This window comes from Dyella sp. GSA-30, from assembly GCF_027924605.1.
In the GTDB taxonomy this organism is placed as follows: domain Bacteria; phylum Pseudomonadota; class Gammaproteobacteria; order Xanthomonadales; family Rhodanobacteraceae; genus GSA-30.
The window spans coordinates 4416236-4473906 of record NZ_AP027042.1; the positions used below are offsets into that span (position 1 = coordinate 4416236).

Here is a 57671-nt window from a genome sequence, read left to right on the forward strand (position 1 = left end):
GGGCACTGGGCTCCGGCCTGCGCCGGAATGACGAAGTAGGTTTAGTTCTTGGGCGGCGGCGGCGCCAGCACTTCGCGATTGCCGTTGTGCTGCGGTGCGCTGACCACGCCCTCCTGCTCCATCTGTTCGATCAGGCGCGCGGCTCGGTTGTAGCCGATGCGCAGATGTCGCTGGACGCCGGAGATCGATGCGCGACGGCTTTCGGTGACGATACGCACCGCCTTGTCATAGAGCTGCGCTTCCGCGTCGCCGCCGACTTCTTCTTCCAACGGTAGACCGGAGTCGCTGATGAACTTGCCGTCGCCGGTGGGCTGCGATTCTTCCAGCACGCCTTCGATGTATTGCGGCGAGCCCTGCGACTTGAGCCAGTCGACCACGTGATGCACTTCATGGTCGTCGACGAAGGCGCCATGTACGCGCTCGGGTGTGGCGGTGCCGGGCGGCAGGTAAAGCATGTCGCCATGGCCGAGCAGTGTTTCGGCGCCCGATTGATCGAGGATGGTGCGCGAGTCGATCTTCGACGACACCTGGAACGCGATGCGCGTGGGGATGTTCGCCTTGATCAAACCGGTGATCACGTCCACCGACGGACGCTGCGTGGCGAGGATCAGATGCACGCCAGCGGCACGCGCTTTTTGCGCAAGACGCGCGATCAGTTCTTCGACCTTCTTGCCGACGATCATCATCATGTCGGCGAATTCGTCGATGATCACCACGATGTACGGCAGCGGCTCCAGCGGCTCGGCCGCCAGGTTGGGCATGTCCGGATTCGGACGGAACAGCGGGTCGAGCATCGGCTGACCGGCATTCTCGGCGTCCTTCACCTTCTTGTTGAAACCAGCGAGGTTGCGCACGCCGACCGCGGCCATCAGCTTGTAGCGACGCTCCATTTCGCCCACGCACCAGCGCAGCGCGTTGGCGGCTTCTTTCATGTCGGTGACGACCGGCGCGAGCAGATGCGGAATCTTGTCGTAGACCGACAGCTCCAGCATCTTCGGGTCGATCATGATCATGCGCACGTCTTTGGGGCTGGACTTGTACAACAAGCTCAACACCATCGCGTTCACCGCCACGGACTTGCCCGAACCGGTGGTACCGGCCACTAGCAAGTGCGGCATCTTGGCCAGGTCGACCACGGTCGGCTTGCCGGCGATGTCCTTACCCAGTGCCAACGCCAAGGGCGACTTGAGCTGGTCGTATTTGTCCGAGCGCAATATCTCCGACAGGTAGACGATCTGCTTCTTGGTATTGGGGATTTCCAGGCCGATCACGTTCTTGCCCGGAATCACGTCGACCACGCGCACGCTGACCACGGACAGCCCGCGCGCAATGTCCTTGTCCAGGCTCGACACCTGCGAACCGCGCACGCCGGCAGCAGGTTCCAGTTCGAAGCGCGTGATCACCGGGCCCGGATAGACGCCCACGACCTTTGCCTCGATGCGGAAGTCCTTGAGCTTCAGCTCGACCTGGCGCGACAGCACTTCGAGGGTTTCTTCCGAATAGCCCGGGCCTTGCGGCGGTGCTTCGTCCAGCAGGGACAGCGGCGGCAGTTCGCCCGGTGCGGCAGCGCCGGTGAACAACGGAATCTGCGTTTCCTGGCGGGCGCGTTCGCTCTTGATCACCGGCGTCGGCGCCGATTCGATACGCACCGGTTCGCGCTTGGCCTGCTTGACCGCCTCGACCTTCTTGACCACTTCGCGTTCGGCGCGTGCCTGACGCGCGGCCAGAGCTTCGGGGGCTTCCTTGAGCTTGCCGCCGAACCAGCTGCCGAGCTTGACCACGCCGGCACCGAGCAGGTCCATCACCTTGAACCAGGACAGGCCGGTGGCGAGCGTGACGGCGATCAGGAACAAGGCGAGCAACAGCAACGGCGCACCTTTGTCGCCAAAGGCACGCAACAAACCATGGCCAACCCAGCGACCGACAATGCCGCCTGCGCCTTCCGGCAGAATCTGCACGTCGTGCAGGTTCAACCACGCCAGGGCCGGCGTGGTGATGAAAAACAGTACAAAGCCAATCAGCCGCATCGACGGCTCCCACGGCTGCACATTACGCTCGCCGCGATGACGCAGCACCTGCACGCCGAGGATCAGCAGCAACAACGGGAAACAATAAGCGACGAGGCCGAAGATGTAGCGCAGCAGGTTGGCGATGTTCGCGCCCACTTCGCCGCCCAGATTGTGGGCATGCTCGGCCGTGCTGGCATGGCCCCAGCTCGGGTCCTGGTCGTTGTAGCTGAACAGGCAAACCAGCAGATACAAAGCGAGCGGCAGCAGCAACAAGGCGCCAGCCTCGCGCAGACGACGCTTGAGCTCTTCGCTGAGCCCCTCGCGCGGCTTTTCCTTTTTGGATGTTGCTTTTGCGCTACGCGCCACCGGTTTGGGATTCCTCATAAACTGCAATCAATAAAAGACCGTGGGTAGGTTATTGCCGACATAGCGTAATGCTCCCCTGTAAGCATCCCTGCCCCTCTTAGGCGCAAGAGCATACCCTGTCGTAGGTCTTACCTTGGCTTAATGCTGTAATTAATTGAAAAAGCTAAAAAAGAAAAGGGGAACGGAAGCCCGAGGCCTCCGTTCCCCATCGGGCGGAGCCTATCAGCCCAGCAGGGCCGGGTGCACCAGCTTGCCGCCGTCCACATTGATACCGGCCTTGAGCGGAGCGAAGTCGCGCCACTCGTTGCCGCCGGCCAGACGCTGCACGTACGGCAGGATCGCGGCCGAGATGGCCACCGACGAGGTCTGCGGCACGGCGCCCGGCATGTTGGTCACGCAGAAATGCGTCACGCCGTGCACGTCGTAGGTCGGTTCCTTCCAGGTCGTCGGACGCGAGGTCTCGAAGCAGCCGCCCTGGTCGATCGAAATGTCGACCAGCACCGAGCCGGGCTCCATCGTCTTGACCATTTCTTCGGTGACCACGCGCGGCGCCTTGGCGCTGGGGATCAGCACGGCACCGACGACGATGTCGGCATCGCGCACTTCTTCGGCCACCGAGGACTCGTAGGCGTACAGGGCGGTGACGTTCGGGCCCATCGCCATCATTTCGGCCAGGCGGTCCTGGCGCTTGTCGAACACCACCACGTTGGCACCGGCAGCGGCGGCCAGCGCAGCGGCATTGCCGCCGGCAGCGCCCGCGCCCAGCACGACGACCTTGCCGCGCGGGGTCGAGGCCATGCCGCCCAGCAGCTTGCCCTTGCCGCCCTGCGGACGATGCAGCAGCGTGGTGCCGATCTGGGTGGCGATGCGGCCGGCGATCACCGACATCGGCAGCAGCAGCGGCAGGCCGCCGTCTTCCTCGACCGATTCGAATGCGACGCCGGTCAGGCCGATGTCCAGCAGGCTCTTGGTCAGCGCCGGCTCGGCGGCCAGGTGCAGGTAGCAGAACAGCAGATGGTGCTTCTTGAGCAGGGCCAGGTCGCCAGCGACCGGCTCCTTCACCTTGACGATCAGCTCGCCAGCCTCGTACAGGGCGGCGGCGTCAGCGGCCAGTTTCACGCCGACCTTGGTGTATGACTCGTCGGAAAAGCCGCTCTTCAGGCCGGCGCCGGCCTGGATGAATACTTCGTGGCCGCGGCGAACCAGGTCGGCGGCGGCAGCGGGGACCAGGGCAACGCGACCCTCTAGGGTCTTGGTTTCAGAAGGAATGCCGATACGCATGGGGAGTGGGAGATCCTGTCAGTGCACAAAAAACCGCGATGTTGGCCATCGCGGATAGCGTTACAGTCGCCTGCGCCTTGAATCGGCTGCGTGTCTTCCCCATCCTTGCGGGTTCAAAACTCGTTCTCTGATGCCTGAAGGCGGTCTTAGGTGAAACCGCCGCAGGATGTGGAGCGAATAGTGATTCAAGCTGCCTGCAAACTTTAAGGATTATATCAATGACGACCCCTAAGCACAGCCGCCTGCTGATCCTGGGCTCCGGCCCCGCCGGCTATACGGCTGCCGTGTACGCTGCCCGCGCCAACCTGAAGCCGACCATGATCACCGGCCTGCAGCAGGGCGGGCAGCTGATGACCACCACCGACGTCGACAACTGGCCGGGTGACGTGGAGGGGTTGCAGGGGCCCGCCTTGATGCAGCGCATGGCCGAGCACGCCGAGCGCTTCAAGACCGAGATGGTGTTCGACCATATCCATACGGTGGACCTGAAGCAGCGCCCGTTCCGCCTCAAGGGCGATTCAGGCGAGTACACCGCCGACGCACTGATCATTACCACCGGTGCGACCGCCAAGTACCTGGGCCTGGCCAGCGAAGAGCATTTCAAGGGCAAGGGCGTATCGGCCTGCGCCACCTGTGACGGCTTCTTCTTCCGCGAGCAGGACGTGGTGGTGGTCGGCGGCGGCAATACGGCGGTCGAAGAGGCGCTGTACCTGTCCAATATCGCCCGCAAGGTGTACCTGGTGCATCGTCGCGACAAATTGCGCGCGGAAAAGATCATGCAGGACAAGCTGTTCGAGAAGGCCGCCGCCGGCAAGATCGAGCTCATCTGGAACCACGCGGTGGATGAGGTACTGGGCGACAACAGCGGTGTGAACGGCGTGCGCGTGAAAGACGTGAACACCGGCGCCACCCGCGACCTGGATGTCACCGGCTTCTTCGTGGCGATCGGCCACACGCCCAACACCGGCATCTTCGACGGCCAGTTGGACATGCGCGACGGCTACATCAAGATCCGTTCGGGTCTGGACGGCATGGCGACGATGACCAATATCCCCGGCGTGTTCGCCGCGGGCGACGTCGCCGATCATGTGTATCGTCAGGCCGTGACCTCGGCCGGCTTCGGCTGCATGGCCGCGCTGGATGCGGAACGTTGGCTGGATCAGCAGACACCAGTGGTTTGATCTGCGCTATGGCCTCACCCAGTTCGTCGTCCCGGCGTAGGCCGGGATGACAACCAAGGGAACACGTTCTCGCCCTTAAAGTCTCCCGAGTGATCGAAGCCCGCTTCCACGAAAGCATCGCCGACTTGCCCGCTGCCGCCTGGGATGCCCTGCTCCCGGATGACAATCCTTTTCTGTCGCATGCGTTTCTGTCGGCGCTGGAAACCACCGGCTGCATCCGGGACGATTTTGGCTGGCGCGCGCATCACCTCGTGCTGCATGAAGGCGACAAGCTGGTCGCCGCCGCGCCGCTTTACCTCAAGGGCAATTCGCACGGCGAGTTCGTGTTCGACTGGAGCTGGGCGGGCGCCTGGGAGCGCGCCGGTGGCGACTACTATCCCAAGCTGCTCAACGCCGTGCCCTATTCGCCGGTGACCGGCGCGCGTCTATTGGTCGGCAACACGGCCGAAAGCGATCTGCGACGCCAGGCGCTGGTTGCAGCCATGCGCGCCCAGGTCGATCGCTACGGTCTGTCATCGGCGCACGCGAACTTTCTTACCGATGACGATCTGCCAGCGTTTGACGAACACTGGCTGGCACGCTCGGATGTGCAGTTTCACTGGCCCAACCGCGGCTACAGCGATTTCGGCGATTTTCTCGCGGCGCTCAATCACAAGAAGCGCAAGAACATCCGCCATGAACGTGGCCAGGTCATGCAGAGCGGCATGCGCATCGAAATGCGCGGCGGCGATTCGCTCGACGCCGAGCAGTGGCATCAGATCCATGCGCTGTACGAATCGACGTTCGACGCCAAGGGCAATCATGCTGCGTTGACCGAAGCTTTTTTCGTCGACCTGGGCCAACGCCTGGGCGATCGTGTCCAGGTGGCGATCGCACGCAGCGGCTCGACCATCTTTGCGATGGCGATGTTCTTGCGCAGCAGTCACACCTTGTACGGACGTTACTGGGGCGCCACGGTCGACCTGCCCGGCCTGCACTTCGAGCTGTGCTACTACCAGGGCATCGCCTATGCGATCGAACATGGTCTGCAACGGTTCGAACCGGGCGCGCAGGGCGAACACAAGCTCGCACGCGGGTTTCTGCCGGTGCGCACGCATTCACGCCACTATCTTGCCGACGAAGGTTTTCGCGACGCAGTACGCCAGGCCTTGAAACGCGAGGCCTTGCATATGGATGGGTATGCACAGGATTTGATGGAGCATAGTCCGTATGCGCAGCGGTGAGATTCAAAAGCGCCCCCTCACCCCCGGATCAAGTCCGGGGCAGGCTCCAACCCTCTCCCCCGGCAGAGCCAGGGGAGAGGGAGTTCGACTGAGGCAAGTTCTGCCCCCTCTCCCCTGGCTTCGCCGGGGGAGAGGGTTGGGGTGAGGGGGCGCTTTGATCAAGCCCGCCTCGGTCGCACTCTACGTAGCCACCCTATGCGCCGCACACGCAGCCACCTTCCCTACCGTGCCATCGATCGAATATACCCACGCCCACACCCTGGTCGACATCGATCACGGCCGACGACTGAATCTCTTCTGCCTGGGCCAAGGCGCGCCGACGGTCATTTTCGAAGCCGGGTTGGGCGAAGACTCGATAGCGTTTCGCAAAGTCCAACGGGCCGTGGCGGGTTTTACGCGCGCCTGCTCGTATGATCGTGCGGGCTTCGGTTTCAGCGACGCCGCGCAACGACCCTCCGATGCGTTGCATATCGTCGACGACCTGCATCGGTTGATTCATCGTGCCCCGCTGACAACACCGGTTGTACTCGTCGGTCACTCGAGCGGCGGCCTCTACGAAAGTCTTTACGCCGCAAGCTTTCCCAACGATGTCGCGGGCCTGCTATTTGTCGACCCGGCGTTTGTCGGACAAGACGACGTCATTACCGCGAATTGGACAGCTGCGGAAAAACAGGCGTGGAAGGCAGAGGACGCCAACGATATGGATCAGGCCAGGCAATGTCTTGCGTGGGCCACGCAAGGCAAGCTGCAGCGGCCTCAGCATGCCGCCTGCCTGGACGATCCGCCCAATCCGGACCAGCTCATTCACCGTGCGCTCGATCGCGAAAGCAGTCAGGCCAAACAACAGGCCGCGTATGTATCGGAAATGGAACAAGGTATCGCTCCGCCCGGCGGCGGCCTTTCGCCCACCGAACTCGAAGTTCGCCATGCGCACCCGAATTTCGGTGACATGCCGCTGGTGGTGCTGACGGCCGGAAATCAATTTCACGACTACCCGCTGGCGCAAGCCAGCGCCGCCCGAGCTGCCTGGATGGCTGGCCACGACCGCATCGCAAATCTGTCCACCCAGGGTCGCAATATTTTGATTCCGCTCAGCGGGCACGACATCCAGGGAGATCGCCCCGATGCGGTCGTGAAATACATCAGGCAAATGGTGATGCGGATAAGAAAGGGCGCATGCGCACCCGAGAAAAAAGCCGCCGCCGTAGGTTAGGCTAAGCCCCATGTCAGCAACGCTCACCCTGCCCCTACTCGACAGCACGCGGCCGGAGCGCTTCCCCAACCCGCGCAACGCGCTGCGCGAGCCCAATGGGCTGTTGGCGTTTGGCGGCGATCTGACTCCGCGCCGGTTGTTGGCCGCGTACTCGCAGGGCATCTTTCCGTGGTTCAACGACGACGAGCCGATTCTGTGGTGGTCGCCCGATCCGCGCTGCGTTTTTCATACCGCCGAACTGCACGCCAACCGCAGCCTGCGACGGCTGTTGGGCCGCCAACGCTGGCGCGTCACCATCGACCATGCCTTCCGTGAGGTGGTCGAAGCCTGCGCCTCGCCACGGCCGGGACAGATCGGGACCTGGATCATTCCGGCCATGGTCCAGGCCTATGTGGCGCTGCATAAGACCGGCCATGCGCATAGCGTGGAAGTATGGGATGGCGAGCGGCTGGTCGGTGGCGTCTACGGCGTCGCGGTCGGCCGGCTGTTCTGTGGCGAATCGATGTTCAGCCGCGAAAGCGGCGGCTCCAAGCTGGCCTTGATCGCCCTGGCGCGGCTGCTGCGGGGCTGGGATTTTCCTCTGATCGATGCCCAGGTCACCAACCCGCATCTGCTGAGCATGGGCGCCGTGGAATACCCGCGCGCGCAGTTCTTGCGCGTGGTGGCGCAGCTCAACCACCTGCCTGGTCAGCCGGGTAACTGGTCGGAGTTTACGCCGCAGCTGTTGGCGCGCCTGTGCGACGAAGGTCTGGTCGCTGGCGATGCCATCTGATCACTAGATCGAGAGCAACTCGGGCACCTCGTTGGTGCCCAGCAAAACCAGTTCGTCGTAATGCGCAAGGAACAGTTTCACCAGGTGCGGATCGAGCTGACTGCCGGCGGCATTACGCAAATAGTCGATGACCTGGTCTTCCGGCCACGCGGGCTTGTACACGCGCGGATGACTGAGTGCATCCCATACGTCCACCACACTGAAGACCCGTGCTGCCAACGGAATCATTTCCCCGCTCAAGCCTTGCGGATAACCGGCACCGTCCCAGCGTTCATGATGCGCGAACGGGATATCGGTGGCATCACGCAGAAACTCGATCTGCCGCAACATCTCATGACCGATGCGCGTATGGGTTCGCATCACCGCGATTTCGTCCGGGGTGAGCGGGCCTGCCTTGACCAATACGCTATCGGGCAAGGCCAGCTTGCCTATGTCGTGCAACAAGGCACCGAAACGAAGATTGCGCAGCGCCTGCCCGCGTATCCCTGCAAGCCGCGCCAGCCCGGTGGCCATGCGCATGACGCGCTCGGAGTGGTCGCTGGTTTCCTTGTGCCGGATGTCCATGGCCGAAACCAGCACCTGCAGTGACTGCAGATGGCCATCGCGCAGTCGCTGGTTGACCCGATCCATACGGCGCATATCGCGCGAAACCAGCCAGTAGATCAGTACGCCGGTGCATACGACAAAGAACGAGCCCTTGAGGACCATGACCCGATAAAACAGGTACCGGTCGTGCAAGACGGCCACCAGCAACCGATCGGATAGCCAGATCCACAGCACCGATACGATGACGTAAATCAACGCAATACGCAGTTGCGGCTTGATCGTCACTCCGGATGTCCTCCGCGGCGTCAGCCCCCTGTCGAACCGCCGCTTGTCACGGCAAGCCCGAGCCACCCTCTGCGCCCCAAGGTAGCCCTACGGCTTATTACCTCATCTGAGCACGTTGTGCGAGTCCGGCAGGTCACGCCGAAACTTGAGTGGCGGCCTTGAGTATGAACACGATCGAGGCAGGACGACCCGTACGAGGGTGCAGCGGCTCATCCAGCGCTGAGATATACAGGCCCGCTGCGGCGAAACTGGCCTGCCACCCTGCCAGCGTCCGGAAGTACCAGGGAGCGGCCTGACCGAAGCCATCGCCACAGCCTGCCCAGGAGCCATCGCGCCAACCGTCCAGGTAGAGGGCACTGCTGTCGGCCAAGGGGTGCAGGGTCTGGATCAGCAAAACGCCACCCGGCTGCAGCATGGTCGGCATGGCCTTGAGCAAATCGTCGACCGACGCCTTGCCCAGCAAGGAAAAATTGCAGATCACCGCGTCGAAGCGTTCAGGCAATGCGCCGGCGGCAAGATCCGCATAGGAAAGCTCTCGAAAATCGCCGCCCTGCATGCGTGCCGCGACGAGCAGCTCGGGCACGGTATCGACGCCGGTCACCTGCAATCCGGCCTTGCTCAGGCGATGCGCCAGCCAGCCTTCGCCGCAACCGACGTCGAGTACACGACGCGGCGCCTGGGCAAGCACGGCACGCACGATGGCTTCGTCGGTTACCAGCCTGCGACTTTCGATGGTCTGTTCGCGAACGGCACGCGTCCAGGGCGCGGCATTGCCGTGCCAGACGTCGACGATGGCTTGCTCTTTATCGTCGACGCGAGTCACTCAGGCACCGCGTGCGACGTATTTGCTGGCAACGTAGTTGTCGAGGATACCGACGAATTCCGCGGCGATGTTTTCGCCACGCAAGGTCATCGCCTTCTCGCCATCGATAAACACGGGTGCCGAGGGAGCCTCGCCATTACCCGGCAACGAGATACCGATATTGGCGTGCTTGGATTCGCCCGGGCCGTTGACCACGCAACCCATCACCGCGAGGGTGAGGTTTTCCACGCCGTCGTATTTCACGCGCCACTCAGGCATTTTCTCGCGCACGTGCTCCTGCACCGTCTTGGCCAGCTCCTGGAAAAATTCGCTGGTGGTACGGCCGCAGCCCGGGCAGGCGGTGACCAAGGGCGTGAATGCACGCAGGCCCATCGTTTGCAGTAGTTCCTGCGCGACGATGACTTCGCCCGTGCGTGCCCCGCCCGGTTCGGGCGTCAACGAAATACGAATGGTGTCGCCAATGCCTTCCTGCATCAGCACGGCAAGTGCGGCGCTGGAGGCAGTAATGCCTTTCGAGCCCATGCCCGCTTCGGTCAGGCCCAGATGCAAGGCGTAGTTGCAACGCGCGGCCAGATCGCGATACACCGCGATCAGTTCCTGCACGCCCGATACCTTGCACGACAGGATGATGCGGTCGCGCGCCAGCCCGATCTCTTCGGCACGCGCCGCTGAGTCGAGCGCCGAACGGATCAGGGCTTCGCGTGCGACATGCGCCGCATCCCAGGGCTGGGCGCGTAGTGCGTTCTCGTCCATCAGGGTCGCGACCATGCTCTGGTCGAGCGAACCCCAGTTGGCACCGATGCGCACGGGCTTGCCGTACTGGATCGCCTTTTCGATGATCGCGGCGAACTGGCTGTCTTTCTTCTTGCCGAAACCGACGTTACCCGGGTTGATGCGGTACTTCGCCAGTGCTTCGGCACACGCCGGCTCGGCTTCGAGCAGCTGGTGGCCGTTGTAGTGGAAGTCGCCGATGATCGGCACGTTCACGCCCATCATTTCCAGGCGTTCGCGAATGCGCGGCACGGCAGCGGCGGCGGCCGGCGTGTTGACCGTAATGCGCACCAGTTCGGAACCCGCGCGCGCCAGCTCGGCAATCTGCTTGGCGGTGCTGGCCGGGTCCTCGGTGTCGGTATTGGTCATCGACTGGACCACGATGGGTGCACCGCCACCGACGATGACCTTGCCGATCTGGACGCCGACACTGGGACGTCGCGGCTCGGGTTCGGCCGTGGCGGCCAAGAGGGTGGAACGCTGGTCGATCACGCTCATGTACGAAATAACCGGAGGCTGGAGCCGCCATCAGGGCGGCGGCTGGGGTATCAAGGATACTTCATGCGGGCTGGCGGCTTCATGACAAACCGGGGCGACCCTTGGGAAGGCGTTGAATGGCCTTGTTTTTTGTCAGCTGGGCTTGCGGCGTATTGCGACTTAACGGAGCCCCGAAAACCTCACCTACTCGTCATCCCGGCGAAGGCCGGGACGACGATGAAAACAGAGGTTCTTCGAGGCTCCGTTCGGTCGCAGCCGCCTCGCCACAACACCACCGGAAATGCGGTTATCGCCGCTCGCCCCTACGCAAGGCAGCCACCAGCAGCCGTCGCTCGATACGCCCCTTGATACCCAACCCATGCGGGTCGGCCAGATTCATCCGTTGCAGCGCTTCATCTTCGCCGGGTATGAACTCGCCCGGCCGGAACGCGGCACGCACCAGACCCCACTTGCCACGCAAACTGTCGCTGGACGATTTCAACCAGGACAAGGCAGGAAGCAATTGCCGCTCCACTTCGGTGAAATCGGAACCGAACGGAAACTCCGGTAACAGGCCCTTACGCCGCAAAGGATCCAACGCCTCGCGCAGATTTTCCGGCGTGTTGCGACGCCATTTTTCCGGAATCTGAAAGTCGGCCGCGAGCTTGCCGTTGGATTTGGCCTCCGCACAAAGCGCATCGAGAAAACGCGCGTCGGTGATCGCAAGCATCGCTTCGATGCATTCGCTGTCGGTCTTGCCGCGCAAGTCGGCCACGCCGTATTCGGTGACGAAGATATCGCGCAGATGACGCGGGATCGTGGTGTGGCCGTAGTTCCAGCGGATATTGGACTGCACCGTGCCACGCACGCGGCGGGTCGAACGTAGCAACAGGATCGAACGCCCTTCCGGCAGCTCGTGCGCCATCGCAACAAAGTTGTACTGCCCGCCGACGCCGCTGACGACATGGCCGTCATCGAGTCCGTCCGACACCGCCGAACCGAGCAAGGTGGCCATCATGCAGGTATTGAAGAAACGCGCGCCGCGCCGCTGCAGCGTGGCCAGCGCCTGATGATCGCCGTACAACTGGTTGACGTTGGAGACGCGGCACATGTCGATCGCATCCGGATCGCTTTGCTCGGTCGCATGCAGCCACTCGTACAGTTCGCGCGAACCGAGAAAAAAAGCACCGCGCAGGTAATGCCCGCCCGGCGTGTGCGAATCCAGGCGCCCTTCGGCCGAGGCGCGTTCCAGTGCCAGCGTGTCCCAGGAGCGACGCTTGATAATGCCCACGCGCGCCAGCTGCATGAAGCCATCCATCACCATCTCGCTCGCGCCGTACAGGCCTCGCACGAATGGCGCCAGGCCACCGCCGCGCGCGGCCAGCTTGTGCGTGACGCGTGATGTATCCAGTGCAACCAGCGCGCGACGCCAGTGCACATTCTCTTGTTGGCGCAACATCAGCGCCTTGACCAGCGCATCGGACAAGGTGCCGATACCGATCTGCAGGCAGCCGTCGTCCTTGATCAAGGCACTGGCATGCAGGCCAAGCGCGTATTCGGCGACATCCACCTGCGCGCGTGGCAACGCGAACAATCGCGGTGAGTGCGACGGGGTCAGTTCGATATCGAAGAATTCCGCCGGCACCTCGGCATCGCCGCCCATATAAGGCAACTGTGGATGCACCACCGCCACACACAAGGGCCGGGGCTTGCCGCTGGCCTTGATGCGGGCGAGAAAATCCAGCGTCAGGTCCGGGTTGCACGAGAGGCTGTAGCGCGGCCCTTCGGGCGTCTCGCGGCGGGCAACCAATTGCACCAGCAGGTTGATCTCCTGCTCGACCAGGTCGCGTGCGACATGGGTGTAGTTCTGGCTGATGTAGTCGCGCTGGGCGCTACTGGAATGCAACAACGCACCGGACTGCATATAGAACTCGTGCACGGCAACATTGCCGGGCAAGGCGTTGCGCGCCTGGTCGACCGCGTAGGCCGGATCTTCGAAATCCTCGCCGAAATGGCGATCGAGAAACGGTTGCAGGAAGCGTGCTTCCAGACCCGGCGCGGGTCGGGGGCGGGTCAGTGAAAGTGCCGTGTACAAGCGCATCGAGCAGGACGCGTCATTGGCAGTCAGTCGATACAGAGCGTTCAGCAGCCCATGCGGCTTGCCCAGTCCCAGGGGCGCGGCGATACGCAGCGTCGAGCCCAGTCGCGCCATGATGTCCAGCGCACAGAGTTCCGTATCCGTGTGACGATGGGTGATCGACATGGCGCGATCATGACAGAAGCCAGCGACATTGCGCATACCCTCCGGTCCCCTACACTCAGCTTCATGTCAGCTCAGATTCCTGCGTCACCAAACCAGTCTCTTTCAAGCCAACGCCTGCTGGCCGAGCAAGCCCTCAGCCGGGCGGCCGGTGCGCCACTGCTGGGCGGCAATGCGATCGAACTGTTGATCGATGGCGCCGCGCATTACGAAGCGTGGCTGGCTGCCATCCGTGGCGCACGCGAACGGGTGCTGCTGGAGAACTACATCATTCGTGACGACGAGGTCGGCCGCGCCTTCCTCGACGCACTGGTCGAGCGCGCACGGCAAGGCGTGCTGGTGGCGGTGGTGTGCGACTGGATGGGATGCCTGGGTCAGTCGCGTGCCCGGTTCTGGGAACCGTTGCGCGCGGCGGGCGGCCAGGTCCGTGTGTTCAACCCGCCGAAGCTCGGCGAACCGCTCGGCTGGATCAGCCGCGACCACCGTAAGTTATTGGTGGTCGACGGGCGTATCGGCTCGCTGTCGGGCGTGTGCATCAGCGCCAAATGGTTGGGCGATGCCAAGCGTGGCATCGAACCCTGGCGCGACACCGGCGTGATGTTGCGCGGCCCGGCCGTGGCCGAGCTGGAGCAGGCGTTTGCGCAAAGCTGGAGCAGCATGGGCTCACCGCTGCCAAGCTTCCTGCCTGGCCTGGTTGAAGAAGCAGGCAGCGTCGAACTGCGTGTCATCGCCACGCAACCTGCTACCGCCGGCATGTATCGCCTGGACCAGCAAATAGCGGCCATGGCGCGCAAGTCGTTATGGCTGACCGATGCGTATTTCGTCGGCGTCGCACCCTATGTGCAAGCCCTGGCCGCGGCGGCGCAGGACGGCGTGGACGTCCGCCTGCTGGTGCCGGGCAGCAGCGATATTCCGTTGGTGGCCGGCATGTCGCGTTCCGGTTACCGCCCCTTGTTGAAAGCCGGCATCCGCGTCTTCGAATGGAACGGCTCGATGCTGCATGCCAAGACCGCGGTGGCCGATGCCCGTTGGGGACGGGTCGGCTCATCCAATCTCAATGTCGCCAGCTGGTTGAACAATCGCGAGATCGATGTCGCGGTGGAAGACGCCGGCTTTGCCACACAACTGGCCGAGCAATACGAACGGGATCTGGGCAATGCCACCGAGATCGTGCTCTTGCCACGGCGTCGGCGCACGGCGGCCGAAAGCATCCGTCGCAGTCAGCCGCGCCCACGGCGACGGCCCGGTGAGCGTAGTGGCAGTTCGAGTCGCGCGGCCGCCGGTGCATTGCGGCTGGCCAACAGTGTCGGTGCGGCCTTGAGCAACCGCAGGGTACTGGGCGATACGGAGACCGGCCCCCTGCTGTTGGGCACGGTGATACTGGCGGTCATCGCGGTCGTGGCGATCCTTTGGCCGGCCGCGATCGGCTGGCCGGTCGGCCTCTTCGCTGCCTGGTTCGCGCTCAACCTGGGTATCCGTACCTGGCGGATGCGTCGGCGACACCGACGGCGCCTGCAGGAAGCCGAAGATCAGCCCAGCGCCTCCTGAATCAATGCTTTAACTAAGCCATGTAAGTCGCTGTTCGATAACACTACGGCGAGCATCGGCTCGGCCGCGCAATCGTGCTAGTCTCGCGCTTTCATGCACAGCCCCGACGACTTCAACGACCAAGGCGGCGCCCCGCCACGGCAGATCCTCACCCCCAGCTCGCTGAACCGGCTGGTGCGCGGCCTGCTGGAAGATGCGCTGCCACTGGTGTGGATCGAGGGCGAGCTGTCGAATGTGGCGCGACCGGCTTCCGGGCATATCTATTTCACGCTCAAGGACAGCGACGCGCAGGTACGTTGCGCGATGTTCCGTCCCAAGACCACGCGGCTCACCTTCAAGCCGGTCGATGGCATGCATGTGCTGTTGCGTGCACGTGTCGGCTTGTACGAGCCCCGCGGCGAATTTCAGCTGGTCGCCGAACAGATGGAACCGGCCGGCGAAGGCGCACTGCGCCGGGAGTTCGAACGGCTCAAGACACAGCTCGGCGCCGAAGGCCTGTTCGACCAGGAACACAAGCAACCCCTGCCCCACTATGCGCGCCGGATCGGCGTGATCACCTCGGCGACCGGCGCGGCCATTCGCGATGTACTGAGCGTGCTGTCGCGTCGCTGGCCGCTGGTCGACGTGGAGGTGTTGCCTGTGCCTGTACAGGGACGCGAAGCACCGCCGGCAATTACCGCAATGTTGCGCAAGGCCTCCCGCAGCGGCCGTTACGACGTGCTGCTGTTGACCCGCGGCGGCGGATCGCTCGAAGACCTCTGGGCCTTCAACGACGAAAACGTCGCGCGAGCGATTTATGCCAGTGACGTACCTGTGGTTTCGGCGGTCGGGCACGAAGTGGATTTCTCGATCGCCGATTTCGTCGCCGACCTGCGCGCACCGACACCTTCGGCCGCCGCCGAACTGCTGGTACCCGATCGCGCGGCCAGCCTGCGTCATCTGCGCCAACTGCAGCAGCGCTTAGGTTCGCTGCAACAACGCCGGCTGCATACGCTGAGCCAGCGCAGCGATCATCTGTATGCGCGCCTGCAGGCACAGCGTCCGCAGGCGCGCCTGGCGCGCGACCACGAGCGGCTGAAGCATCTCTTGCGCCGCCTGCATGCGGTGCAACGCGAGCGCAGCCAGCAGCGACAGCGTCGGCTGGAACGCCTGCATGCCCGGTTGCTGGCTCGCCATCCGCGCCAGCAATTGCCCCTGCTGCAGCGACGGCTGGCCGAGCAGGACTTGCGCCTGCGTCGCGCCATCGTGCGCATCCTGGAACGCCGTCGCCAGGCACTCGACCAGGCCGGCCGGACGATGCATGCGGTCAGCCCCCTGGCGACACTCGACCGCGGTTATTCGATCCTGTTTGACGCGCAAGGACATGTATTGCGTTCGGCGGCGGGCGTCGAACCCGCGACCGAGGTACGTGCACGGCTGGCCGATGGTGAACTGAATCTGCGCGTGGTGGACGATCTCACATCGACTGAACGCGACTGATTGCATTCTTGGCCGTTGCTTGAACGCTGTTTAAGAGAACGCTGTTTAAGAATGGAGTGACGAATGAAAGCGGCTGCGTTGTTCGTAAAGGCTCTAGAGGCCGAAGGTGTCCACAGCATCTTCGGCGTTCCCGGCGAAGAAAACCTCGATTTTGTCGAAGCACTGCGCGAATCATCGATTCGCCTGATCGTTACCCGCCACGAACAGGCCGCCGGCTTCATGGCAGCGACCTGGGGCCGGCTGACCGGCGAAGCGGGTGTTGCGTTATCCACGCTCGGCCCTGGCGCCACCAATCTGGTGACGGCCGCGGCCTATGCCCAGCTCGGCGCCATGCCGATGCTGATGATCACCGGCCAGAAACCGATCCGCACGCATAAACAGGGCCTGTTTCAGCTGGTCGACGTGGTCGACATGATGCAGCCGCTGACCAAGTACACCCGCCAACTGGTGTCCGCGCCGACCATTCCGGCACGCGTGCGCGAAGCGTTTCGCCGCGCCGAAGAAGAACGCCCCGGCGCCGTGCACCTGGAGTTGCCCGAAGACATCGCACGCGACGAAGTGGATGAAATCATCCTGCTGCCGACCGAATACGCGCGCCGCCCGTCGCCCGACGATGCGGCGCTGGTGCAGGCCGCCGAAGCGATCAACAGCGCCAGGCATCCGATCCTGATGATCGGTGCGGCGGCCAACCGTCAACGCACTACTGTCGCCCTGCGCGCTTTCATCGACAAGCTCGGTATCCCGTTCTTTACCACCCAGATGGGCAAGGGCGTGATCGACGAGGCGCATCCGCTTTGGCTTGGCAATGCCGCCCTGTCCGATGGCGATTTCGTACATCGCGCCATCGACGCCGCCGATGTGGTGATCAATGTCGGCCATGACGTGGTCGAGAAGCCGCCGTTCTTCATGCACAAGGGACGGCGCACGGTTATCCATATCAACTTCTCGTCCGCGGAAGTCGACACCGTGTACTTCCCGCAGATCGAGGTGGTCGGCGACATCGCCCATACCGTCGAGCGGCTGACCGATGCGCTGAGCAAGCAGGAGCACTGGGACTTCACCTATTTCGACAAGGTGCGCAAGGCATTTCATCTGCAGCTCAAGCAGTACAGCGACGATGATCGTTTCCCGATGCATCCGGTGCGCATCGTCGACATCACGCGCCAGTTCATGCCCGACGATGGCGTGCTGTGCCTGGACAACGGCATGTACAAGATCTGGTATGCGCGCTATTACCGCGCACGCCAGCCCAATACCGTGTTGCTCGACAACGCGTTGGCCACGATGGGCGCCGGCCTGCCCTCGGCGATGGCGGCCAAGATGGTCTATCCGCATCGCAAGGTCATGGCGATCTGCGGCGACGGTGGTTTCATGATGAACGCACAGGAGCTGGAGACAGCGATTCGTCTCAAGCTCGATCTGGTCATCCTGCTGCTGCGCGACGACGCGTACGGCATGATCCGCTGGAAGCAGGCCGAAATGGGTTATGCCGACTACGGTATGCAACTGGGCAATCCCGATTTCGTCGCTTTTGCCGAAGCGCATGGCGCACATGGCCATCGCCCGCAGAGCGCCGCCGAGTTTCTGCCGATCTTGCAACGCGCCTTCGACCAGGGCGGCGTGCATCTGATCGACCTGATGATCGATTACTCGGAAAACCATCGCATCCTCAACGAAGAGATCCGCGAGCTCAGCGCCGCGGTCTGATCCGGAGTCTTCCATGCTTGAGAAAAGCTACCCCTACTACCTGGCCAACAAGGCACAAACGTCCAAGGAAATGATGGACGTAACGGACAAGTACACCGGCAAGCGCGCCACCCGCGTCGCCGTGCCCGATGCAGCAGCGGTGGAAAAAGCCATTGCTGCAGCGGTGAAAGCGACTGTACCGATGCGCGAGTTCAAGCCATGGGCACGCCAGGCTGTGTTGCAGCATTGCGCCGATCGTTTCGAAGCGCGCCGCGAAGAACTGGCCTATGCGCTTTGCGTCGAAGCCGGCAAGCCGATCAAGGATTCCGACGGCGAAGTCACCCGCCTGATCGAAACCTTCCGCATCGCCGCCGAAGAGGCCGTGCGCATCAACGGCGAAACCATCAACCTGGAAATCGCCAAACGCCTGGACGGCTATCACGGCTATACCAAGCGTGTGCCGCTCGGGCCGGTGTCGTTCATCACGCCGTTCAATTTCCCGTTGAACCTGGTCGCGCACAAGGTCGCCCCGGCGATCGCCGCGGGTTGTCCGTTCGTGCTCAAACCGGCCGAACGCACGCCGATCGGCTCGCTGATCATCGGTGAAATCCTGGCCGAAACCGACCTGCCCAAAGGCGCCTTTTCGATCCTCAACCTGGACGGCAAGCACGCCTCGCCCCTGGTCGAAGATCCACGCTTCAAGCTGCTGTCCTTTACCGGCAGCCAGATCGGCTGGGATCTGAAAACCAAGGCCGGCCACAAAAAAGTCACGCTGGAACTGGGCGGCAATGCGGCCTGCATCGTCGATGCCGATCAGGCCTCGAAACTCGACAAGGTCGTCGAACGCATCATCTTCGGCGCGTTTTACCAGTCCGGGCAAAGCTGCATCAGCGTGCAGCGCATCTACGTGCACGAATCGATCTACGACGAACTCAAGCGCAAGCTGGTGAACGCCACCAAGAAACTGAAATCCGGCGACCCGAAAAAGAAAGACACCTTTATCGGCCCGATGATCGATGAAGTCGCGGCGACACGCCTGCATGACTGGATCGAAGAAGCACGCAAGGCCGGCGCCAAACTGCTATGCGGCGGCAAGCGCACCGGCGCGATGCTGGAAGCGACCTTGATGGAGAACGTGCCCGAAACCGCCAAGGTCAATCGCATGGAAGTATTCGGCCCCTTCGCCCTGCTCGCACCGTTCAAGACATTCGACGACGTGGTGTCGATGGTCAACGACTCGGACTATGGTCTGCAGGCCGGCATATTCACTGACAGCCTCAATCATGCGATGCGCGCGTGGAACGAACTCGATCAGGGCGGCGTGATAGTCAACGATATCCCGAGCTTCCGCGTCGACAACATGCCGTATGGCGGGGCGAAGTATTCGGGCATCGGACGCGAAGGCGTGAAGTATGCGATCGATGATATGAGTGAGTTGCGGTTGATGGTGATTCGGGATTTGTGATGGTAGGAGCGAGTGGAGAGGAGTGAGGAGTAAGTAAGAGCGCCACCCCACTCCTTGCCCCAAACCTCCCTACTTCGTCATTCCGGCGCAGGCCGGAATCCATTCCTCAAGGTTTCCGCTAGCAAAACGTTATCTGACGAGCGAGAGCCTGAAGAATAGATTCCGGCCTGCGCCGGAATGACGAGAGGGGTAGGCGAAGGTGAAGGAACACCTTAAGTCCTCACTGCCGCGACGCCTCGCGCACAGATTCGGCGTACCTCAGAAGCGCCAGAAGCGTCCCCTGTCGGTTCGAGTAGGCGGTACGAACGGTTTTATCTCTCAATGCTGCTCAGAGCTCTTGATCCACAGGCCATTTCTCTTGGGTTACTTTCTCTTTACTCCGGACCTAAAGGTCCTCCGCCCTCCGGGCCGGCTTCGCCGTTCGCATGCGCTACGCGCAAGCGTGGGCCAGCAAAGAAAAAGTGACTCGCTCGCCGGCAGGCGAGTGAAACGCCCGCTGCGTAAGCGGCCAGGTCGCCGAAGCATCCCGGCAAGAACCAAACACTGACGCCACTGGGTTCCGGCCTACGCCGGAATGACGAAGTAGAAGAGTCACGTCAAGCATGACAGTCACTGGGTCCCGGCCTTCGCCGGGACGACGAGCTGAGGGGCAACAGCCCCCTACTTCACCTTCGGCGCATTCCAGCCCATAAACTCATAAACGTCATACCGCCAAGCCCCAACATACTCATGCAACGCCGCATCCGTCAGCGCCAGATTCCAAGCGGATGGCCACACACTCAACGTAGCCCCCATAAAATCCCCACGCACCGGCTCCGGCCGTATCCCGAAATGCGCGAAATAAAGCAGGCTACGACGAAGATGCAAACCTGAGCTCACCAGCCAGGTACGTTCGGGTTGATAACCATCCAGCAGCGGCCGACTGAACTGCGCGTTCTGCCAGGTACTGGCACTGCGTGGCTCGATGATCTGATCGCTCGCCGGCACACCCAGTCGCTCCAGCACCTTGCCATACACCACCGCCTCCGCCACACCGTGATGCTGTGGATCCCCACCGCTGACCAATACCTTGCAATCGCGATCGGCCAGGTGGCAGGAGCGATAAAGCTCGGCGGCGGTATCGATGCGGCCATAGGCAAACAGGGTCGGTTCGATATCGTCACCGCTTACTCGCTCCGTGCCCGCCCCTAGCAAGACGATGGCATTGCGCTGAGCCCAATCGGCATCGGTACGCAGGGCGTAAGGTGACTGCAGCCCGCTCATCAACCAGCGCGGAAGCGGCCCGCAACCGGCCAGCACCACCAGCAACGCAGACAGCCATAGCGCGGCCGTGCCCGTACGCGACCAACGCCAACGACGTAGCAACAGACCGACGATCAGCAAACAGGCGCAGATGCCAAGAATCATGGATATTCCCTCGTTGTTGCTATCAGCTTAGCCGCCTGATGCGACATACGTCGAACAGGCTGTCATCCGATCGCGCGATACTTCGGCCCAGGCAAGGAGTCGAATCATGACCACGCTGGTTTTCGTGCACGGCTGGAGCGTTACCAATACATCCACTTATGGCGAGCTTCCCACGCGGGTGCAGCAGCGCGCCGCGGCTGCCGGCCTGGGGTTGACGATTGCCGACCTGTGGCTTTCCGAATATGTGAGCTTTGACGACACCGTCACCATGGGCGACCTGGTGCGCGGCTTCGATCACGCACTGCGCGACCTGCATCTGCTCGACAGCCGCTTTGCCTGCGTCGCCCACTCCACCGGCGGCCCGGTAGTGCGCGAGTGGCTGCGGGCTCAACGCGAGCGGCCCGGTGCGCACAGCACGATCCGGCTCAGTCATCTGATCATGCTGGCGCCGGCGAATTTCGGTTCGGCGCTGGCGCAACTAGGCAAGGGTAGCCTGGGAAAATTGAAGTCATGGTTGAACCATGTCGAACCGGGCCAGCGGATACTCGACTGGCTGGAATTGGGTAGCGCCGAGTCGCTGTCGTTGAACCTCGATCACATTCATGGCGGCGATCCGGCAGCACATGGGCAGTTCCAATTCGTGTTGACCGGCGACCGTCCCGATCGCGCGCTCTACGATCACATCAACAGCTATACCGGCGAGGATGGTTCCGATGGCGTGATACGCGTCGCTGCTGCCAACCTCAATGCCCGGCACGCGGTGCTGACGCGCAACAGCGCGGACACGTTGGCGCTCAACGTCACCCAGGCACCACGCAGTGCATTCAAGCTGATTCCCGGTGCGTCGCACTCGGGCGATACGTCCGGCATCATGACCGCTGGAGCGGATCACACGGTCGACAGCATCGTGCGCTGCCTGCGTATCTCCGACGCAACCGGTTACGCCGCGCTGTGTAACGACTTCGACAAGGAAAACGCCGCGCGCAATCAGGAGCCGGTCGAGCTGGAACCGGTCGGTCCGTTTTCGCCGCGTGTACATATCCACGATCCGCGCAGCCTGTTGATCGTGCGGCTGACGGACGAAGCCGATGAGCCTTTAGTGGACAGTCGTTTCCTGTTGGAAGCGGGTACGCCACCGAACCCGGACTGGATGCCGCAGGGTTTCATGCTGGACAGACAGGCCAATTCGCGGGCGCGGCATGTGATCTCGATGTTCTTGAACCATGCGCTGCTCGCTGGTAGCGAACGCATCGCCGATCCCCGCGATGGCCGCAAGACGCTGCGCACCGCCGTCCAGGCGCATCGGCCGTACAGCGTCAACATGCAACCGGCCGACCTCACCGGGCTGGTACACCACGCGGCGGCCAACATGCGGCAAGGCGACGACCTGATGGACGTGCTGGGGCCGCATCAGACCACGGTGCTGGATGTGGTGATGCCGCGCAAGGTGCGCGAAGGCATTTTTCGGCTGACGCAAGTGCTGACGCCACGGGACTTCCGGGAGCCGACGGCGGGGAGCGTGATCCCGTAAACGGCGGTGCCATCTGGCACCTTCCCTACACTTTCCCTTAACCTCTATGCCATGGATGTCGCCGTGGACGAGGATGCAACGCTGATGCTGGCCTATGCGCAAGGCGACGTAGCCGCCTTCGAGGCTTTGTATGCGCGTCATCGTGCCAAGCTTTTCGGCTTCCTGTTGCGGGCCGCTCGCGACCGCAGTACTGCGGAGGAGCTGTTCCAGGACACTTGGAGCCGGGTGATCGCCGCCCGGGTGCGTTACCAGGCACAGGCCAAATTCAGCACCTGGTTGCTGCAGATCGCCCACAATCTGCTGATCGACAGCTACCGCCGCAAGCGCCCACTGGCCGAGGGCGAGGAAGCCGAGTTGGCACTGGCCCGGCACGAAATTCCGGAACACGAACAGCCCGAACACGCCCTATCCGATTTCGAGCACCGCCGACGCCTGCAGCTGGCGATCGAACAACTGCCCGATGAGCAACGTACTGCCGTGCTGCTGCGGCTGGAAAACGACTTGAGCCTGGAGGAAATCGCCCAGATCACCGGTGCCGGCCGCGAAACGGTTAAATCGCGACTGCGCTATGCCATGAACCGACTGCGCGAACAGCTGGCCGAATGACGACGCCACACGCCCCCGACGACGAACGCCTGCCCGGCGAAGACGAACTGTCTTCGCTGTACCGCAAGCTGCCGACCATCGAGCCGCCCGCCGCGCTCGATGCCGCCGTGCGTCGGGCAGCGGCCGAAGCGGTGAAGCCGGCGGTCGCCGTACACCGACGTGCACGTTGGCCTGTCGCGCTGAGTAGTGCCGCGGCATTGGTTATCGCCGCTGGTCTGGCTTGGCGTATGGGGCAGATGCCGAGCAAACAGGACGAACTTCGTGAGGCCGCAGTGCAGCACGAAGCACAGACGGTGGCGACGCAAGCACTACCTCCGGTGGATCACGAGCGAACAGCGGCACAGTCAAGCCCATCGTTGCAGGCACCGCCGAAAATCATCGCACCGCCCGAGCCAGCCAAGATCCCATCTCCGAAGGCTCTGGCGCAGCACAAACAAATGGTGCGACCGCAGCCCCCATTGGTAGAGGAGGCAAGCAGCAACCCGGTACCGGCGCCTCCTCCTGCCCCACCCGCACCGCCCGCACCACCTTCGGAAATCGTGGATCGACAGGCCGACGCGGCAATGAAAGCAGCGCCCGAGGCGGCACCGGCCGTCGCGGATCGGGCCGCGCAGGTCGAACGTGCCTTCCAGCAAGCTGGAGCCAGCTCGCAGTCCGCACCTGCACGCAGATCCGCTGCGCCGATGCCTACGCAGGCGATGCCCGCTCCGATGGCTCCGCCACCCATGGCGGAGCAAGCTATGCCCGCTCCTGCGCCGGTTAACGACATGAGCTTCGACAAGGCCGCTACGCCCGAGCAGGAGTTGCAGAAAATCCGCAGCCTTTTCGCCAGCAACCAGCGCGACGATGCGCGCAAGCGGCTGGCCGACTTCCACCGCGATCACCCCGACTACGAGTTGCCCGCCGACCTGCGCGACCAACTGCTGCAACCATGAGCGACACGCTGTACACGCTCGACGCTATCTGCCAGCACGCCGAAGAGATCAAGAAAAGCCGCTTCCTCGCCCAGGCCGCACCGGTAACCAAGGCCGATGACGCACTCGCCTTCGTGCGCCAGGTGAGCGACCCGGCCGCCACGCACAACTGCTGGGCCTACCGTATCGGTCAGGACTATCGCTTCAATGACGACGGCGAGCCCGGCGGTACCGCGGGACGTCCGATCCTGCAGGCGATCGAAGGACAAGGTATCGACCGCGCGGTGGTGGTCGTGACGCGCTGGTATGGCGGCATCAAGCTTGGCGCGGGCGGCTTGGTACGCGCGTACGGCGGCAGTGCGGCCGAATGCCTGCGCCGTGCACCGCGTACGCCGATCGTGGCGATGGCGCAGCTCGCGCTGCATTGCGAGTTCGGCGAACTGGCCCTGCTCAAGGCACGGCTCAAGGATTGGATGGCACAGATCGAGCACGAGGCGTTCGATGCTACCGGCGTGTCGCTGGTACTGGGCCTGCCCGAAAGTCTGGTCGACGAAGCGCAGGCACGGATCACCGATATGAGCCGCGGGCGCATCCATCCACGGCGTCTGCCATAAAAAAGCCAGTCGACCGCCCTGCATCGCGCAGCACGCACACCTAGACTCGGGCGCCTGCATCGCCGGCGTGGCGATGATGGAAGGGAAACCCAAGGATTCGCGTGAACCGTCTACCCGGTCTGGACCTGCTGCGTGCGATTGCCATCGTCTGGGTGATGACGTTTCACGCGTACATCGTCTGGGACATCACCGACGAGATCCGCCCTTACTGGCAATTCGGCTGGATGGGCGTGGATCTGTTCTTCGTGCTCAGCGGATATCTGATCGGCTCGCAGGTATTGAAGCCATTGGCGCGCGGCGAATCGCTGGACTTTAGCGACTTTTATCTGCGCCGCGCATTTCGCATCTTCCCCGCGTTCTTTGTCGTGCTGGCGCTATATGCGCTCTGGCCGGACTTTCGCGAACAGCCGGGCATGCAGCCGGTGTGGCAGTTCCTCACCTACACGATCAACCTGCTGATCGATACGACGAAGAACCTGGCTTTCTCGCATGTCTGGTCGCTGTGCGTGGAAGAACATTTCTACCTGCTGTTTCCCCTGCTGGCCTGGCTGCTGACGCGGCGCGCGTCACTGCGCAAGACGGTCACTGTCTGCCTGCTCATCCTGCTTGGCGGCATCGCGTTGCGCAGTTTTATCTGGCTGCACTGGATGCAACCCGTGCAGAACGCCGATGACAACCGCTACGGCACGATCTTTCTCGAACATATCTACTACGCCAGTTACTCGCGTCTGGATGGCCTGCTCGCCGGCGTGGTGCTGGCGACGATCCAGGTATGGCGGCCGGCGTGGTGGACACGCATACAGACGAAGGCCAATGGGGTCATGCTTGTCGGCCTGGCCGTGGTCGCCGCCGCCATGTGGATCTTTACCGACCGTACGGGTTTTGTAGCGACGTCGATCGGCTATCCGCTGCTTTCCCTGGGCCTGGCCCTACTGGTTTGCGCGGCAAGCAGCACGCAAAGCTGGTTGGGACGTTGGCGCGTTCCGGGTGCGGGATGGCTGGCGCTGGCCTCCTACAGCCTCTACCTGAGTCACAAGGCGGTGTTTCATCTGGCCCAGAAGGCCCTGGCGGCGTATCCGCAGGTCCACGGCCTGGCGGCATTCGCCTGCTACGCGCTGGCAACCTTGCTCGCCGGCGCCCTGCTTCACTACGCGGTCGAGCGGCCTTTTCTGCGATGGCGCGATGCCTGGCTGCGACGCCCTGCGCAAAAACAGCTATCCATCGGCGTTACCGACTCCGCCGGCGCTTGAGCTCGACGCGCTCAAATTGTTGAATGAGCGGGTAAAGCCCCCATGTGTGAGGCTTCCGAACCACGGCGATAGCGATGAGCGTACCCCCGGCGACCGACCCCAAGCCCCAACGCCGCCTTGGCGCGCTGGTTCAACTCTGGCCTTTCCTGAGACCACACCGTGCGTTGGCGATCGGCTGGCTGGTGTTTCTCGCTATCTCATCCAGCGCCACGCTGGTCCTGCCGGCCGCCGTGCGCAAGATCGTCGACCAGGGCTTCAGCGCTGCCAACGCCGAGGCGATCAACCAGACCTTTCTCGGCCTGTTCTGTGTGGCGGTCGTGCTGGCCTTTGCCACCGCCGCTCGCTACTTCTGCATCACCCTGCTCGGCGAGCGTGCCCTGGCAGCGATGCGCAGCCAGCTCTATGCCCATGTGATCCGACTCGACGTCGGCTTTTTCGAGCGCAGCCGCGTCGGCGAACTGACGTCGCGACTGGGTACCGACACTGAAGTGGTGCAGGCCCTGATCGGCTCGGGCATTTCCATTGCAGTGCGCAGCGTGGTGATGCTGATCGGCGCCACGGCAGCCATGATCTGGACCAGCCCACGCCTGGCCGGCCTGACCGGCCTGGTGATCCCGGTGGTGCTGTTACCGATCCTGATCTTCGGCCGGCGCGTGCAGAAGCTGTCGCGTGCCAGCCAGGACCGCCTGGCCGATGCCGCGGCGATCGCCAACGAAACGCTCAACGCGGCTCCCGCGGTAAAGGCGTATGCGCGCGAGGGCGTCGAAAGCGAGCGTTACGGCAGTGCCATTGCGCTCGCCCTGGCCACCGCACGTCGCCGCATCAGCGTGCGCGCGATTCTTACCGCCGCCATCATCGTGTTGTTCTTCGGTGCCATCACCCTGGTGCTGTGGGCCGGTGCGCATGACGTGCTCGACGGCACGATGCAAGCCGGCGTACTCAGCCAGTTCGTGTTGTATGCGCTGTTTTCCGCTGGCGCATTGATGAGCCTTTCCGAAGTCTGGGGCGACGTGCTGCGTGCCGCCGGCGCCACCGAGCGCATCAGCGAACTGTTCGCGGAAACACCGGAGATCGTCACGCGCGAGCCGGCCATCGCACTGCCGAAACCGACACGCGCCGCGCTGCGTTTCGAACATGTGGAGTTTCATTATCCGAGCCGCCCGGATGCACCGGCCTTGCACGACTTCACGCTGGACGTGCGCCCTGGCGAAACAGTCGCCCTGGTCGGCCCTTCCGGTGCGGGCAAGAGCACGGTGCTTGCGTTGCTGCTGCGTTTCTACGATCCGCAGCGGGGTCGCATCAGCTTAGACGGGATCGACCTGAAGGCATTGGCGTTACCCGAGCTGCGCGGAGCGATTGCGCTGGTACCGCAGGAGACGGTGATCTTCAGTGGCACGGCTGCGGACAATATCCGCTTCGGTCGCCAGGATGCCGGCGATGATGAAGTGCGAGAGGCGGCTGCTTCGGCCGAAGCGCATGAATTCATCAGTGCATTGAGTGGCGGCTATGCGTCGGAGCTGGGCGAGCGTGGTGTGCGCCTGTCCGGCGGTCAGCGCCAGCGTGTTGCCATTGCTCGCGCGATTCTGCGCGATGCGCCGTTGTTGCTGCTCGACGAGGCGACATCGGCGCTGGATGCACAGTCCGAAGCGGCTATTCAGAAGGCATTGGAGCGACTGGAGCGTGGCCGCACCACGCTGGTCATCGCGCATCGCCTGGCGACGGTGAAGCGTGCCGATCGCATCGTAGTGATGGATGGCGGGCGCATCGTGGCGCAGGGCACGCATGAGAGTCTGCTGGCCGAAGATGGGCTTTATGCGGAGTTGGCTCGATTGCAGTTTGTAGCTTGATGTAAGGCAAGAGCCCCCCTCACCCCAGCCCTCTCCCCCGGCAAAGCCAGGGGAGAGGGAGCAAAGCTTGCCTCAGTCCTGTTCCCTCTCCCCTGGCTTTGCCGGGGGAGAGGGTTAGAGCCTGCCCCGGACTTGATCCGGGGGTGAGGGGGCAAGCGCCGCAACCAGAGCGCGCACCTGCTCGACCTCCGAACGCCACTCCCCGCCCTGCATATCCCGCAGGCCATCAGGTTGCCAATGCATCCCGGAGGGCAACGCCTTCTTCGCCGAAGCATGAAACTCATCAGCCCCGGTTGCAGCCTTCAACGCGGCAACGTTCTGCGCCGACACACCCGCTCCAGGCATGATCGCGATGCGCCCCGCAGCCTGCAGCACCCATTGGCGAATCGATGCGGAACCTTCCGGCGCCGTTGCCTGACCACCTGAGGTCAACAGCCGCTCGCACCCAAGCGCAATGACGTCTTCCAAGGCTTGCCCGGGTGCACTCGTCAGATCGAAGGCACGATGAAATGTCACACCCAGCTTCCCCGCGGCATCGACAAGCGGCCGGCAACGCGCCTTATCGACATGGCCATCGGCATCCAGCACGCCAATGACCACACCGTCGCAACCCTGCGCGGCGCAGTACTCGATGTCGCGCTGCATCGCCTCGCATTCCAGGTCGTTGTAAAGAAAATCGCCCGCACGCGGGCGTATCAGCACATAGACGGGAATACGCAGGCGCTCGCGCACCATCGCGATGGTCGCCGGCGACGGCGTCAAACCACCCAGTTCGAGCGCACTGCACAGCTCCACGCGCGATGCGCCACCCTCTTGCGCAGCCAGCGCAGAGGCAACCGAATTGACGGCAATTTCCAGGGTCATGTGAAGCTCGTCGTGTAGACGCTTTGCGAAGGAACCAGGCCATCCTGTTTCTTTGCATCGCAGATGGCATACGAGAAACCATGCTGGATCGCATACGCGCCGACTTCGCCGTGACGGTTCATGGCGAGAAAGCCCACCTGCAAGGTCTTGGATGCTTCGCGCCGGCGCTTGACGATACGCATCACCGCTTCCTGGCAGGCCTCCTGCGGCGAGCGTCCCTGGCGCATCAGCTCGACGACCAGAAAACTACCGGCATTGCGGATCACTTCTTCGCCCACGCCGGTCGACGTCGCACCGCCCACCTCGCCGTCCACGTAGAGACCGGCGCCGATGATCGGACTGTCACCGACGCGACCGCGCATCTTCCACGCCATACCGCTGGTGGTGCAGGCACCGGCCAGGCGACCCTGGTCGTCGATCGCCAACATGCCGATGGTGTCGTGATTGTGGGCGCCACCGGGCAGGCCGGTCTTGCCGTAGTCGTGTACTTCGCTATTGATCGAAGGCTCGTAGTGCGCGGTCTTCAACCATTCTTTCCAGGCCTGCTCCGATTCGGGCGTCAGCAGGTTTTCCTTCTTGAAGCCCTGCTCGATCGCGAACTGCAAGGCACCTTCGCCGACCAGCAAGACATGTGGCGTGCGCTCCATGACGCGGCGCGCCACACTGATGGGATGGGCAATGTGCTCCAGCGCCGCCACGGCACCGCAGTTGCCATCGGCATCCATGATGCTGGCGTCCAGACTGACGTGACCGTCGCGGTCGGGATAGCCGGCGCGGCCCACGCTATGGTTTTTCAGGTCCGCTTCCGGCACCTGCACGCCCTGTTCCACGGCATCGAGCGCATGGCCGCCCTTGGACAGCACCGCCCAGGCCGCCTGGTTGGCAGCGACGCCAAAGTCCCAGGTGGAAATGACCCGCGCGGCACTTGCGGCCTTTGTCCTGGACACCGGCGCACCCTGCGCCGGCAAGGTACCGCTCAGCGCGAAGGCCGAGGCCCCCAGCAAGGAGGCTTTAAGAAAATCGCGGCGATCGCTCATGTTTTTAATCTCCGGGTTATTACTCATAAAAAAACCCCGCGCTATAAAGGCGCGGGGTTTTTCTTAAACACTGATCGGCAAGACGCCGGATCGAGATGACTTAGACAGCCACTTCGACGCCGGAAGCCTGGGCGCCCTTGGGGCCCGTGGTGACCTCGAACTTCACGCGGTCGCCTTCCTTGAGGCTACGGAAGCCCTTCGAATTAATTGCCGAGAAGTGAACGAACACATCTTCCCCACCGTCCTCAGGCGCGATGAAACCGAAACCCTTGGCGTCGTTGAACCACTTGACCGTACCGAAACGCATTGCGTGAACCTCTAAAATCATGGATTGGATACACCAAGGCCATGCGCCGAACCACAATCAACCCCTTGGTCCCCCGCCCCTGGCAAAGTGAAGTATCAACATGTTTGAGGGCAAAGCGCAATATCCGGAGGGGTACGGTCGACTTAAATCGATACTCGGAGCATCCCTAAAGGTCAGCTTTTGAGCAAAGCCGCAAGGATCTTCGGCACTTCGGCGGTGGCTGCCGCCAGGTGGGCGAATATTTCCTCGATGCTGATTTCTTCTTCATCGCCGCAGCCGGCAGCGAAGTTGGCCACCAGCGCCAGGCAGGCGTAATCGATTTCAAGTTCGCGCGCCAAGGCCGCCTCGGGCATGCCGGTCATGCCGACCAGATCGCAGCCGTCGCGTTTCAGACGAGCGATCTCGGCACGGGTTTCCAGCCGTGGTCCCTGGGTCGCGCCGTAGCAACCGCCGTCGATCACGGCAATGCCCGCATCGGCTGCCGCTGCCACCAATGACTGACGCAAGGCACGTGTGTAAGGCTCGCTGAAATCGATATGTTTGACCTCGGCGCCTTCGACATCGCAATAGCTTGTGTAACGGCCGTGCGTGTAGTCGATGATCTGGTCCGGCACCACGATGACACGCGGCCCCATATCGGCACGGATGCCGCCTACGGCATTGACGCCGATCACCCGGCGCGCGCCCAGACTGTGCAAGGCCCAGAGATTGGCGCGGTAATTGACGCGGTGCGGCGGAAGGCTGTGACTCTCACCGTGGCGCGCCATGAAGGCCACCCGCTTACCGGCAAAATCGCCAAGCACCACGTCGCCGGACGCCGCGCCATAGGGCGTGTTTACGGCATGGCGCTCGGTGTTTTCCAGGCCGGGGAATTTATACAGGCCGCTGCCGCCGATGACGGCCAGGTCGATGGGGAGGGACATAGTTGGGTATCTGGTGATGAGGAGTGAGAGAGCAAGAGCGAGGAGTGAGTGGAGAGGAGTGAGGAGTAAGAGAGAGCAAGAGCGGAGCGAGAGCCTGCTTTCTCTCACTCCTCACTCCTCTTCACTCACTCCTAATCCTTCAAAGCGTAGATCGCCGGAAGGTTACGACCCTGCTCGTAATAATCCATGCCATAACCGAACACATAGCGATCCGGCAGCTCGACGCCGTTGAAGTCGGCGGCGACGCCTTCGACCAGGCGATCATGTTGCTTGGTGCACAGGCTGACGATCAGGACCCGGCGCGCACCACGACGCAGGCAGTCGTCGCGGACGGCCTTGAGCGTGTGCCCTTCGTCGAGAATGTCGTCGACCAGCAACACCGTGCGGCCGGTCATGTCCGCCTGCGGCTCGCGCAGCCAGCGCAAGTCGCTACCGGAGGTCGCACCGCGATAACGGGTGGCATGTACGTAGTCGAATTCGAGATCGGTGCGGATGGCCAGCGCCAGCTGGCCGGCAAAGATCAGCGCGCCGTGCATGACGGTGAGAAACAACGCACGCTCGCCGTCGAGGGCAACATCGATCTGGCGGCCCATATGCGCGATGGTCGACTCGAGCTCGTCGCGGTTGAACAGAAGATCGGCATTCGCCAGGGCGGCGTCGAGCGAAGGGGCTTGCGCGGTCATGCTTTTACTTCCTCGCTATGCAAAGCGGTAATGCGCGCGACGAAACGATCGCGCTGCGGGTTGTCGGTGAGGCCTTCCCAGGTCGAGCCGATGGCGCCACGCAAGGCGGCCAGTCGCTCGGCACCGGGCGCAGTACGCCCTTTTACCGCAGCAATGGCTTCATCCACCACCTCGGGGAAACAGGCCAGTACCAGGTCGCAACCAGCATCCAGGTGACCGAGCACCCGCCCGGTCACCGTGCCGGCGACCCCGGCGGCGGCCATGCTGATGTCGTCGCTGATCACTGCGCCGGTAAAACCTAGTTCGTTGCGCAGGATCGTTTCGACCCATCGGCGCGAGTAGCCGGCCGGTTGTTCGTCGACCGCCGGATAGACGACGTGGGCCATCATCACCGCCTCGACGCTGGCGTCGATGCATTCGGCGAACGGGCGCAAGTCCTCACGACGGATCTGATCCAGCGGACGCGGATCGATCGCCTGCGCCTTGTGCGTGTCGGCAGCGACGGAGCCGTGCCCCGGAAAGTGCTTGAGCACCGCGGCCATACCGCCCAGGTGCATGCCACGCACATAAGCCTGTCCCAGTTCGGAGGCTACGGCGGGATCGGCATGAAACGCGCGCAGGCCGATGGCGGCGTTGCCACGCGCCAGATCGACCACCGGCGCAAAACTGAAATCCACGCCGATCGCGCGCATCTCGCTGGCCATCACCCAGGCGTGTTCCTCGGCCAGGCGAATGGCGTCGTCCGGATCGCGGTCGTAAACCCTGCCGATCGCGGCCAGCGGCGGCAGCCGCGTAAAGCCTTCGCGAAAGCGCTGTACCGGGCCGCCTTCCTGGTCCACCGCGACCAGGAAGTCTTCGCCAGCCACATCGCGGATCGATTCGATCAACGCCGTCACCTGCTCGCGCGATGCGAAGTTGCGCCCGAACAACAGGACGCCATAGACACCCGGCGCCTTCAGCCAATCGCGCTCATGGGCAGCCAGTTCGAGGCTGGCGATTCCGATCATCAGCATGCGGCGTCGACTCCTTCGCGTTCGGCATCGCTCCAACGGGAGTACGGATGCTCGATCAGATTGACGTTGTAGTAGCGCAATTGCGCGCTGACCTCGCGTCCCAGCCACGATGGACGCGGAAACGGGCTGTCGACGCTGGGCAACTCGACTTCGGCAACGACCAGGCCCTGGTTGTCGCCGAGAAACTCGTCGATTTCGAACAGCACGTTGTCGACCGTGACGTAGTGGCGGATTTTTTCCAGCACGCCGTCGCACAAAGTCGCCAACATCTGCATCGCGTCGTCGACTGGAATGAGATATTCGAACTCGGCTCGCTCGATCCCGAGCGTGGCCGATTTGATATTGAGCCAAGCCCGCTCGCCGGCGCGGCGCACTCGCACTGAAGCCTGCGCATCGCCGCTCTGCAGTGCGCGCACACCGACCAGATAACCCTGGGCGATGCGCTCGCTACGAGCAACGCCTGCTCGCCAACTGTCGTCGGCAAGCAGAAACTTGCGCTCGATCTCGACGCCCATCAGCCACGCTCGAACAAGGCGATCGACTCGACGTGCGCGGTATGCGGGAACATGTCCATGACACCGGCCGACACCAGCTTGAAGCCATGTTTCTGCACCAGGATGCCGGCGTCGCGCGCCAGCGAACCCGGATGGCAGGACACATAGACGATCCGCTGCGTTTCACGATGCGGCAGGTATTCCAGCACCTTGTCGGCACCTGCTCGGGGCGGATCGAGCAGCAGCTTGCTCCACGGTTCGCGCGCCCAACTGGCATGGCGTTGATCTTCGAACAGATTCGCCACGTGGAATTGCGCATTGCCGATGCCGTTGCGCGCGGCGTTGGCACCGGCGCGTTCGACCAGACCATGCTCGCCTTCCACGCCGGCTACTTGCGCGACGCGACGCGCAATCGGCAAGGTGAAATTGCCCAGACCGCAGAACAGATCGAGCACGCGATCGTTCGGCTGCGGATCGAGCAAGGCCATGGCGCGCGACATCATGCGCTGATTCATGCCGGCATTGACCTGCACAAAATCGAGCGGGCGAAACTCCAGCTCGACATCATGCGCACGATCGTCGTCCGCGGCGATACGAAACGCCAGGCGCGGCGACTCGGGCCACAACGGATGCACGCTGCTGATGCCACCTGGCTGCAGATAGATGGCCAGGTCATTGGCTTGTCCGAACGCCACCAGGGTGGCCTGATCGGATTCGCTCAACGGCTTGAGGTGACGAAACACCAGGGCCATGGTGTCGTCGCCGGCGGCAAATTCGATCTGCGCGATATCGCCAGCCGCATCCATGCCACTGATCGTTTGCGCGAGCAGGCCGATCTTCGGGCCGAGCGACGGATGCACGACTTCGCATTGCTCGATATCGGCGACGAAACGCGGATTGTCCTCTTCGCGAAAGCCGACCAGCACGCGCCCCTTCTTCGCCACATTGCGCACCGACAGGCGCCCCTTGCGGCGATAGCCCCAGGGCTGATCGACCAGCGGCTCGAGCCACGTCGCGGGCTGCACCTTGCCGATGCGCTCGAAGTTCTCGGCCAGCACGTGTTGCTTGGCTTCGATCTGCGCGCCGGCATCCAGATGCTGCAGCGAGCAGCCGCTGCACTGGCCATAGTGACGGCACTTCGGCTCGACCCGGTGAGGCGAACGGGTCAACAGTTCGATGACCTCCGCTTCGTCGAAATTGCGGTGCCGGCGACGGATGCGCAGACGCACGTTTTCGCCGGGCAACGCGCCGCTGACGAAGACAGCCTTGCCGTCAACGCGGGCAACGCCGCGGCCGTCGTGGATGAGATCGGTGATCTCGGCTTCGAATTCTTTCATCACTATAAAAAATACCGCGCACCCGCATCGGCTGATCCGGGCGCGCTTGAGTTCGGTGAATGTAAGGCGCGTGAAGCGTTATTTGCGCTTCCAGGCACCCGAGGCGTCCTGATAATACCAGCCTGCCTTGGCCCGCTCGATCCAGCCCTTGGCAAAGGTGGTGCGAATCTGCCCTTCCCACTCGGGGTGGTTATTGGCGTTGGCCACTTCGCGATACAGCGCGTTGCGGTCGCGATTCTCGTCGCCGACGGCTGCATTGACCTGCGAGCGCTGGTCCAGCGGCAGCTTGCCGGCGTCGCGTACGGCGATCAGGCCGTCCGAGGTAAAGCCGACCGCACCACTGTCGAACAGCGGACCGAGCGTGGAACGGAAACGCTCCTGCATGCGCGCCTGGATCGCCTCGGTGGTGGCGGTCTGTACGCGCAGGTTGGGCGTGTCGGCCGCATAGGCGGCCGGCACCAGCAGATCCAGCAGCATCGCCGCGGGCTGGTTGTCTTTCCTGGGTGTGGCGGCCGGCGCCGACTTGCCGCTGTCGGCGGGTGGCGCATTGCTGTCGAGCACCGTGCCGATGAACTGGTCAGCAGCCTTCTGCGCCGCAGCTTCGGGGAAGTAGACATTGATGGTCACGCAACCCACCAGCGCGACCAGCACGGTGACCAGCAAACCATAGGCAAGCTTGCGCATAAAAACGCTCCTGGCGTGTGTTGAGCCCGGAATCAACGAACTTCCGGTGCAGTTCCTTCGGTGGCGGCTTTCAGTCGCCGCACCAGCGTAGGCCAGTCGACCTGGGCCTGATGACCCACCACCTGCAAGCGCGGCAAGCCGCTGCCTTCGACAATAGTGTAGCCGTCTCCGTCGCGGTCCAAGCCCCCCATATGGCAGACCGAACCCTCCAGCACGCAGCTGAGACCGATGCGTTTGTAACTGAAGGTCTTGAACAGTTTCAGTACTGCGCCCTGCAGGCCGCTGGCCAGGCCACCGCCACCGACACTGGTGAGGTTGTTGACGGCGCGCTGGCTGATCTTGCCGCCGTCGCCGGCCAGCAGGTTCGCCTTGAACGCGACCGGGTTCCAGTTGACCAGGCGCAACTGGTCGATATTGCCGTCCATGCGTCCGGTGATATTGCCGAAGTCGAATACGCTGGTGATCGCACTCAGGTCGATCCGACTCACATGGATATTGCCGGTGAAGACCGGGGTCGGCCCGAAGGGCTGTTGCAGCGACAGCTTGGTCATATCGACGAAGCCGTCGAACACATTCACCGACAGGCCGCCCTCCAGCTCAAAGCGGTCGTCGATCCAACGCAAGCCCGGAATCGCCCCGCCCAGCGTCCCGGGGAACTCGGGCCAGCCGACCGCGCGGCTGAAAGCCGCCATGTCGATACCGGTGAGCACCACCGATGTATTCAGGCGCTCGCCCTTGCTGGCCGCCGGCCGCCAGCTCAACTCGCCCACATGCAGCTTGCCGTTGAGCACCGAAATATCCACGCCGCGCTGCAAGGCAAGCGCGCCGCCATGGCTTTGCCAGCGCGATTGCGCCGCGCCATGCGGAATCTTGTAGACCTGCAGGTTGCGCCAGCTCAGCGCCGTGGCCGGCCGATCCCCCTGCGCCGCCCAGTCCAGGCCGCCGCGAAGGCCGACCACGGCCAGGCGCCCTTCCGCGTCGGCCGCGTCCAGACCGTCGGTGTCGAAGCTGAAACTCTTGAGATTGCCGTCATCGAGGTCCAACAGCGCGTTGACCTGACCTTGAATGCGCATGTCGCGCAGACCCAGCGACGTCAGCCAGGCCTGGCCGTAACGTTGATAGGCGGCGGGGAAACGCGCTTGCAGGCGGTCCAGCTTCAAGGTGTCCAGTTCGCCCTTGGCATCGAAACCCACCGCGCCTTCGAGCTGCAGGGCATCCGCATCGGCCACGCGCAGGCGGTCGATGGAAAAACCGCCGCGCTGGCTGCGGCCGTCGATCCCCAACTGCACCGGATGATCGCCAGGCAGGCGTGCATAGATCGGCCCGAGCAACAGCTCACCGCCACGCAGGCTGGCCTCCACCGCCAATTTGGCGGGGCCATTGGTGGTATCGAGAGTGAGGCGACCGCCACCGCCCAGCCCCTGCCCGGCCAGACGCCCGCCGGGTGTGTCGAACCCCACGCCGTCCAGGGTGAACTGGCCCGAGGTCTGGACACCACTGTCGTAGGTATCGAGCGCAAGATCGGCGTCGACGCGCCCACCGGTGGCACGGCCGGACCACACGGTACTGAGCAGGCCCTGCAGCCAGCCGGCCGGCATCGCGCTCAGGTTGATCTGCGCATGGCTGGGCTGATCCAGCGGCAAGGCGCCACTGACCTGGGCCTTGCCCTGGGTGAGGTCGATCTGCAGCGTGTTGGCCGCGTCGTCGATCACCATGGCGATCTTGGCGTCGTTGAGCGCACCGCCCGGAGCGTTGCCCAACTGCACGGCGCCGGAGAACAGCCAGCGCATGCTGGCATCGCGCTGCAGCGTGCCACGCAGATTCAGGCCGACACGGCGCCAGCCCATCACCGGGACATCGGCTTTGCCGATCCGCATCGTCAGCTTGATTCCGCCCTGGCCGTCCTCGCCCAACTGAGCCTGCAGATCCTGTAACTTGGCGCCCGCCACGACGATTTGCTTGGCCTTGAGCGTGGTATCGGCATGCGCCGACGCTGCCAGTCCGACGACGGACAGCAGAAGGAATATGAGTGCAAGGCGGTTTGGTGCGAAACTCATATCGCGCCATTCTGCCAAAACAAGCTGAACGACACGGACCTGTCATGCCGCCATCGATCGAAAATCGCCGCCAAACGCTTGCATCTGACACCACACCTCGCGTACTGGTGGCCGACGACGACCCGTCCAGCCTGCTGTTTCTGACCGAAGCGCTCCGCGGTCTGGGACTGGACGCCACCGGTTGCACCGACGGCCCGTCGGCTATCGAACTGGCCCAACAACAACCGTTCGAGCTGCTGGTCCTGGATTGCCGCATGCCCGGCGGCGGCGCCGAGCAGGTACTGACCGCGTTGCGTAGCAGCGGCTACGACAAGCTTGCGGTAGCCACCAGCGCCGAGCTCGACGAACCGACGCGGCAGCGCTTGTTCGACTGCGGCTTCAACGACCTGCTGCTGAAACCGTGTCAGCAATCGGATCTGCGCCGGATCGCCGCCCTGGTCGATCCCGCCCTGGGCGGCGAAGACCTGCTCGACGATACGCAAGCGCTGGCAAGCAGCGGCGACGAACACGTCATGCGCGCGCTGCGTGGCCTGATGCGCGATGAACTCCTGCAACTCGATCGGGAGTGGGAAGAGTTGGCGCAGGACAGCGTACGCCTGCGCGAACGACTGCATCGCCTGCTTGCCTCCTGTGGCTTTTGCGGCACCGCTTCACTGGCTACGCAGACTCTGTTGCTGCAGCAACATCTGATGCGCGGGCAAACTGTCGCCAGCGGCCCGGTCGCCGGCTTTCGCTCAACCTTGCTGGCGACTATCGACGCCTTACGCCCTGGCTGATCGCTGATCAGCGATCGCCGCGTTCGCGCGCAGCCATACCGCCGAACACCCGCCACGCACGCAGTTCGCCACCGTTGAGATAGAAACGAATCACGTCCCGCATCATGTTGCGTAGTGCGCTCAAACCGGCGGCGTCAGGCGATTGATCCTGCGCCAACGCGAGCAAGTCGCGCCCTCGCAGTGCCTGCGCGGTGCCGGGCAGACAGGGTACGGGGCCGAGTTCGACGTGATAGCGATAGAACCGTTCCGGCTCTACCGGTTCGCCGTTTTCGGCTTCAAATTCGAGTTGAAGCGCATAACCCAGCGCATCGAGCAGATCACGCTCGAACCGGCGCAGACTCCAGGCAAGCGATTCGGTGGCCAGCCGCGGCAAGGTCATCGCGTACGCATCGAACAGATCCGACAACGGATCCTGGCGGCCGGTGAGCCGCACGATCAACTCGTTGAGATAAAGACCTGCCAGATTGGCATCGCCAACGAGCCGCAGCGGCATGCCGGCAGCTTCCACACCACGCAACGTTGCCAGCTCGCCGCGCATGAGCAAGTCGACGGCAAGCGGCTGGAACGGTTCCAGCAAGGCTCGCTGCAACCTCGCCTTGCCCCGCTCGCTACGCACACCACGCGCCACCATGCCGATGCGGCCGAAGTCGCGCGTCAGGCATTCGAGCAGCAGCGAGGTTTCCCGGTAGGGGCGCGCGTGGAGGATGTAGGTGGGTTGTTGGTCTAGGTGCATGTCAGTCGCCTGCTGCGCAGGCAGTAAAGTCGCGCCTGCGGCGCTGTAAAGGGTAAAGGGTAAAGAGGAAAAGCTGACGTATCGGCTCTTTGCCTTTCCCCTTTACCCTTTACAGCTCGCAAAGCGGGCGACTTTACAGCGCCATAGGCGCGACTTCACGACTCATTCGTAGCCGAACTTCTTCAACATCGACTCGTCATCCACCCAGCCTTCGCGCACCTTCACCCACAGCTTCAAAAATACCTTGCGCTCGAAGATACGCTCCATATTGCGGCGGGCGGAGCTGCCGATCGCCTTGAGCTGCGCACCGCCCTGCCCGATCACGATGGCTTTCTGGCCATCGCGCTCGACCCAGACAATGGCGTGAATCTCGGCGACGCCATCGGGGCGATCCGCGAACTGTTCGATTTCCACCGTCGTGGCGTAGGGCAGTTCCTGATCCAGGCGCAGCATGAGCTGTTCGCGCACCATTTCCGCGGCGAGGAAGCGCTCGCTGCGATCGGTGATTTCGTCTTCGCCGTAGATCGGCGCCTGCACCGGCAGACGCTTGAGAATACCTTCCTGCAACTCCTTCAGGCCCTTTTCCTTCAAGGCGCTGACGTAGTAGATGTCATCGAAGCTGTGTCGCGTGATCAGCTCGGACACGAACGGCAGCATCGCGCTCTTGTCCTTGCTGAGGTCGACCTTGTTGATCGCCAGCAGGCGCGGCACTTTCTGCTCGACCAGGGCGTCGTAGAGGGTTTCGTCCTCGTCGGTCCAGCGGCCGGCCTCGATCACCTGCACGATCACTTCGACTTCGCTGATGGCCGAGCGTGCGGCACGGTTCAGGCTGCGATTCATCGCGCGCTTGGCGCCGCGATGCAGGCCGGGCGTATCGACATAGAGGATCTGCCCCGCTTCGCTGGTCGCGATGCCGAGAATCCGGTGGCGGGTGGTCTGCGGACGCGGGCTGACGATCGACAGCCGGAAGCCGATCAGGGCGTTGAGCAGCGTGGATTTGCCGACATTGGGCCGGCCGGCCAGGGCGACCAGGCCGCAGCGGAAATCCTCGTGCGGCAGCTCGGGCGCGCCGACGTCTTCAAAACTATCGTCGTTATCATTCATGGCTTGGAGCCTGTTCGGTAAGTCGGCGGGATGTGGGCCCAAGGCCGGGCGCCCCCGCTAGAGGTGGGAAAGAAGTGTAAGTCAATGTGCGCCGGAGCGCCGGAATCAGGCGACCTAGGATTCTAGCAGGCGGCGCAGTACCGTCTCGGCCGCGTCCTGCTCGGCCGCCCGGCGACTGCCGCCATGGCCGTCGGCGTGGATGATCTGCGGCTCGGTGATCGCACAGGAGACGTCGAAGGTCTTGGCGTGATCCTCGCCGCGGGCGTCTTTGAGCTCGTACAGCGGCAGGGGCAAGCCACGCGCCTGCAGCCATTCCTGCAGGCGGGTCTTGGCGTCCTTGGAGGAGCGCGGGATCGCCGCGACCCGGTCCTTGAACAGGCTGCGGACCACCTCGCGGCAGGCTTCGAAGCCGCCATCGAGGTAGACCGCCGCCAACAAGGCCTCGAAGGCATCGGCCAGGATCGAATCGCGGCGGAAACCGCCGCTCTTCAGTTCGCCTGGGCCGAGCTTCAGGCCATCGCCCAGCTCCAGCTCGCGTGCAATGACGGCCAATGCCTGGCCGTTGACCAGCTGCGCGCGCAACCGCGACAACTCACCCTCGCTGGCATTCGGGTGCGCGTCGTAAAGCAATTCGGCAACCATGACGCCAAGCAGGGCGTCGCCGAGAAACTCCATCCGCTCGTTGTTCGGCTTGCCGACGCTGCGATGCGTCAGCGCCAGGTCGGCCAGGGCCGGATCACGGAAGCGGTAGGACAGTTTGGTCAAAACTCGAAAACTCGGTTATTCGCCGACATTACCCTGCAAGGTTACGCTTTTTTCAAAGTGCAGCAGGAAGTCGATGTTGTAGAGAAACGGGATGCGCTTGTCGTAGGCCACCTTGAGCTGGGCGGCATTGCCGCTGCGCTGCAGGGTGATGTCCTTGGGGCCGACGGTGGCGTCGTCCACGTACTGGAAGCCCATCTTGAAGATCAGGTCACGGCGTACTTCATCCAGCGACTTGCCTTCCACGCCCGCACTGGCGACCTGGTTCATCGCCTTGGAGACGCCCATGTACTCCGTATAGGACGGTATCAGCTTCATTGCCATGAAGCCGAAGAAACCGACCACGATCAATACGACAAGAAACCCGATCAGGGTGATGCCCGACTGCTTTTTCATAATCCCCTCGCTACGCCGCGTTGGCGGCCGTACCCCGTGTGCGTTTTATGCCAGCCTCACAAGGTGACGGAAACACCGATCACCTTGGCTTTGCGAGTGCGATTCTGCCCGCAGACGGGCTGCAGGTCACGTGCCCTGGATCGCGTTTGGAGCAGCCCGAGGGCTACTCCGTCACGCAGGTGTACCGGAATCTCAATGAATGAGGGTGCCGACGCGCTTGAAGTCGCCGAAATTCAGCCAGACCAGAAACGCCTTGCCGGCCAGGTTCTGCTCCGGCATGCAGCCCCACCAGCGGCTGTCGGTGCTGTTGTACCGGTTGTCGCCCATCACCAGGTAGCAGCCCTGCGGCACCTCGGACGGCACCTTGTCATTGGGAATCGACGGCGGGGTGTTGTAGGCCGGCATGCGGGCGATCTTGTGCGTGACATTGCCCAGATGCTCGTTCCATACCGTGGCGCCCATTTCCAGCATCAGGCGCGATTCCTGCTGCTTGGGGTCGCCCGCGTACGGGCCGATCAGGTCGGCCGCGACGGGCTGGTCGTTGATCAGCAACGTATCGCCATGCACCTCGATGCGGTCGCCCGGCAAGCCGATCACGCGCTTGATCCAGTTCTGGCTTTCCACCGGCGCATGCGGATTGGCGCAGGTGATGTCGCCGCTGCGCACCATCTTTTCACCGTCCTGGCACAGGTAGCCCGGGAAGCGGAACACCACCACGTCGCCGCGCTTGGGTTCGCCGGTGGCAAAAAACTTGTTGTTGAAGGCCGGCATGCGCAGGCCATAGGAAAACTTGTTGACCAGGATGAAGTCGCCGACATCCAGCGTCGGCATCATCGAACCGGACGGAATGCGAAACGGCTCGGCGACGAAGGAGCGCAGCACCAGCACCACCAGCACCACCGGAAACAGCGAACGCGACCAATCGACCAGCACCGGCTCGCGCACTTCCGTGGCACCGTCCGCTTCGGCCTTGGCCTTGCGCGCCTTGTAGAAGAACAGGCGATCGATCAGCCAGATCACGCCGAACGCAACGGTCAGGCCAAGCAATATCGCCGAAAAATCAAAATCCATGCACAGCTCCTGGTAGAGCGGTCAATAGTAAATGGTCCGTGGCCAAGAGAAGCGTCGACTCCGTTGACCATTTGCCGTTTACCGTTTACCGCTTATTTGTCGACCTTCAGCACCGCAAGGAAGGCTTCCTGTGGAATTTCCACGCGACCGACCTGTTTCATGCGCTTCTTGCCTTCTTTCTGCTTTTCCAACAGCTTTTTCTTACGACTGACGTCACCGCCATAGCACTTGGCCAGAACGTTCTTGCGCAACGCTTTCACGGTGGAACGCGCAATCACCTGCGCGCCGATCGCCGCCTGGATCGCCACGTCGAACTGCTGACGCGGGATCAGGTCCTTCATGCGCTCGACCAGGTCGCGACCGCGACGGTCGGCGTGACTGCGATGCACGATAAGACTCAACGCATCGACGCGATCGCCGTTGATCAACACGTCGGTGCGCACGAACGGGCCGGCATCGAAACGCTCGAAGTGGTAGTCCATCGAGGCATAGCCGCGCGACACCGATTTCAGGCGATCGAAGAAGTCCAGCACCACTTCGGCGAGCGGTAGCTCATAGGTGATCTGCACCTGGGTAGCCAGGTACTGGATCGAGCGCTGCACGCCGCGCTTTTCTTCGCATAGCGTGATGATGTTGCCGATGTAGTCGGGCGGCGTGAGGATGCTGGCGACGATGATCGGCTCGCGGATTTCGGTCACTTCCTGCGAAGGCGGAAGCTTGGCCGGATTGTCCAGCAGCAGGATCGAGCCGTCGGTCTTGAGGACCTCGTAGACCACCGTCGGTGCGGTGGTGATCAGGTCCAGATCGTATTCGCGCTCCAGGCGCTCCTGCACGATTTCCATGTGCAGCATGCCGAGGAAGCCGCAACGGAAGCCGAAGCCCATCGCCTCGGAGCTTTCCGGTTCGAAAAATAGCGCGGCGTCGTTAAGGCGCAGCTTGTCCAACGCTTCGCGCAGCGCCGGATAGTCGTCGGCCGAGACCGGGAACAGGCCGGCGAACACGCGCGGCTGCATCTGCTGAAAGCCCGGCAGCGGCTTCGCGGCCGGCTTGGCGGCCAGGGTCAGCGTGTCACCGACCGGCGCGCCGTGCACGTCCTTGATCGAGGCGTTGATCCAGCCCACTTCGCCCGCACCGAGCTTGTCGAGCTTCTTGCGCTTGGGGGTAAACACGCCCACTTCGCTGACTTCGTGCGCACGGCCGGTGGACATCACCAGCAGCTTGTCACCCGGCTTGATCTCGCCCTGCATCACGCGCACCAGCGACACGACGCCGAGGTAATTGTCGAACCAGGAGTCGATGATCAAGGCCTGCAGGCGATCGGTGTCGCCGGGCTTGGGCGGCGGAATGCGCGCGATGATCGCCTCGAGCACCTCGACCACGTTGAGGCCGGTCTTGGCGCTGACGGCCACCGCATCGGTGGCATCCACGCCGATCACCGCCTCGATCTCGCCCTTCACCTTTTCGATGTCGGCGGTCGGCAGGTCGATCTTGTTGAGCACCGGCACCACTTCCAGGCCCTGCTCCACCGCGGTGTAGCAGTTGGCGACGGACTGGGCCTCGACGCCCTGCGCCGCATCCACCACCAGCAGCGCGCCTTCGCACGCAGCCAGCGAGCGGCTGACCTCGTAGGAGAAGTCGACGTGCCCGGGGGTGTCGATAAAGTTGAGCTGGTAGGTCTTGCCGTCGCGCGCCTTGTACGGCAACGACACGGACTGCGCCTTGATGGTAATGCCGCGCTCGCGCTCGATCGGATTATTGTCGAGTACCTGCGCCTCCATCTCGCGTTCGGTCAGACCGCCGCAGATCTGGATGATGCGATCCGCCAGCGTGGACTTGCCGTGATCGATATGGGCGATGATGGAAAAATTGCGGATCAGATCCATGGACTACGCTGTATACGGTGTTCCACCGAACGCAGTACGCCGGCAGCGCGCCCCCCCGATGGCGGCACGAACTGGGCATTATCGCATGGAACGGGTGGGGGCCGGGTTGCCGGTCGGCGCTGTATGAATGCGTAGTCAGCGAGGCTGCGCCTCGGTATGAGGGGTGCCGTTGGGCTGAGGACTTAAAGCCCCCCTCACCCCAACCCTCTCCCCCGGCAAAGCCAGGGGAGAGGGAGCCGACTGAGGGAACCTCGTTGTTTCGTACTTGCGTAACCTACCCTTCTCCCCTGGCTTTGCCGGGGGAGAGGGTTGGGGTGAGGGGGAAGCTCGGGGCGATGCGAAGCGAGCCTGCCGCGCTTACTCGTCGTCCTTGTCGCCCGGCACGGTCAGCCCGATAAACGAACTGCGATCGTCACGGCGCACCAGCAGCAACACGGTGCTTCCCGCCTTCACGTCCTTGGTGGCCTCACGGAACGAGGCGGCGCTGGTGACGGGAGTCTGGTTGACGCGCAGGATCACATCGCCTTGGCGCAAACCGGCCTGGGCTGCCACGCGACCGGTGACATTGGCCACGACCACGCCCTCGCCGGCCTTCAGGCCCAGCTGCTTACGGGTAGCGCTGTCGATCTCCTGCACGGTCAGCCCCAAAAGGGACGAACCGGCACGCGCACCGGGCTGCTCGCTACCGCTCTTGCTCGCCAAGGCGGCGTTCTTGTCGCGCGGCAGTTCGCCAACCGCAACCGGGACGTCCTCTTTCTTACCGTTGCGCAGGATCTGCAGGGTCGCCTTGGTGCCAGGCGGCGTCATGCCGACCAATGGCGGCAGGTCCGAGGCCTGATTGACGCGTTGGCCGTTGAATGCCAGCACGACATCACCGGGATGGATGCCGGCCTTCTCGGCCCCGCTGTCCTTGCTCACATCGGCAACCATGGCGCCATTGGCATCAGGCAGCTTGAGTGCCTTGACCATCTCGTCGGTCAATGGCTGCACGGTCACGCCCAGCATGCCGCGTGACACATAACCATGTTCCTTGATCTGCTTGACCGCGCTCATCGCCACGTCGATCGGGATCGAGAACGCCACACCGAGATAACCGCCGGTATTGGAATAGATCTGCGAGTTCACGCCGACGACCTGACCTTGCAGGTTGAACAGCGGACCGCCGGAATTGCCGCGATTGATCGGCACGTCGGTCTGGATGAACGAGGTATACGGCTGGTCCTGACCACCGAGGTTGCGGCCGATCGCACTGACGATGCGCTGGGTCACGGTGTAGTCGAAGCCGAACGGCGAACCGATCGCCAGCACCCACTGGCCGGGCTTCAACGCGCGCGAATCACCAATGCTCACTGCAGGCAGGTTGCCGCCAGCATCGACCTTCAATAGCGCGATGTCGTATTGCGGATCGCTGCCGACGACCTTGGCGGTCAACGTGCGGCGATCCTGCAGGCGCACGCTGACGGTGTCCGCGTCGTCCACTACGTGCGTATTGGTAATGATGTAGCCATCGTGCGAGATGATGAAGCCCGAACCCAGCGACGTACGCGCCTGCTCTTCGGGCGAAGGCATCATCGGCATGCCGAAGAAGCGGCGCAGGATGTCGTTCGGATCGTCGCCATCGGGACTGTCGGAATCGGGCCCCTGTTGCTGCCCGCGACGCACGGTTTTGTTGGCGCGCTTGCCGCTGTACTTGGCCTCGACATGCACAACGGCCGACGCGTTCTGCTGCACGATACCGGTGAAATCCGGCAGGCTGCCTGTTGTCGCAGGGGCATTTTGCGCCTGCACACTGCCGATGGATGCCAACCCGACCAGGGCGCAGCAAGCCGCCGTGCGCAAGATAAATCCACTCATGCTGATGTTCCTCCTGTTTTCAGACATACCTCTACGCAGCCCGTGGCGCGGACCGTTAGAGGCAACAAAAGATAGGGAGCTTGCAAGACAAGGCCACGACGAACGCGTGGCCTTGTGGCCTTACTGGGTGGCGGCTGACGCCCCGCCGTCATTGACCGACGGCGCGGGCCTGCGGCACGGACTGCTGAGGCACCGCCTGATCCGGACTGATCAGCAGGTAGCTGCCGTTGCCATGGTTGACCACGCGGTAGCCGCGGACCTGATAGGGCGACAGCTTGTCGCTCTGCGAGTAGAACAGCGGACCTTCGTTGGCATCGATTGTGGCCGATGCCCGCTCGCTCAATTGCGAAGGAAGCGAGGCATAGCTATTGAGCCACGCCGGCGCCTGCGCGGGAGCTGCATTGTTGTGTGTCGGTACGGCCTGCGTCACCGGCGAAACGGTTGCGCCGTTATTGGCAGCCACCAGCGGCGAGCCGCGATCGCTGCCTTCCTGACCTGCCGGCTGTGTCACCAGCAGCGCGGCGATGGCCACGCTTGCGGCAATCGCGCCGCCAGCCGACCAGTGCAGCCAGCGTCGACGGCCTTGCGGGGCCACCGTAATCATCGTGTCCTGGTCGATCGCCAGCATCACCCGGGCGGCAAAGCCCTCGGAGGCTACCGACGGCAGCTCGCGCCGCAGCCCATCGCGGGCGAGGTGATAGCGCGCCCAGGCCTGGGACAGCGAGGCATCGGATTCGAACCGGCGCAGCAGAAAGCGCAGCTCCTCTTTGGAGAGCTGGCCGTCCATTCCGGCAGAAAGGTTTTCGCGATTGACTTCAGTCATTTTTACGATCCTCGCGGTCCGACAGCAGCGGCCGCAGCTTTTCATCGATCGCCTCGCGAGCGCGGAAAATCCGCGAACGCACCGTGCCTATCGGACAATCCATGGCTTCGGCAATCTCTTCGTAACTGAGCCCCTCCACTTCCCGTAGGGTAATGGCGGTACGCAGTTCTTCTGGCAGGGCTTGGACCGTCGAAAACACGGTTTGTTCAATTTCCTGCCGCATTAATTCACGTTCGGGTGTGGCGCTTTCCTGCATGCGGTCGGCACCGGGCACGAAAACGGCATCTTCGACGGCGATATCGTCGGTCGGCGGACGCCGTCCCATCGCCACCAGATGGTTTTTGGCGGTATTGACGGCGATCTTGTACATCCATGTGTAGAACGCGCTCTCGCCGCGGAACGAGCCGATGGCACGCCAGGCGCGCACAAAGGCCTCCTGGGCGACGTCCTCGCACTCGGCATAGTTGTTCACATAGCGCGAAATCAGGCCGATCACCTTGTGCTGGTACTTGCGTACCAACAGGTCAAACGCCCGCTTGTCCCCACTTTGGACTCGCTCGACCAGCGCGCGATCCAGTTCGTTTTCGCCCATCCGGGCCGTCTCCTTCGTTACCGCTGTTACAAGCATAAAGTGCGCCGGATGAGAACGATGAAATCAGACAAGCATCCAGAGGTTAAGTTCAGCACGAAGGCGTTCATCATGCGGCCCCATCCTATGACAGCTTCCCGCCCGCCCGGCATGGCACCGGTACGAGCCCCTAGGATTATCGATATGGGGCCGTTACGGCGGCTGGCAAGTCAATCGCCGGCGGTGGCGATCAGACGCTGGCGCTCGGACAGCAGTTTCTCAAAGGTGGGCACCGGCAGCGGGCGGCAGAACAGATAGCCCTGCAATTCGTCGCAGTGGTTGTTGCGCAGGAACTGCAGATGCTGTTCGATCTCCACCCCCTCGGCCACGACACCGCGCTTGAGGCGGTGAGCCATCTCAATGGTGGTACGCACGATTGCTTCGTCGTCCGGATCGACGCCGATATTGCGCACGAAGCTCTGGTCGATCTTGATCCGGTCCGCCGGCAACTTGCGTAGATAGTCCAGCGAGGCCGCACCCGTACCGAAATCGTCGATCGCGATGCGGCAGCCGAGCTTGTGCAACCCGTGCAGGTTTTCCATCAGATTCGGCGCGGCCTTGATGCTGATGCTCTCGGTGATCTCCATTTCCAGCAGGCCGGGATCGAGCCCGGTTTCCTGCAAGACCGAGGAGACCACGTCGAGGAAATTGGGCTGCATCAACTGCACGGCGGACAGGTTCACACCGAGGCGCAGCCGCAACCCGAATTTTCGCTCCCACTCCTGGGCCAGACGGCAGGCCGCGCGTAGCACCCACTCGCCGATCGAAATGATCAGCCCGGTTTCCTCGGCCAGCGGGATGAAGAAACCGGGGCCGATGTAGCCCAGCTCCGGATGCTCCCAGCGGACCAGCGCCTCCATGCCGACGATGTCCTCGGTCTTGGCATCGACCTGCGGCTGGAAGAAGACGCGCAGCTCGCCGTTGCTCTCGGCATGGCGCAGGCGCGATTTCAGCGCGAGATTCTGCTGCTGCGCCTGTTCGGCGCTGACTTCGTAGATCTGAAAATTATTGCGACCCAGGCTCTTGGCCGCGTACATCGCCTCATCGGCGTGCTTGAGCAAGGTTTCCGCATCGTCGGCGTCGTCCGGATAGAAGCTGACGCCGATGGAGGTGGTGACCTGCAATTCGGTACCGTCATCGATCCGCAGCGGTGCCTGCATGACCTGCACGATCTTCTCGGCGATACGCAACACGTCTTCGTTCTTGACGATGTGCCGGAGCACCACCACAAATTCATCACCAGCGTAACGGGCCACGGTGTCGGACGCGCGCACGCTGGTCCGCAGGCGCTGGGTGGCGGTGATCAGCACCTGATCGCCCACGGCATGACCGAGCGTGTCGTTGATAGTCTTGAAACGATCCAGATCGACGAATAGCAACGCGAAGCACTCGCCCGTGCGGGTCGCCTCGCGAATGATCATGTCCAGGCGATCGTTGAACAGCAGCCGGTTGGGCAAGCCGGTCAGCGCATCGAGCAGGCCTTCGGCACGTCCCTGCTCCCGCGTGCGCTTGAGTTCCAGCGCATGCGCGAAACGCGTCGCGGCAATGCGCAAGGTTGGTCCGAGAATGTCCATATTGCCGAACGGATGATGCGTGCCCACGAGCAATGCACCAAGCACATTGCGCCGCTCGTCGAGCAAGGGCAGACCGGCAAAACCATTGAGAGCAAGCTGTTCGAGCAACGGATCGACCGCGGCCAGACGGCGCGCATCACCCTGGTGCAGCATCGGTTGACCATTGAGTACCAGACGCAGCGAGCTTTGCAGGCCGGGGCTCGGCCAGGTCTGGTTTTCGCCGCGCCACAGCTGCAACAGCTGGGTAGGTGCGCTGCTTTCTTCCGGCCGCGCCGACCATAGTGCGAAGTAATCCAGGTCCAGAGCGTCGTAAAGCAGTTTGGCAGCCGCCTCGACGCCATCGTCGCCGCCGCCCGAATTGAACAGACGCGTGAGCAGATCCAATGCGGGTTCCGCGCGTGCGGCCGGGCGGTCGCTGCGAAACGAGAACGCTACCGCATCCCGCCCCTGGTGCCTGACCTTGCGTGCATTGGCCTGGCCGCTATCGCTGCCGCTGGCCGAAAGACGCTTGCAACGATGCCATTGGCGAGAGCCTTCGCCGATCAGCTTGTGGAGGTCTGCCTGTTCGAACTGGAACAGCTCGGCGATCGGTAGCCTGGACAGCCGCGCCAACGACAAGCCGCTATGGCGAATCATGGCGACGCTCGACTCGATGATCCGTTCGCGCACCGGGTCGACTACCACCCACTCGGTATCGGCCTCGTCGAACGCAAAGCGATAGTCGCCGCGATCGCCCGGTGACGCGGTCGCCGTCGGCAGCGCCACGACCGGCGCGGACAGGTGCGCAAGACGCCGCCAGCGACCGATCAGCTCGTTGGCGATCTGCGACGCATACAGCCAGTCAGCCACTTCGGCAGGCAGCTCGCTGGGCTTCAGCCCTGAGCTTTCGGTCAGTATCAGCAGCAGCGGCGTTGCCGTGCACGATGGCCATTGGCGTAGCGTTTCGACGTTCTGGCGCGTGTGTCGCGCGTCGCCGTCGCAAACCAGCACGGCCAGATCGAGCTTGGGCTGTTCCTGCAGCAACTGACGGGCATGGGTGAGATCGCGCGCCGAATAGACCACCGGGTGCAGTTCTTCGTGGTCGAACAGATCGAACAGCTCCCGGCGCAGCTCACGCTGGGCGGCTATGATCAGAACACCGGTGGCGGCCTTGTCCATAAGGTTGTGTCGTTAGAGCAGCCAGCGCCCGTCGCGCAGACGCGGACGGACTTCCGGCTTGGCTGCGCAATCGACGCGCACCAGCACGTCGGCAAGGGTATTGAGCAACCCGTTCGGCGCGTCGAGCAACACGACGCGGCGCACCTGTTCGGTCTGGCTACGGGCAAGCTGGCGTAGCAGGCTCAGTTCGGAGGCTGCCAGGGGCGTGGGGATGCCCCGAAACAGATAGACGCCAAAATGGATGCTCTGCTGTACAAAGCGCAGCGCCTGTCCCAGCCGCTGGCTACCGGGCACGCGAGCATGGGCTTCGCGAAGATTGTCCAGCCCCGTCTCGGGCAACCATAGATAAACCGACTGCCCGGAATGGCGTACCAAGGCCCGGAACTGGTCGATCAAGGCATCGGTATCCCCACCATCGAGCGCAAGCAGCCCGCCGGACGCAGCGAGGATGCGCTCGAAGATATCTGCGCCGACGGGTGCGGCGGGGGTGGCCAAGGAAGTATTCATTCGATGCGTAAAATTGCGCACTCCAGGAGCGAGCACAATAGCTAAAGCCGCATTCCTATCGATTGGCGGCATTTTGCGAACCGATTCATGCGGTAGCGCACAACGCGGATTCGCCCCGGCTTCCCGGGCACGGCTAAAGAACCGTTTCCGGTGCCGGCCCTCGTCTCGCAATCATCGCTACGGGAAGGTATGGTGAGCAGCTTCTAAGCCACGTCCCCTATCACCATGTTCGAAGGATTGCGCTTCAACCATTGGAAGACGAGCCTGGACGACAGCGGCATCGTCACCCTCTCCCTCGACCGGGCCGACGCCCATGTCAACGCGATCTCGCGTGACGTGCTCGACGAGCTGGGTCAGATCGTCGAACGCCTGGCGATCGAAAAGCCTGCCGGCGTGCTGATTCATTCGGCCAAGCCCTTTGGCTTTGCGGTGGGCGCCGATATCAAGGAATTCGTGAAGTACGCCCAGCATGGCAGCGTGCTGGAAAACATCGAGAACGGCCAGCGCGTCTATGAAGCCCTGGCGCGCCTGCCCTGCCCGACCGTCGCCGCCATCCACGGCGCCTGCATGGGCGGTGGCACCGAGCTGATCCTGGCTTGCCGCCAGCGTGTGGCGGCCGACGATGAGAAGACCCGGATCGGCCTGCCCGAAGTCATGTTGGGCATCCATCCCGGTTGGGGCGGCACCGCTCGCCTGCCGCGGTTGATCGGTGCGACCGAAGCGCTGCCGATCATGCTGACCGGCCGCGCCCTGTCGGGCAAGCGTGCCCTCGCCCTGGGCCTGGTCGACCGGCTCGCCCCTCCCACCGAGTTATTGGCCGAAGCGCGCAGCCTGCTGCGCCGCCCGCACGCTCGTCCTTTCGCACTGCGAGCCAAGGCCTGGGCAACCAATATCTGGCCGGTGCGTCAGGTACTCGCGCCCATGGTGCTCAAGCAGACCGCCGCCAAGGTACGCAAGGAACACTATCCGGCGCCGTTCGCCACCATTGACGTATGGCGTCGCGGCGGCAGCAGCATCAACCAGCGTCTGAAATTGGAGGCCAAATCGGTCGCCAAGCTGGCGCAGACGCCGACGGCGCAAAACCTGATCCGCATGTTCTTTCTGCAAGAGCGTTTGAAATCGCAAGGCAGCGGCATCGAGCACGGCATCGAGCATGTGCACGTCGTCGGTGCAGGCGTCATGGGTGGCGATATCGCTGCCTGGGCTGCCTTCAAAGGCTTCAACGTCACGTTGCAGGACCGTGAGATGAAGTTCATCCAGCCAGCGCTGGATCGTGCGCGCGAGCTGTACGAGAAGAAACTCAAGAACCCGGACAAGGTACAGTCCACGATCGCCCGTCTGCGTGCCGATGTCGAAGGCAACGGCATCAAGGAAGCGGACCTCGCCATCGAGGCCATCTTCGAAAACGCGCAAGCCAAGGAAGCGCTCTACGCGACGATCGAGCCGCAATTCCAGGCCGACGAAATCCTGGCCAGCAATACCTCGAGCATCCCGCTTGCCGAACTCAGCAAGGGTCTGCAAAAGCCCGAGCACTTCCTCGGCTTGCACTTCTTCAATCCGGTCGCGCAGATGCCGCTGGTGGAAGTGGTGCGCCATGACCGCCTCGACCCGGCGTTTGAAAAGCGCGCACTCGCCTTTTGCAAAGCGATCGGCAAGTTGCCGATCGCGGTGAAAGGCACGCCCGGCTTCCTGGTCAACCGCATCCTGATGCCGTATCTGCTCGAAGCGATGCGCCTGTACAACGAAGGCATCCCAGGCCCGGTGCTGGACAGGGAGGCGAAGAAGTTCGGCATGCCGATGGGGCCGATCGAACTGGCCGACACCGTCGGCCTGGATGTGTGCGCCTCGGTCGGTAAGGAGCTGGCACCTTTCCTCGGCTTGGAATTGCCGGCGGGCCTGGAAGACAAGCTCGAAGCCGGCAAACGCGGCAAGAAGGACGGCCAGGGGCTTTATACCTGGCACGAAGGCAAGCCGCAGAAACCGGAAGTCGACCCTGATTACGTTGTGCCAGCCGATCTGCAGGACCGCATGATTCTGCCGATGGTCAACGAAGCGGTTGCCTGCCTGGGCGATGGCGTGGTCGATGATGCCGATCTGCTCGATGCGGGCGTCATCTTCGGCACGGGGTTTGCGCCGTTCCGTGGTGGTCCAATTCAATATCTGCGCAGCGAAGGTGTTGGTGTAGTGCGCGGGAAGCTCGAACGGTTGGCGCAGCGTTATGGCGAGCGCTTTGCACCCAAGGGTGGGTGGGAGCATCCGGCGTTGGCCAAGACGGGGTTTGAGTTTGAGGATGTTTGAAGTTGGGTTTTGAGGGGGTTTTGTTGCCTCCTCATATCTCGTCGCCCCGGTGAAGGCCGGGGCCCGGCGTCTTTCACCTTTGACGCGAAACTTCCTACTTCGTCATTCCGGCGCAGGCCGGATTTGTGCCCGAGGTGTCGTGATCCTGAGGACTTAAAGCCCCCCTCACCCTAGCCCTCTCCCCCGGCGGAGCCAGGGGAGAGGGGACTGACTGACGGTGCCTCAGTGTTACGCATTCGCGATACCTGCTCCCTCTCCCCTGGCTTTGCCGGGGGAGAGGGTTGGGGTGAGGGGGTGGGTGCTTGCTACTGACAAGCGGCCCTACCACCTCACCACATCAAATCATCCGGCACGCCATCTTCGCCGACACCGCCAGCACTAGGGTCGACCAGCAAGGCGACCATATGCGCATCGATGTCGCGCACTTGCTCGGCGATCGCGCGCGTCACGACAAAATAGCGACCATTCTGCTGCACCACGCCGAGTTCGCCCGTGTTGATCGCGACAAGCTGCGCGGCATCGAGATAGACGCGACGGATCTTGCCGCCGTATTCGAAATGGCGAGCCTGATCGGCGTCGGCCTTGTTCAACGATTGGTCCTGCAGCAGTTTTTCGATTTTCTGCTTGCGCTCGCGTTTCAGGCGCGCCTGCTCGGCGGCCTCCTGTTCGGCACGCTTGCGCTCGGCCGCTTCGGTTTGCGCGCGCACCGCATAAGCCTTGGCCAGATCGATCTCGCCGTCCTTGCGCGGAGCGTTCTGCTGCTGCGGTTTACCGTGCCCGCGATGCGCAGGCTTGCCCTGATGCGACGGCTTGCCTTGCGGCTTGCCGGCGAGCGGAGACGAAGCGCGCTTCTCTTCGCGCACCTGTTTGACGATGCCGCTTTTGAGCAGCTGATCGCGCAGGGATTCGGCCATGATCTTGAACTCGTAGAACGCTCAGGAAGAAAAGGAAAACTTAGTAATGCGGGGGCGGCGGTTCGCTTTGCGGATCGTGCCCCTGCGACAGGCGCATCGTCGATAGCTCGCTACGCAGATCGCGGATGATGCGCTCCAACGCGGCAATACGCTGTGACTGATCCGCATCGGCGGCTGCCAGGGCGTTGACCGTGTCGTCGATGAAGGTGAGTTTCACCTCCAACTCGGTCAGACGTTGCTCGAGCGTGAGATCGGACAAGTCTTAAACCCTCAAGCTTCGGCCACGGCCGATACCGTAGTACGCCAGGCCGGCTTCTTCGACCTGCTTGGGATCGTACAGATTACGGCCATCGAAAATCGCTGGACTGCTCAGGCTGGCGCGAATGCGCGCGAAATCGGGGCTGCGGAAGGCTTTCCATTCGGTGACGATAGCCAGCACGTCGGCGCCGCTCAAGGCTTGATAGGCGTTATCGCAAAGCCTCAGATCGTCGCGATCGCCGTAAACGCGATGAGTCTCCTCGCGCGCCTCCGGATCGAAGGCCTGCACCTTGGCGCCCGCCTCCCACAACGCTTCCATCAACCGACGGCTCGACGCCTCGCGCATGTCATCGGTGTTCGGCTTGAAGGCCAGACCCCATAGGGCAACGGTCTTGCCGGCGAGCTGGCCATCGAAGTGCTGGCTGATCAGCTCGAACAGCTTGAGCTTCTGGTCGTGATTGACCGATTCGACGGCAGCGAGCAAACGCGCGTCGTAACCGACGCCGCGTGCCGTACGCTCGAGCGCCTGCACATCTTTCGGGAAGCACGAGCCACCATAGCCCGCACCCGGATAGATAAAGTGATACCCGATACGCGGATCCGAGCCGATGCCCTGGCGCACCAGCTCCACGTCGGCACCTACACGTTCGGCGATATTGGCGATCTCGTTCATGAAACTGATCTTGGTCGCCAGCATCGCATTGGCGGCGTACTTGGTCAGTTCGGCCGAGCGCTCGTCCATGACGACGGTGCGCTCGTGATTGCGGTTGAACGGCGCATAGAGCTTGCGCAGCACATTGATGGCGCGTTCGCTGGAGCTGCCGATGATGATGCGGTCGGGGCGCAGGCAATCTTCGACCGCATCGCCCTCTTTGAGAAACTCCGGGTTCGACACGACGTCGAATTCGACGGCGGCACCACGCGCGTTCAACTCACCGGCCACCGCATGGCGTACGCGATCGGCGGTACCGACCGGCACGGTGGATTTATTGACTACGACGGCGTAACGATCCAGATGCTGGCCGATGGTCCTGGCCACGCTGAGCACGTATTTCAGATCGGCGCTGCCGTCTTCGTCCGGCGGCGTGCCAACGGCGATAAAAATCACCTGACCGTGCTCGATCGCCGGTTGCGGATCGGTGGTGAAATCCAGTTGCCCGCTGGCGTGGTTGCGCTTGACGATGGGCTCCAGGCCCGGCTCGTAGATGGGAATCTCGCCGCGCTTCAGGCGCTCCACCTTGCCCGCGTCGATATCGACGCAGACCACGTGATTGCCCATTTCAGCCAGACAGGCGCCAGTGACCAGACCTACGTAACCGGTGCCGAAAATGGTGACTTTCATCGTCGCGGGGATTCCCGAAATCTCAAGACGACCGATTTTAGCAGGCCGCTGCTGGCTAATTCACAAAAAACAACGGGGCGCGAATCGCTTCGCGCCCCGTCGGATGGTGCTTGGTAACGCCGTGGGCTTACTTGCCCGCGCCGTCGCCGCCGCCAGCCGGGGTCGGACCGGTCTTGACGAGGGTCACGTCGAAGATGATGGTCGCGTTCGGCGGGAAGCCGTTCTGCGGCTGTGCGCCGTAGGCCAGGCTCGACGGGATGAAGAACTTGTAGTGACCGCCGGTCTGCATCAGCTGCAGGCCTTCACGGAAACCCGGGATCACGCCAGCGAGCGGGATCGAGGCCGGGCCACCACCTTCGTGCTTGGACGAATCGTCAAACGCTTCGCCATTGACGAAGGTGCCGACGTAGTTGACCTGCACGGTGTCGTTCGGACCCGGGCGTGCACCCGAACCCTGGCTGATGACCTGGTACTGCAGGCCCGAAGCCGTGGTCTTCACGCCAGCGGCGGACTTGTTCTTGGCGATGAAGGCGTCGCCTTCGGTCTTGTTCTTGGCGGCCACCTGGGTGTACTCGGCCTTGGCCTTGGCCTGCAGCTGGGTCACGAAGGCTTCCTTGGTCGCCTTGTACTCAGCTTCCGACATGGTCGGCTTCTGGCCCGACAACGCGGACTGGACAGCGCGGGCGACGGTCGCCGGATCAACTTCGTCGCGCACGAGCGGCGGCAACGAGCTGGCCAGATCCCAACCGACCACATAGCTGGCCTTGGTCTTGTCGACCGTGCCCGCTGCGCCCGACTTGGCGGCCTGAGCGTGGACCCCGGCGGTCATACCCAGCGCAACGGCCAGAGCGGCCGCCGTCAGCGTGGGACGCAGAAAATGCTTCATTTGGAACTCCCTCGTGATTGGATGTGCCGGCACGAACCGGACGGGCCTCCCCGATGGAGGCGCAACGCCCATTGTGCGGTGCCTTTCCCGTCTTAGCAACGAGCAAAGGCGTTGACCGTTCATATGCGCAAAGGTTCGTGACGCAGATCAAAATCGTCTGTTTTTACGATTTTTTCTATAGATGACGGTGATCTGACGGCTCGGTCTTGTCCAAAGTGTCGCGCAAGGCCGCCTGCAGGCGGGCATGCACCTGCACCAGCACCCGCCACAGCAGCCAGGTCAGCACCAGCCCGATCAAGACCAGCACCAGCGCCACCTCGCGCGGCGGCAGAATGGTCGAAGCGAGCGCTGCCACAAGCAGGGCCAGCACGGCCATCGCGGCCAAGGGCACCAGGCGTGCCAGTACGGCACGAATCTTCACATTGTGCTGCCCGCCCACCCGCTCCGGGATGCTCAACTCGGCCAGCAGCATGCCCAGCGCATTGGCCTTGCGATACGCCGCCACGATCATCGGCAACGACAGGAGTGCTGCAATCGACCAGGCTACCGTACGTGACACCAACAGCCTGCCGTTGAAGATGTCCCAATGAAAATACCCACGCCGATACAGGTAGGCCATGATCAGGAACACGGCGACCACGAGCATCATGTTGATGATGACGTGCCAGACCAGGCGACGGATCATCTTCATGATGATGGCGCCCTGCCCCGAAAAACTGATGCTGCCCATCCAGTCGGTATAGGCGCTGAAGACACCGGTCAAACCTGAAGGCAGACGGCGCGCGAGCAAGCCCGATAGTGGATCGGAGGCGCGTATGAGATAAGGCGTAAGAAACGTGGTGATCGCCGACACCGCCACCGCGATCGGATACAGAAAACCGCTGGTCACTTTAAGACTCAGGCCAAGCGACGCGATCACGAACGAGAATTCGCCGATCTGCGCCAGCCCCATGCCTACACGCAGCGATGTACGCCCGTCCTTGCCGGCAACGAACACACCGAAGCTGCAGGTGATCACTTTTCCCAGCACCACCGCAATCGTGACGATGGTGATCGGCCACGCGTATTGCACCAGCACTTTCGGGTCGATCAGCATGCCGATCGCCACGAAGAAGATCGCGCTGAACATGTCGCGCACCGGCCCGACAATGCGCTCGATGCGACGCACGCTGGTCGACTCGCCAACGATCGCGCCGATCAAGAAGGCGCCCAGCGCAACGCTGTAGCCCATTTGCGACACCAGCAGGCAGAAGCCGAAACACAGGCCAAGCACGGCAATAAGCAACACATCGTCGCGGCTGACGCGGGCGATGTAGTCGACCACGCGGGGCACCATCAAGAGGCCAACGACCAACGACACGGCCATGAACAAGGTCAGTCGACCGACCGCCTCCATCGCCTCGCCCGCCGCCAGATCGCCCGTGCTGGCAATGCCGGTGAGCAGGGCCATCAAGACGATGGCAAGCACGTCCTCGATGATCAGGATGCCGAAGATCACCTGGGCGAAGCCCTCGCGCTTCAGGCTCAGATCGCCCAACGCTTTCAGAATGATCGTCGTCGAGGAAATCGACAACATCGCGCCAAGGAACAGCGAGTCGATCGAGCTCCAGTCGAAGAAGCGCCCGATCTCGTAGCCCAGCCACAGCATCAACACGATTTCGCACACCGCCGCGACCAGTGCCGCACCGCCGACCTCGCGCAATTTCTTCAGGCTGAACTCCAGCCCCAACGCGAACAACAACAGGATCATG

49 protein-coding genes (1 of these 49 cut by a window edge) are annotated in these 57671 nt (G+C 63.0%); 16 read left to right on the plus strand and 33 right to left on the minus strand.

Annotated elements, in window-relative coordinates; genetic code table 11:
- Positions 1–41: 41 nt before the first annotated feature.
- Together QMG46_RS18640 and ald are read right to left on the minus strand one after the other, a co-directional pair.
- Positions 42–2393, minus strand: a complete 2352-nt coding sequence (locus QMG46_RS18640; RefSeq protein WP_281849368.1) for a DNA translocase FtsK — start codon at positions 2391–2393, stop codon at positions 42–44.
- Positions 2394–2597: 204 nt separating this feature from the next.
- Positions 2598–3656: an alanine dehydrogenase gene (gene ald / locus QMG46_RS18645; protein WP_281849369.1), complete on the minus strand. Its 1059-nt coding sequence runs from the start codon at positions 3654–3656 to the stop codon at positions 2598–2600.
- A gap of 218 nt (positions 3657–3874) precedes the next feature.
- Between ald and trxB the strand changes: the two genes are divergently transcribed.
- The 4 genes from trxB to aat all read left to right on the plus strand — a co-directional run bounded on the left by trxB (position 3875) and on the right by aat (position 8045).
- Positions 3875–4837 carry a thioredoxin-disulfide reductase gene (gene trxB, locus QMG46_RS18650; RefSeq protein ID WP_281849370.1) on the plus strand — a complete coding sequence of 321 codons (963 nt, stop codon included), beginning with the start codon at positions 3875–3877 and terminating at the stop codon, positions 4835–4837.
- A gap of 89 nt (positions 4838–4926) precedes the next feature.
- A complete protein-coding gene (locus QMG46_RS18655) occupies positions 4927–6060 on the plus strand; it encodes a GNAT family N-acetyltransferase (RefSeq protein WP_281849371.1) in 1134 nt (377 codons plus the stop codon).
- A 154-nt stretch (positions 6061–6214) separates the two neighbouring features.
- Complete coding sequence (locus QMG46_RS18660) at positions 6215–7273, plus strand: alpha/beta fold hydrolase (RefSeq protein WP_281849372.1); 1059 nt, start codon at positions 6215–6217, stop codon at positions 7271–7273.
- 10 nt (positions 7274–7283) lie between these two features.
- Positions 7284–8045 carry a leucyl/phenylalanyl-tRNA--protein transferase gene (gene aat / locus QMG46_RS18665; RefSeq protein WP_281849373.1) on the plus strand — a complete coding sequence of 254 codons (762 nt, stop codon included), beginning with the start codon at positions 7284–7286 and terminating at the stop codon, positions 8043–8045.
- 3 nt (positions 8046–8048) lie between these two features.
- Here aat and QMG46_RS18670 read toward each other — a convergent pair whose 3' ends face one another.
- From QMG46_RS18670 to QMG46_RS18685, 4 genes are all read right to left on the minus strand, one after another.
- Positions 8049–8876 (minus strand): HD-GYP domain-containing protein, encoded by an 828-nt coding sequence (locus QMG46_RS18670; RefSeq protein ID WP_281849374.1) that lies wholly within the window; start codon positions 8874–8876, stop codon positions 8049–8051.
- Between the two features lie 133 nt (positions 8877–9009).
- Positions 9010–9699 (minus strand): class I SAM-dependent methyltransferase, encoded by a 690-nt coding sequence (locus QMG46_RS18675; RefSeq protein WP_281849375.1) that lies wholly within the window; start codon positions 9697–9699, stop codon positions 9010–9012.
- Entirely contained in the window at positions 9700–10968 is a 1269-nt protein-coding gene (gene ispG / locus QMG46_RS18680) for a flavodoxin-dependent (E)-4-hydroxy-3-methylbut-2-enyl-diphosphate synthase (RefSeq protein WP_281849376.1), read from the minus strand.
- Positions 10969–11254: 286 nt separating this feature from the next.
- The gene (locus QMG46_RS18685; protein ID WP_281852924.1) at positions 11255–13210 is read right to left on the minus strand and encodes an acetyl-CoA hydrolase/transferase C-terminal domain-containing protein; all 1956 of its coding nucleotides are present in this window, start codon (positions 13208–13210) and stop codon (positions 11255–11257) included.
- Between the two features lie 63 nt (positions 13211–13273).
- On the opposite strand from QMG46_RS18685, the gene QMG46_RS18690 reads away from it, so the two are divergent.
- The 4 genes from QMG46_RS18690 (at position 13274) to QMG46_RS18705 (ending at position 19385) form a co-directional block, all read left to right on the plus strand.
- The gene (locus tag QMG46_RS18690; RefSeq protein ID WP_281849377.1) at positions 13274–14755 is read left to right on the plus strand and encodes a phospholipase D-like domain-containing protein; all 1482 of its coding nucleotides are present in this window, start codon (positions 13274–13276) and stop codon (positions 14753–14755) included.
- Positions 14756–14848: 93 nt separating this feature from the next.
- Positions 14849–16234, plus strand: a complete 1386-nt coding sequence (gene xseA, locus QMG46_RS18695; protein ID WP_281849378.1) for an exodeoxyribonuclease VII large subunit — start codon at positions 14849–14851, stop codon at positions 16232–16234.
- 63 nt (positions 16235–16297) lie between these two features.
- Positions 16298–17941 carry an acetolactate synthase large subunit gene (locus QMG46_RS18700; protein ID WP_281849379.1) on the plus strand — a complete coding sequence of 548 codons (1644 nt, stop codon included), beginning with the start codon at positions 16298–16300 and terminating at the stop codon, positions 17939–17941.
- Between the two features lie 13 nt (positions 17942–17954).
- On the plus strand, positions 17955–19385 hold the full coding sequence (locus QMG46_RS18705; protein ID WP_281849380.1) for an aldehyde dehydrogenase family protein: 1431 nt from the start codon (positions 17955–17957) through the stop codon (positions 19383–19385).
- Between the two features lie 660 nt (positions 19386–20045).
- On the opposite strand, the gene QMG46_RS18710 is transcribed toward QMG46_RS18705, so the two are convergent.
- On the minus strand, positions 20046–20792 hold the full coding sequence (locus QMG46_RS18710; protein WP_281849381.1) for a YdcF family protein: 747 nt from the start codon (positions 20790–20792) through the stop codon (positions 20046–20048).
- 106 nt (positions 20793–20898) lie between these two features.
- On the opposite strand from QMG46_RS18710, the gene QMG46_RS18715 reads away from it, so the two are divergent.
- The 6 genes from QMG46_RS18715 (at position 20899) to QMG46_RS18740 (ending at position 27554) form a co-directional block, all read left to right on the plus strand.
- Positions 20899–22323, plus strand: coding sequence for a lipase family protein (locus QMG46_RS18715; protein ID WP_281849382.1), 1425 nt, complete (start codon positions 20899–20901; stop codon positions 22321–22323).
- A gap of 51 nt (positions 22324–22374) precedes the next feature.
- Positions 22375–22929: an RNA polymerase sigma factor gene (locus QMG46_RS18720; RefSeq protein WP_281849383.1), complete on the plus strand. Its 555-nt coding sequence runs from the start codon at positions 22375–22377 to the stop codon at positions 22927–22929.
- Positions 22926–23864, plus strand: coding sequence for a hypothetical protein (locus QMG46_RS18725; RefSeq protein WP_281849384.1), 939 nt, complete (start codon positions 22926–22928; stop codon positions 23862–23864). Before QMG46_RS18720 ends, QMG46_RS18725 begins: the two co-directional genes overlap by 4 nt.
- Positions 23861–24457 (plus strand): IMPACT family protein, encoded by a 597-nt coding sequence (locus tag QMG46_RS18730; protein ID WP_281849385.1) that lies wholly within the window; start codon positions 23861–23863, stop codon positions 24455–24457. The genes QMG46_RS18725 and QMG46_RS18730 overlap by 4 nt, the downstream gene beginning before the upstream one ends.
- 155 nt (positions 24458–24612) lie before the next feature.
- Positions 24613–25707: an acyltransferase family protein gene (locus QMG46_RS18735; RefSeq protein WP_281852925.1), complete on the plus strand. Its 1095-nt coding sequence runs from the start codon at positions 24613–24615 to the stop codon at positions 25705–25707.
- Positions 25708–25781: 74 nt separating this feature from the next.
- A complete protein-coding gene (locus tag QMG46_RS18740) occupies positions 25782–27554 on the plus strand; it encodes an ABC transporter transmembrane domain-containing protein (RefSeq protein ID WP_281849386.1) in 1773 nt (590 codons plus the stop codon).
- A 114-nt stretch (positions 27555–27668) separates the two neighbouring features.
- Here QMG46_RS18740 and QMG46_RS18745 read toward each other — a convergent pair whose 3' ends face one another.
- From QMG46_RS18745 to QMG46_RS18790, 10 genes are all read right to left on the minus strand, one after another.
- Entirely contained in the window at positions 27669–28418 is a 750-nt protein-coding gene (locus tag QMG46_RS18745) for a copper homeostasis protein CutC (RefSeq protein WP_281849387.1), read from the minus strand.
- Positions 28415–29455: a glycosylasparaginase gene (locus tag QMG46_RS18750; protein ID WP_281849388.1), complete on the minus strand. Its 1041-nt coding sequence runs from the start codon at positions 29453–29455 to the stop codon at positions 28415–28417. The genes QMG46_RS18745 and QMG46_RS18750 overlap by 4 nt, the downstream gene beginning before the upstream one ends.
- Positions 29456–29555: 100 nt before the next feature.
- On the minus strand, positions 29556–29762 hold the full coding sequence (locus tag QMG46_RS18755) for a cold-shock protein (RefSeq protein ID WP_281849389.1): 207 nt from the start codon (positions 29760–29762) through the stop codon (positions 29556–29558).
- Between the two features lie 173 nt (positions 29763–29935).
- Positions 29936–30685 carry an S-methyl-5'-thioinosine phosphorylase gene (locus tag QMG46_RS18760; RefSeq protein ID WP_281849390.1) on the minus strand — a complete coding sequence of 250 codons (750 nt, stop codon included), beginning with the start codon at positions 30683–30685 and terminating at the stop codon, positions 29936–29938.
- 131 nt (positions 30686–30816) lie between these two features.
- Positions 30817–31368, minus strand: a complete 552-nt coding sequence (locus tag QMG46_RS18765; RefSeq protein ID WP_281849391.1) for a hypoxanthine-guanine phosphoribosyltransferase — start codon at positions 31366–31368, stop codon at positions 30817–30819.
- Positions 31365–32381 (minus strand): beta-N-acetylhexosaminidase, encoded by a 1017-nt coding sequence (gene nagZ, locus QMG46_RS18770; RefSeq protein WP_281849392.1) that lies wholly within the window; start codon positions 32379–32381, stop codon positions 31365–31367. The genes QMG46_RS18765 and nagZ overlap by 4 nt, the downstream gene beginning before the upstream one ends.
- A complete protein-coding gene (locus QMG46_RS18775) occupies positions 32375–32896 on the minus strand; it encodes a CYTH domain-containing protein (RefSeq protein WP_281849393.1) in 522 nt (173 codons plus the stop codon). The genes nagZ and QMG46_RS18775 overlap by 7 nt, the downstream gene beginning before the upstream one ends.
- A complete protein-coding gene (gene rlmD, locus QMG46_RS18780; RefSeq protein ID WP_281849394.1) occupies positions 32896–34212 on the minus strand; it encodes a 23S rRNA (uracil(1939)-C(5))-methyltransferase RlmD in 1317 nt (438 codons plus the stop codon). Before rlmD ends, QMG46_RS18775 begins: the two co-directional genes overlap by 1 nt.
- Positions 34213–34290: 78 nt before the next feature.
- A complete protein-coding gene (locus QMG46_RS18785) occupies positions 34291–34896 on the minus strand; it encodes a YdbL family probable chaperone protein (protein WP_281849395.1) in 606 nt (201 codons plus the stop codon).
- Between the two features lie 32 nt (positions 34897–34928).
- Positions 34929–36953, minus strand: coding sequence for a hypothetical protein (locus tag QMG46_RS18790; protein WP_281849396.1), 2025 nt, complete (start codon positions 36951–36953; stop codon positions 34929–34931).
- A gap of 44 nt (positions 36954–36997) precedes the next feature.
- Between QMG46_RS18790 and QMG46_RS18795 the strand changes: the two genes are divergently transcribed.
- Positions 36998–37729 (plus strand): response regulator, encoded by a 732-nt coding sequence (locus tag QMG46_RS18795; protein WP_281849397.1) that lies wholly within the window; start codon positions 36998–37000, stop codon positions 37727–37729.
- A gap of 7 nt (positions 37730–37736) precedes the next feature.
- On the opposite strand, the gene recO is transcribed toward QMG46_RS18795, so the two are convergent.
- The 11 genes from recO to QMG46_RS18850 form a co-directional block, all read right to left on the minus strand.
- Positions 37737–38462: a DNA repair protein RecO gene (gene recO / locus QMG46_RS18800; RefSeq protein ID WP_281849398.1), complete on the minus strand. Its 726-nt coding sequence runs from the start codon at positions 38460–38462 to the stop codon at positions 37737–37739.
- 162 nt (positions 38463–38624) lie between these two features.
- Positions 38625–39566: a GTPase Era gene (gene era, locus QMG46_RS18805; protein ID WP_281849399.1), complete on the minus strand. Its 942-nt coding sequence runs from the start codon at positions 39564–39566 to the stop codon at positions 38625–38627.
- 114 nt (positions 39567–39680) lie between these two features.
- Positions 39681–40331: a ribonuclease III gene (gene rnc / locus QMG46_RS18810; protein WP_281849400.1), complete on the minus strand. Its 651-nt coding sequence runs from the start codon at positions 40329–40331 to the stop codon at positions 39681–39683.
- Between the two features lie 15 nt (positions 40332–40346).
- A complete protein-coding gene (locus QMG46_RS18815; RefSeq protein WP_281852926.1) occupies positions 40347–40727 on the minus strand; it encodes a DUF4845 domain-containing protein in 381 nt (126 codons plus the stop codon).
- A gap of 189 nt (positions 40728–40916) precedes the next feature.
- The gene (gene lepB / locus QMG46_RS18820) at positions 40917–41795 is read right to left on the minus strand and encodes a signal peptidase I (protein WP_281849401.1); all 879 of its coding nucleotides are present in this window, start codon (positions 41793–41795) and stop codon (positions 40917–40919) included.
- 92 nt (positions 41796–41887) lie between these two features.
- Positions 41888–43678, minus strand: a complete 1791-nt coding sequence (gene lepA, locus QMG46_RS18825) for a translation elongation factor 4 (RefSeq protein WP_281849402.1) — start codon at positions 43676–43678, stop codon at positions 41888–41890.
- A 357-nt stretch (positions 43679–44035) separates the two neighbouring features.
- Entirely contained in the window at positions 44036–45532 is a 1497-nt protein-coding gene (locus QMG46_RS18830; protein WP_281849403.1) for a DegQ family serine endoprotease, read from the minus strand.
- A gap of 148 nt (positions 45533–45680) precedes the next feature.
- Complete coding sequence (locus QMG46_RS18835) at positions 45681–46355, minus strand: sigma-E factor negative regulatory protein (RefSeq protein WP_281849404.1); 675 nt, start codon at positions 46353–46355, stop codon at positions 45681–45683.
- Positions 46348–46947 carry an RNA polymerase sigma factor RpoE gene (rpoE, locus tag QMG46_RS18840; RefSeq protein WP_281849405.1) on the minus strand — a complete coding sequence of 200 codons (600 nt, stop codon included), beginning with the start codon at positions 46945–46947 and terminating at the stop codon, positions 46348–46350. The genes QMG46_RS18835 and rpoE overlap by 8 nt, the downstream gene beginning before the upstream one ends.
- Positions 46948–47153: 206 nt before the next feature.
- Positions 47154–49715: a putative bifunctional diguanylate cyclase/phosphodiesterase gene (locus tag QMG46_RS18845; RefSeq protein WP_281849406.1), complete on the minus strand. Its 2562-nt coding sequence runs from the start codon at positions 49713–49715 to the stop codon at positions 47154–47156.
- A gap of 12 nt (positions 49716–49727) precedes the next feature.
- Positions 49728–50210, minus strand: coding sequence for a Ycf46 family AAA ATPase (locus QMG46_RS18850; RefSeq protein ID WP_281849407.1), 483 nt, complete (start codon positions 50208–50210; stop codon positions 49728–49730).
- A 237-nt stretch (positions 50211–50447) separates the two neighbouring features.
- Here QMG46_RS18850 and QMG46_RS18855 point away from each other — a divergent pair, with 237 nt between their 5' ends.
- On the plus strand, positions 50448–52520 hold the full coding sequence (locus QMG46_RS18855; protein WP_281849408.1) for a 3-hydroxyacyl-CoA dehydrogenase NAD-binding domain-containing protein: 2073 nt from the start codon (positions 50448–50450) through the stop codon (positions 52518–52520).
- A gap of 329 nt (positions 52521–52849) precedes the next feature.
- Here QMG46_RS18855 and QMG46_RS18860 read toward each other — a convergent pair whose 3' ends face one another.
- The 5 genes from QMG46_RS18860 to QMG46_RS18880 all read right to left on the minus strand — a co-directional run.
- Entirely contained in the window at positions 52850–53434 is a 585-nt protein-coding gene (locus QMG46_RS18860; protein ID WP_281849409.1) for a DUF2058 domain-containing protein, read from the minus strand.
- Positions 53435–53474: 40 nt separating this feature from the next.
- Complete coding sequence (locus tag QMG46_RS18865; protein ID WP_281849410.1) at positions 53475–53693, minus strand: SlyX family protein; 219 nt, start codon at positions 53691–53693, stop codon at positions 53475–53477.
- Between the two features lie 3 nt (positions 53694–53696).
- Positions 53697–55034, minus strand: coding sequence for a UDP-glucose dehydrogenase family protein (locus QMG46_RS18870; RefSeq protein WP_281849411.1), 1338 nt, complete (start codon positions 55032–55034; stop codon positions 53697–53699).
- Positions 55035–55161: 127 nt separating this feature from the next.
- Entirely contained in the window at positions 55162–55920 is a 759-nt protein-coding gene (locus tag QMG46_RS18875) for an FKBP-type peptidyl-prolyl cis-trans isomerase (RefSeq protein WP_281849412.1), read from the minus strand.
- Between the two features lie 175 nt (positions 55921–56095).
- Positions 56096–57671, minus strand: partial view of a cation:proton antiporter gene (locus QMG46_RS18880; protein ID WP_281849413.1) — the 3' portion only. It continues 194 nt past the right edge of the window; only the last 1576 of its 1770 coding nucleotides appear in the window; its start codon lies beyond the right edge, outside the window; the stop codon is at positions 56096–56098.

Excerpts from the sequence above, each read along its gene's own strand:
- QMG46_RS18750 (WP_281849388.1), bottom strand. The coding sequence starts at position 29,455 with ATGAGCGATCGCCGCGATTTTCTTAAAGCCTCCTTGCTGGGGGCCTCG.
- era (WP_281849399.1), bottom strand. The coding sequence starts at position 39,566 with ATGAATGATAACGACGATAGTTTTGAAGACGTCGGCGCGCCCGAGCTG.
- rlmD (WP_281849394.1), bottom strand. The coding sequence starts at position 34,212 with ATGAAAGAATTCGAAGCCGAGATCACCGATCTCATCCACGACGGCCGC.
- QMG46_RS18785 (WP_281849395.1), bottom strand. The coding sequence starts at position 34,896 with ATGCGCAAGCTTGCCTATGGTTTGCTGGTCACCGTGCTGGTCGCGCTG.
- QMG46_RS18720 (WP_281849383.1), top strand. The coding sequence starts at position 22,375 with ATGGATGTCGCCGTGGACGAGGATGCAACGCTGATGCTGGCCTATGCG.
- QMG46_RS18830 (WP_281849403.1), bottom strand. The coding sequence starts at position 45,532 with ATGAGTGGATTTATCTTGCGCACGGCGGCTTGCTGCGCCCTGGTCGGG.
- QMG46_RS18775 (WP_281849393.1), bottom strand. The coding sequence starts at position 32,896 with ATGGGCGTCGAGATCGAGCGCAAGTTTCTGCTTGCCGACGACAGTTGG.
- QMG46_RS18755 (WP_281849389.1), bottom strand. The coding sequence starts at position 29,762 with ATGCGTTTCGGTACGGTCAAGTGGTTCAACGACGCCAAGGGTTTCGGT.
- QMG46_RS18700 (WP_281849379.1), top strand. The coding sequence starts at position 16,298 with ATGAAAGCGGCTGCGTTGTTCGTAAAGGCTCTAGAGGCCGAAGGTGTC.
- aat (WP_281849373.1), top strand. The coding sequence starts at position 7,284 with ATGTCAGCAACGCTCACCCTGCCCCTACTCGACAGCACGCGGCCGGAG.
- QMG46_RS18855 (WP_281849408.1), top strand. The coding sequence starts at position 50,448 with ATGTTCGAAGGATTGCGCTTCAACCATTGGAAGACGAGCCTGGACGAC.
- ald (WP_281849369.1), bottom strand. The coding sequence starts at position 3,656 with ATGCGTATCGGCATTCCTTCTGAAACCAAGACCCTAGAGGGTCGCGTT.
- QMG46_RS18765 (WP_281849391.1), bottom strand. The coding sequence starts at position 31,368 with ATGACCGCGCAAGCCCCTTCGCTCGACGCCGCCCTGGCGAATGCCGAT.
- recO (WP_281849398.1), bottom strand. The coding sequence starts at position 38,462 with ATGCACCTAGACCAACAACCCACCTACATCCTCCACGCGCGCCCCTAC.
- QMG46_RS18730 (WP_281849385.1), top strand. The coding sequence starts at position 23,861 with ATGAGCGACACGCTGTACACGCTCGACGCTATCTGCCAGCACGCCGAA.
- QMG46_RS18795 (WP_281849397.1), top strand. The coding sequence starts at position 36,998 with ATGCCGCCATCGATCGAAAATCGCCGCCAAACGCTTGCATCTGACACC.
- QMG46_RS18685 (WP_281852924.1), bottom strand. The coding sequence starts at position 13,210 with ATGTCGATCACCCATCGTCACACGGATACGGAACTCTGTGCGCTGGAC.
- QMG46_RS18715 (WP_281849382.1), top strand. The coding sequence starts at position 20,899 with ATGACCACGCTGGTTTTCGTGCACGGCTGGAGCGTTACCAATACATCC.
- QMG46_RS18875 (WP_281849412.1), bottom strand. The coding sequence starts at position 55,920 with ATGAAGCATTTTCTGCGTCCCACGCTGACGGCGGCCGCTCTGGCCGTT.
- QMG46_RS18870 (WP_281849411.1), bottom strand. The coding sequence starts at position 55,034 with ATGAAAGTCACCATTTTCGGCACCGGTTACGTAGGTCTGGTCACTGGC.
- lepB (WP_281849401.1), bottom strand. The coding sequence starts at position 41,795 with ATGGATTTTGATTTTTCGGCGATATTGCTTGGCCTGACCGTTGCGTTC.
- QMG46_RS18860 (WP_281849409.1), bottom strand. The coding sequence starts at position 53,434 with ATGGCCGAATCCCTGCGCGATCAGCTGCTCAAAAGCGGCATCGTCAAA.
- QMG46_RS18710 (WP_281849381.1), bottom strand. The coding sequence starts at position 20,792 with ATGATTCTTGGCATCTGCGCCTGTTTGCTGATCGTCGGTCTGTTGCTA.
- QMG46_RS18745 (WP_281849387.1), bottom strand. The coding sequence starts at position 28,418 with ATGACCCTGGAAATTGCCGTCAATTCGGTTGCCTCTGCGCTGGCTGCG.
- QMG46_RS18790 (WP_281849396.1), bottom strand. The coding sequence starts at position 36,953 with ATGAGTTTCGCACCAAACCGCCTTGCACTCATATTCCTTCTGCTGTCC.
- QMG46_RS18705 (WP_281849380.1), top strand. The coding sequence starts at position 17,955 with ATGCTTGAGAAAAGCTACCCCTACTACCTGGCCAACAAGGCACAAACG.
- xseA (WP_281849378.1), top strand. The coding sequence starts at position 14,849 with ATGCACAGCCCCGACGACTTCAACGACCAAGGCGGCGCCCCGCCACGG.
- QMG46_RS18725 (WP_281849384.1), top strand. The coding sequence starts at position 22,926 with ATGACGACGCCACACGCCCCCGACGACGAACGCCTGCCCGGCGAAGAC.
- QMG46_RS18835 (WP_281849404.1), bottom strand. The coding sequence starts at position 46,355 with ATGACTGAAGTCAATCGCGAAAACCTTTCTGCCGGAATGGACGGCCAG.
- rpoE (WP_281849405.1), bottom strand. The coding sequence starts at position 46,947 with ATGGGCGAAAACGAACTGGATCGCGCGCTGGTCGAGCGAGTCCAAAGT.
- lepA (WP_281849402.1), bottom strand. The coding sequence starts at position 43,678 with ATGGATCTGATCCGCAATTTTTCCATCATCGCCCATATCGATCACGGC.
- QMG46_RS18735 (WP_281852925.1), top strand. The coding sequence starts at position 24,613 with ATGACGTTTCACGCGTACATCGTCTGGGACATCACCGACGAGATCCGC.
- QMG46_RS18640 (WP_281849368.1), bottom strand. The coding sequence starts at position 2,393 with ATGAGGAATCCCAAACCGGTGGCGCGTAGCGCAAAAGCAACATCCAAA.
- QMG46_RS18845 (WP_281849406.1), bottom strand. The coding sequence starts at position 49,715 with ATGGACAAGGCCGCCACCGGTGTTCTGATCATAGCCGCCCAGCGTGAG.
- QMG46_RS18740 (WP_281849386.1), top strand. The coding sequence starts at position 25,782 with ATGAGCGTACCCCCGGCGACCGACCCCAAGCCCCAACGCCGCCTTGGC.
- nagZ (WP_281849392.1), bottom strand. The coding sequence starts at position 32,381 with ATGCTGATGATCGGAATCGCCAGCCTCGAACTGGCTGCCCATGAGCGC.
- QMG46_RS18690 (WP_281849377.1), top strand. The coding sequence starts at position 13,274 with ATGTCAGCTCAGATTCCTGCGTCACCAAACCAGTCTCTTTCAAGCCAA.
- QMG46_RS18760 (WP_281849390.1), bottom strand. The coding sequence starts at position 30,685 with ATGTCCCTCCCCATCGACCTGGCCGTCATCGGCGGCAGCGGCCTGTAT.
- trxB (WP_281849370.1), top strand. The coding sequence starts at position 3,875 with ATGACGACCCCTAAGCACAGCCGCCTGCTGATCCTGGGCTCCGGCCCC.
- ispG (WP_281849376.1), bottom strand. The coding sequence starts at position 10,968 with ATGAGCGTGATCGACCAGCGTTCCACCCTCTTGGCCGCCACGGCCGAA.